Origin of the sequence: Brevibacillus brevis, from assembly GCF_001039275.2 — a bacterium.
GTDB lineage: Bacteria > Bacillota > Bacilli > Brevibacillales > Brevibacillaceae > Brevibacillus > Brevibacillus brevis_C.
The window spans coordinates 607,672-665,342 of sequence record NZ_CP030117.1; the positions used below are offsets into that span (position 1 = coordinate 607,672).

The 57,671-nt window shown below is 48.4% G+C and carries 57 protein-coding genes and 1 riboswitch (2 of these 58 only partly in view); of the genes, 42 read left to right on the forward strand and 15 right to left on the reverse strand.

Annotated elements, in window-relative coordinates; translation table 11 throughout:
• The 3 genes from AB432_RS03400 to AB432_RS03410 form a co-directional block, all read right to left on the reverse strand.
• A protein-coding gene (locus AB432_RS03400; RefSeq protein WP_048031025.1) for a DUF4832 domain-containing protein crosses the window boundary here: on the reverse strand, positions 1–174 show its beginning. Its footprint begins 1,221 nt before the window's first position; the window shows 174 of its 1,395 coding nt (coding positions 1–174); it begins with the start codon at positions 172–174; the stop codon falls past the left edge of the window.
• 33 nt (positions 175–207) lie between these two features.
• Positions 208–1,359 (reverse strand): response regulator, encoded by a 1,152-nt coding sequence (locus AB432_RS03405; RefSeq protein ID WP_048031026.1) that lies wholly within the window; start codon positions 1,357–1,359, stop codon positions 208–210.
• A gap of 130 nt (positions 1,360–1,489) precedes the next feature.
• Complete coding sequence (locus AB432_RS03410; RefSeq protein WP_235617601.1) at positions 1,490–1,873, reverse strand: thioredoxin family protein; 384 nt, start codon at positions 1,871–1,873, stop codon at positions 1,490–1,492.
• A 144-nt stretch (positions 1,874–2,017) separates the two neighbouring features.
• On the opposite strand from AB432_RS03410, the gene AB432_RS03415 reads away from it, so the two are divergent.
• The 16 genes from AB432_RS03415 to AB432_RS03490 all read left to right on the forward strand — a co-directional run bounded on the left by AB432_RS03415 (position 2,018) and on the right by AB432_RS03490 (position 15,401).
• A complete protein-coding gene (locus tag AB432_RS03415) occupies positions 2,018–2,473 on the forward strand; it encodes a prepilin peptidase (RefSeq protein WP_048031027.1) in 456 nt (151 codons plus the stop codon).
• 96 nt (positions 2,474–2,569) lie between these two features.
• Positions 2,570–3,400, forward strand: a complete 831-nt coding sequence (locus AB432_RS03420; RefSeq protein ID WP_048031028.1) for a CpaB family protein — start codon at positions 2,570–2,572, stop codon at positions 3,398–3,400.
• 3 nt (positions 3,401–3,403) lie between these two features.
• Positions 3,404–4,561, forward strand: a complete 1,158-nt coding sequence (locus tag AB432_RS03425) for a CpaE/TadZ family protein (protein ID WP_048031029.1) — start codon at positions 3,404–3,406, stop codon at positions 4,559–4,561.
• Positions 4,562–4,589: 28 nt separating this feature from the next.
• A complete protein-coding gene (locus AB432_RS03430) occupies positions 4,590–5,978 on the forward strand; it encodes a TadA family conjugal transfer-associated ATPase (RefSeq protein ID WP_048031031.1) in 1,389 nt (462 codons plus the stop codon).
• Positions 5,956–6,882, forward strand: coding sequence for a type II secretion system F family protein (locus AB432_RS03435; RefSeq protein ID WP_048031032.1), 927 nt, complete (start codon positions 5,956–5,958; stop codon positions 6,880–6,882). Before AB432_RS03430 ends, AB432_RS03435 begins: the two co-directional genes overlap by 23 nt.
• A gap of 4 nt (positions 6,883–6,886) precedes the next feature.
• A complete protein-coding gene (locus AB432_RS03440) occupies positions 6,887–7,822 on the forward strand; it encodes a type II secretion system F family protein (RefSeq protein WP_048031034.1) in 936 nt (311 codons plus the stop codon).
• Positions 7,823–7,922: 100 nt separating this feature from the next.
• Entirely contained in the window at positions 7,923–8,135 is a 213-nt protein-coding gene (locus AB432_RS03445) for a hypothetical protein (protein ID WP_048035675.1), read from the forward strand.
• A 129-nt stretch (positions 8,136–8,264) separates the two neighbouring features.
• The gene (locus AB432_RS03450; protein WP_048031036.1) at positions 8,265–9,698 is read left to right on the forward strand and encodes a vWA domain-containing protein; all 1,434 of its coding nucleotides are present in this window, start codon (positions 8,265–8,267) and stop codon (positions 9,696–9,698) included.
• A gap of 30 nt (positions 9,699–9,728) precedes the next feature.
• A complete protein-coding gene (locus AB432_RS03455) occupies positions 9,729–10,871 on the forward strand; it encodes a hypothetical protein (protein WP_048031038.1) in 1,143 nt (380 codons plus the stop codon).
• Positions 10,872–10,886: 15 nt separating this feature from the next.
• Positions 10,887–11,741: a hypothetical protein gene (locus AB432_RS03460; protein ID WP_048031040.1), complete on the forward strand. Its 855-nt coding sequence runs from the start codon at positions 10,887–10,889 to the stop codon at positions 11,739–11,741.
• A gap of 23 nt (positions 11,742–11,764) precedes the next feature.
• On the forward strand, positions 11,765–12,487 hold the full coding sequence (locus AB432_RS03465) for a hypothetical protein (protein ID WP_048031042.1): 723 nt from the start codon (positions 11,765–11,767) through the stop codon (positions 12,485–12,487).
• A 34-nt stretch (positions 12,488–12,521) separates the two neighbouring features.
• Entirely contained in the window at positions 12,522–12,923 is a 402-nt protein-coding gene (locus AB432_RS03470) for a TadE/TadG family type IV pilus assembly protein (protein ID WP_048035676.1), read from the forward strand.
• Entirely contained in the window at positions 12,924–13,592 is a 669-nt protein-coding gene (locus tag AB432_RS03475; protein WP_048031044.1) for a Tad domain-containing protein, read from the forward strand.
• A gap of 26 nt (positions 13,593–13,618) precedes the next feature.
• A complete protein-coding gene (locus AB432_RS03480) occupies positions 13,619–13,819 on the forward strand; it encodes a hypothetical protein (RefSeq protein ID WP_235617602.1) in 201 nt (66 codons plus the stop codon).
• Between the two features lie 32 nt (positions 13,820–13,851).
• The gene (locus AB432_RS03485) at positions 13,852–14,052 is read left to right on the forward strand and encodes a hypothetical protein (RefSeq protein ID WP_017249694.1); all 201 of its coding nucleotides are present in this window, start codon (positions 13,852–13,854) and stop codon (positions 14,050–14,052) included.
• 35 nt (positions 14,053–14,087) lie between these two features.
• Entirely contained in the window at positions 14,088–15,401 is a 1,314-nt protein-coding gene (locus AB432_RS03490; RefSeq protein ID WP_048031047.1) for a VWA domain-containing protein, read from the forward strand.
• Positions 15,402–15,478: 77 nt separating this feature from the next.
• Here the strand turns inward: AB432_RS03490 and AB432_RS03495 are convergent, their stop codons facing one another.
• Positions 15,479–16,039, reverse strand: coding sequence for a putative periplasmic lipoprotein (locus tag AB432_RS03495; protein ID WP_048031048.1), 561 nt, complete (start codon positions 16,037–16,039; stop codon positions 15,479–15,481).
• Between the two features lie 208 nt (positions 16,040–16,247).
• Between AB432_RS03495 and AB432_RS03500 the strand changes: the two genes are divergently transcribed.
• A complete protein-coding gene (locus AB432_RS03500) occupies positions 16,248–17,024 on the forward strand; it encodes a DUF169 domain-containing protein (protein WP_048031050.1) in 777 nt (258 codons plus the stop codon).
• Here the strand turns inward: AB432_RS03500 and AB432_RS03505 are convergent.
• Both AB432_RS03505 and AB432_RS03510 read right to left on the reverse strand, forming a co-directional pair.
• The gene (locus tag AB432_RS03505; protein WP_048031052.1) at positions 17,021–17,542 is read right to left on the reverse strand and encodes a DinB family protein; all 522 of its coding nucleotides are present in this window, start codon (positions 17,540–17,542) and stop codon (positions 17,021–17,023) included. The two genes, AB432_RS03500 and AB432_RS03505, sit on opposite strands and share 4 nt — an antisense overlap.
• Before the next feature lie 65 nt (positions 17,543–17,607).
• Positions 17,608–18,555 carry a helix-turn-helix transcriptional regulator gene (locus tag AB432_RS03510; RefSeq protein ID WP_048031054.1) on the reverse strand — a complete coding sequence of 316 codons (948 nt, stop codon included), beginning with the start codon at positions 18,553–18,555 and terminating at the stop codon, positions 17,608–17,610.
• Positions 18,556–18,698: 143 nt separating this feature from the next.
• Between AB432_RS03510 and AB432_RS03515 the strand changes: the two genes are divergently transcribed.
• From AB432_RS03515 to AB432_RS03540, 6 genes are all read left to right on the forward strand, one after another.
• A complete protein-coding gene (locus tag AB432_RS03515) occupies positions 18,699–19,574 on the forward strand; it encodes a M15 family metallopeptidase (protein ID WP_048031056.1) in 876 nt (291 codons plus the stop codon).
• Positions 19,575–19,579: 5 nt separating this feature from the next.
• Positions 19,580–20,632: a D-alanine--D-serine ligase VanG gene (gene vanG, locus AB432_RS03520; protein ID WP_048031057.1), complete on the forward strand. Its 1,053-nt coding sequence runs from the start codon at positions 19,580–19,582 to the stop codon at positions 20,630–20,632.
• A gap of 3 nt (positions 20,633–20,635) precedes the next feature.
• Positions 20,636–21,436: a M15 family metallopeptidase gene (locus AB432_RS03525; protein ID WP_048031058.1), complete on the forward strand. Its 801-nt coding sequence runs from the start codon at positions 20,636–20,638 to the stop codon at positions 21,434–21,436.
• Positions 21,420–23,573 (forward strand): serine racemase VanT catalytic subunit, encoded by a 2,154-nt coding sequence (gene vanT, locus AB432_RS03530; RefSeq protein ID WP_048031059.1) that lies wholly within the window; start codon positions 21,420–21,422, stop codon positions 23,571–23,573. The genes AB432_RS03525 and vanT overlap by 17 nt, the downstream gene beginning before the upstream one ends.
• 41 nt (positions 23,574–23,614) lie before the next feature.
• The gene (locus AB432_RS03535) at positions 23,615–24,715 is read left to right on the forward strand and encodes a sensor histidine kinase (protein ID WP_048031060.1); all 1,101 of its coding nucleotides are present in this window, start codon (positions 23,615–23,617) and stop codon (positions 24,713–24,715) included.
• Between the two features lie 365 nt (positions 24,716–25,080).
• On the forward strand, positions 25,081–25,665 hold the full coding sequence (locus tag AB432_RS03540; RefSeq protein ID WP_048031061.1) for a hypothetical protein: 585 nt from the start codon (positions 25,081–25,083) through the stop codon (positions 25,663–25,665).
• Between the two features lie 784 nt (positions 25,666–26,449).
• On the opposite strand, the gene AB432_RS03550 is transcribed toward AB432_RS03540, so the two are convergent.
• The 3 genes from AB432_RS03550 to AB432_RS03560 all read right to left on the reverse strand — a co-directional run bounded on the left by AB432_RS03550 (position 26,450) and on the right by AB432_RS03560 (position 30,661).
• Complete coding sequence (locus AB432_RS03550; RefSeq protein WP_048031063.1) at positions 26,450–27,565, reverse strand: aminopeptidase; 1,116 nt, start codon at positions 27,563–27,565, stop codon at positions 26,450–26,452.
• Positions 27,566–27,661: 96 nt separating this feature from the next.
• Positions 27,662–28,861 carry an iron-containing alcohol dehydrogenase gene (locus AB432_RS03555; RefSeq protein ID WP_048031064.1) on the reverse strand — a complete coding sequence of 400 codons (1,200 nt, stop codon included), beginning with the start codon at positions 28,859–28,861 and terminating at the stop codon, positions 27,662–27,664.
• A gap of 93 nt (positions 28,862–28,954) precedes the next feature.
• Positions 28,955–30,661: a methyl-accepting chemotaxis protein gene (locus tag AB432_RS03560; RefSeq protein ID WP_048031065.1), complete on the reverse strand. Its 1,707-nt coding sequence runs from the start codon at positions 30,659–30,661 to the stop codon at positions 28,955–28,957.
• A 266-nt stretch (positions 30,662–30,927) separates the two neighbouring features.
• On the opposite strand from AB432_RS03560, the gene purC reads away from it, so the two are divergent.
• Genes purC through purN form a run of 7 tightly spaced genes read left to right on the forward strand, consistent with a single transcriptional unit; the run spans position 30,928 to position 37,911 of the window.
• Positions 30,928–31,647 (forward strand): phosphoribosylaminoimidazolesuccinocarboxamide synthase, encoded by a 720-nt coding sequence (gene purC / locus AB432_RS03565; RefSeq protein ID WP_012684340.1) that lies wholly within the window; start codon positions 30,928–30,930, stop codon positions 31,645–31,647.
• Entirely contained in the window at positions 31,640–31,888 is a 249-nt protein-coding gene (purS, locus tag AB432_RS03570; RefSeq protein WP_007717324.1) for a phosphoribosylformylglycinamidine synthase subunit PurS, read from the forward strand. The genes purC and purS overlap by 8 nt, the downstream gene beginning before the upstream one ends.
• A gap of 4 nt (positions 31,889–31,892) precedes the next feature.
• The gene (gene purQ / locus AB432_RS03575; protein ID WP_048031066.1) at positions 31,893–32,585 is read left to right on the forward strand and encodes a phosphoribosylformylglycinamidine synthase subunit PurQ; all 693 of its coding nucleotides are present in this window, start codon (positions 31,893–31,895) and stop codon (positions 32,583–32,585) included.
• Positions 32,566–34,809 (forward strand): phosphoribosylformylglycinamidine synthase subunit PurL, encoded by a 2,244-nt coding sequence (gene purL, locus AB432_RS03580; RefSeq protein ID WP_048031067.1) that lies wholly within the window; start codon positions 32,566–32,568, stop codon positions 34,807–34,809. The genes purQ and purL overlap by 20 nt, the downstream gene beginning before the upstream one ends.
• The gene (gene purF, locus AB432_RS03585) at positions 34,794–36,212 is read left to right on the forward strand and encodes an amidophosphoribosyltransferase (RefSeq protein ID WP_048031068.1); all 1,419 of its coding nucleotides are present in this window, start codon (positions 34,794–34,796) and stop codon (positions 36,210–36,212) included. The genes purL and purF overlap by 16 nt, the downstream gene beginning before the upstream one ends.
• Before the next feature lie 56 nt (positions 36,213–36,268).
• Positions 36,269–37,309 (forward strand): phosphoribosylformylglycinamidine cyclo-ligase, encoded by a 1,041-nt coding sequence (gene purM, locus AB432_RS03590; RefSeq protein ID WP_048031069.1) that lies wholly within the window; start codon positions 36,269–36,271, stop codon positions 37,307–37,309.
• The gene (purN, locus tag AB432_RS03595) at positions 37,303–37,911 is read left to right on the forward strand and encodes a phosphoribosylglycinamide formyltransferase (RefSeq protein WP_048031070.1); all 609 of its coding nucleotides are present in this window, start codon (positions 37,303–37,305) and stop codon (positions 37,909–37,911) included. Before purM ends, purN begins: the two co-directional genes overlap by 7 nt.
• A gap of 59 nt (positions 37,912–37,970) precedes the next feature.
• Here the strand turns inward: purN and AB432_RS03600 are convergent, their stop codons facing one another.
• On the reverse strand, positions 37,971–38,906 hold the full coding sequence (locus AB432_RS03600) for a magnesium transporter CorA family protein (RefSeq protein WP_048031071.1): 936 nt from the start codon (positions 38,904–38,906) through the stop codon (positions 37,971–37,973).
• A 260-nt stretch (positions 38,907–39,166) separates the two neighbouring features.
• Positions 39,167–39,334, reverse strand: a riboswitch (M-box (ykoK) riboswitch).
• A gap of 194 nt (positions 39,335–39,528) precedes the next feature.
• Here AB432_RS03600 and AB432_RS03605 point away from each other — a divergent pair.
• From AB432_RS03605 to purD, 3 genes are all read left to right on the forward strand, one after another.
• A complete protein-coding gene (locus AB432_RS03605) occupies positions 39,529–39,906 on the forward strand; it encodes a hypothetical protein (protein ID WP_048031072.1) in 378 nt (125 codons plus the stop codon).
• Between the two features lie 180 nt (positions 39,907–40,086).
• Positions 40,087–41,637 (forward strand): bifunctional phosphoribosylaminoimidazolecarboxamide formyltransferase/IMP cyclohydrolase, encoded by a 1,551-nt coding sequence (purH, locus tag AB432_RS03610; RefSeq protein WP_048031073.1) that lies wholly within the window; start codon positions 40,087–40,089, stop codon positions 41,635–41,637.
• Between the two features lie 80 nt (positions 41,638–41,717).
• Positions 41,718–42,995: a phosphoribosylamine--glycine ligase gene (purD, locus tag AB432_RS03615; protein WP_048031074.1), complete on the forward strand. Its 1,278-nt coding sequence runs from the start codon at positions 41,718–41,720 to the stop codon at positions 42,993–42,995.
• A gap of 433 nt (positions 42,996–43,428) precedes the next feature.
• Here the strand turns inward: purD and AB432_RS03620 are convergent, their stop codons facing one another.
• The 3 genes from AB432_RS03620 to AB432_RS03630 all read right to left on the reverse strand — a co-directional run bounded on the left by AB432_RS03620 (position 43,429) and on the right by AB432_RS03630 (position 46,048).
• Positions 43,429–44,637: an MFS transporter gene (locus tag AB432_RS03620; RefSeq protein ID WP_048031075.1), complete on the reverse strand. Its 1,209-nt coding sequence runs from the start codon at positions 44,635–44,637 to the stop codon at positions 43,429–43,431.
• Between the two features lie 11 nt (positions 44,638–44,648).
• Positions 44,649–45,032, reverse strand: a complete 384-nt coding sequence (locus tag AB432_RS03625) for a MarR family winged helix-turn-helix transcriptional regulator (protein ID WP_017249722.1) — start codon at positions 45,030–45,032, stop codon at positions 44,649–44,651.
• 119 nt (positions 45,033–45,151) lie between these two features.
• Entirely contained in the window at positions 45,152–46,048 is an 897-nt protein-coding gene (locus tag AB432_RS03630) for a LysR family transcriptional regulator (protein WP_048031076.1), read from the reverse strand.
• A gap of 127 nt (positions 46,049–46,175) precedes the next feature.
• Here AB432_RS03630 and AB432_RS03635 point away from each other — a divergent pair, with 127 nt between their 5' ends.
• Complete coding sequence (locus AB432_RS03635) at positions 46,176–47,219, forward strand: zinc-binding dehydrogenase (RefSeq protein ID WP_048031077.1); 1,044 nt, start codon at positions 46,176–46,178, stop codon at positions 47,217–47,219.
• A 15-nt stretch (positions 47,220–47,234) separates the two neighbouring features.
• Positions 47,235–48,689, forward strand: coding sequence for an aldehyde dehydrogenase family protein (locus AB432_RS03640; RefSeq protein WP_048031078.1), 1,455 nt, complete (start codon positions 47,235–47,237; stop codon positions 48,687–48,689).
• A gap of 71 nt (positions 48,690–48,760) precedes the next feature.
• Here AB432_RS03640 and AB432_RS31255 read toward each other — a convergent pair whose 3' ends face one another.
• Together AB432_RS31255 and AB432_RS03645 are read right to left on the reverse strand one after the other, a co-directional pair.
• Entirely contained in the window at positions 48,761–48,895 is a 135-nt protein-coding gene (locus tag AB432_RS31255) for an EYxxD motif small membrane protein (protein ID WP_255412999.1), read from the reverse strand.
• Positions 48,896–48,913: 18 nt separating this feature from the next.
• Positions 48,914–49,456, reverse strand: coding sequence for a YgaP family membrane protein (locus AB432_RS03645; protein WP_048031079.1), 543 nt, complete (start codon positions 49,454–49,456; stop codon positions 48,914–48,916).
• A gap of 162 nt (positions 49,457–49,618) precedes the next feature.
• Here AB432_RS03645 and AB432_RS03650 point away from each other — a divergent pair, with 162 nt between their 5' ends.
• From AB432_RS03650 to AB432_RS03680, 7 genes are all read left to right on the forward strand, one after another.
• Positions 49,619–51,376, forward strand: a complete 1,758-nt coding sequence (locus AB432_RS03650) for an adenine deaminase C-terminal domain-containing protein (protein WP_048035677.1) — start codon at positions 49,619–49,621, stop codon at positions 51,374–51,376.
• 232 nt (positions 51,377–51,608) lie between these two features.
• Positions 51,609–52,844 carry a branched-chain amino acid ABC transporter substrate-binding protein gene (locus tag AB432_RS03655; RefSeq protein WP_048031080.1) on the forward strand — a complete coding sequence of 412 codons (1,236 nt, stop codon included), beginning with the start codon at positions 51,609–51,611 and terminating at the stop codon, positions 52,842–52,844.
• Between the two features lie 61 nt (positions 52,845–52,905).
• Positions 52,906–53,952, forward strand: a complete 1,047-nt coding sequence (locus AB432_RS03660; protein ID WP_082195864.1) for a branched-chain amino acid ABC transporter permease — start codon at positions 52,906–52,908, stop codon at positions 53,950–53,952.
• Positions 53,953–53,961: 9 nt separating this feature from the next.
• Positions 53,962–55,245 carry a branched-chain amino acid ABC transporter permease gene (locus AB432_RS03665; protein WP_048031081.1) on the forward strand — a complete coding sequence of 428 codons (1,284 nt, stop codon included), beginning with the start codon at positions 53,962–53,964 and terminating at the stop codon, positions 55,243–55,245.
• A 21-nt stretch (positions 55,246–55,266) separates the two neighbouring features.
• The gene (locus AB432_RS03670) at positions 55,267–56,043 is read left to right on the forward strand and encodes an ABC transporter ATP-binding protein (protein ID WP_007717354.1); all 777 of its coding nucleotides are present in this window, start codon (positions 55,267–55,269) and stop codon (positions 56,041–56,043) included.
• Between the two features lie 14 nt (positions 56,044–56,057).
• Positions 56,058–56,765: an ABC transporter ATP-binding protein gene (locus AB432_RS03675; protein ID WP_048031082.1), complete on the forward strand. Its 708-nt coding sequence runs from the start codon at positions 56,058–56,060 to the stop codon at positions 56,763–56,765.
• A gap of 84 nt (positions 56,766–56,849) precedes the next feature.
• Positions 56,850–57,671: the 5' portion of a MocR-like pyridoxine biosynthesis transcription factor PdxR gene (locus AB432_RS03680; protein ID WP_048031083.1), read on the forward strand. The gene runs 681 nt beyond the window's last position; 822 of the gene's 1,503 nt are visible here — the first part of the coding sequence; the start codon lies at positions 56,850–56,852; the stop codon falls past the right edge of the window.

The window sequence follows — 57,671 nt, forward strand, 5'->3', positions numbered from 1 at the left end:
CTCATTATTACTTGTCCGTGAGTCGGGAGCCAGTCCCATATACGGGTTTTGGAGCACGTCTTGAGTTTGTTTTGGTGAATAGGTTGCCGTTCCATAACTGGAGGCGGCGGCAGAGGAAGGTAGAATGCAAAAAGCAGCGAGAAGTACGCTGTATAGACCACTTCTGATCTTCATGAGTGCCCCCCTAAATCTAGTGAGAGAGTATTATTACTTTTGTTCAGTCTCCTGTTTCCATATGTGATACCACTTGGTAATATGTTCGTTTGCAGCAGAGCCGAGTTCAGTCTCCCACCGAGAGGTCAAGAGTTGATACTGTTCTTCTACTGCCGCATGATCGTCCAAAGAAGCGTACAACTGCATCAAGATCATGTAGCTGTCCTCTTCAAGCGGGTGCAAATGCTGAATGCGTTGGTTGACGTTGATCGCCTCTCGTACTCTGCCGTGTCCCAAATAGAAGCTGCTCATTGTTTTGGCGAGCTGTAGCCACATTCTGCGGAGTCTTTCCCGCTCGTACTCTGCCCACAAATAGTCGTAGTCTCCGAAATAATCGCCTGTATACGTCGCTAGCATTTGCTCATACTCCTGCATATTGGCAAGAGAGAGGGGGAGTAATTGTTTGAGACGATTCTCCCATTCCTCCACATCGATCGTAGCTGAATCAATCGTCAGCTTATAGCCGCCTTCTAAATTGCCTTTGTTGATCGATATCGTTTGGAGACCATAGCGTTTCAAGGTTTGCCGGATGAGGTAAATCGTCGTATATAGCTGGGTCACGCCTTTGCTTCCATCATAGTCCGGCCACAAAAGCTCGATAATCGAATCCTTGTCAATCATCTTGTTGCGATGATGCAACAAATACGCAAACAGCTCGCGGGCTTTATTCGTGCGCCACTTGATCTCCTGCGGCTCCTGATTTGACTGGTGAAACAAAATACTGTTGAAGCATTGGATGGAAACGACTGATTCTTCTTTAACAGGCTCGGCTTCCTGCGCGGACTTGATTCTCTCACGCAGACGGTCCATTGTCTTTTGCAAGCGTTGAAGCTGTACGGGCTTCATGATGTAATCCAGTGCGCACAGCTCAAAAGCATCAACGGCGTACTTATCGTACCCTGTGACAAATACGATCTCCGGGGAGTTATCGATTCCTTGCAGACGTTCTCCGATCTCCAGTCCACTGATGCGTGGCATATTAATATCCAAAAATACGACATCTGGTTGAAGGGATATTGCTTGGTCGATCGCTTCGAGAGGATTGGTGTAGGCTCCGACTACCTTAACGCCGCCAACATCTTTTTCTAGCAATCGTTGCAGATGCATCAAGGGTAGTTGCTCGTCGTCTACCAATAAGGCTCTCATCCACTGTCTCTCCTTCAAAAAACGATAAAATGCAACAGAGTGTCTTACCACTCTGATTTGTCCATACTCTCTACTCTATCATCAAAAGAGAGGTTATCCAAACCTTTACAGTGAAAGGAAATGTGAATTTTTAGCAAGCGATGGAGGTCAGAACACGCTCAAGCTCGTCAAATGATACAAACCGGGCTTGCCGAAATACTTCTTTTCCGTCCATAAACAGCAGGATAGCTGGAGCAGTAAATACGAGATACTCTCCGGAAAGATTGGGTATTTTCTCCATAGATACCACCATACTTTTCACTTGTGGATATTGTTTCAGAAGTTCTACCGTTCTAGCGTAGGTGACATCGCAAACACCACAGTTTGCCGTTTTTATAAACAACAGACTCGTCGGATGACGTTCAATCTCTGCAAGTAGTTCAGTCAGTTCGAGATACTCCTGCATGGTTCGGTATACCCACCTTTCGTCGCCGTACATTTCTACTAGAATAGCATAAAAAAAAGTTTGCCTCATGAAACGACAACGGAGGTAATCTCCAAGGGAATGAAAGCGCTTTTCCAAAAAAACATTAAAAAAGTTGGATATTTTTGCAACAATTTTCCCTGATGCACAGTCTGTAATGGTGAAATTTTCCTCAAAAAGCAGGAAGGAGGACATATGGTGTTATCTTGGTATGTCATCATTCCCATTCTTTTCGTAATGGCAGTCGCTATGTATACCGACCTACGCCGCCGTCTCATTTACGACTGGCTGACGCTTCCGGGAATTGTATATTTTCTCGTTCTGCATGCATACCTTCATCCAGAGAAATGGCTGACTTATGCGATGGGAGTTATTGTGCTGGGGGGAATTTCATTACTTATGGCGGTGATCAGCAACGGTCAGATGGGCGGAGGAGATATTAAGCTGCTCGCTTTGGTCGGCGCGGCGGTTGGATGGCAAGCGGGGTTGGTCGTGCTCGTGCTTACGTATCTGCTTGCGGGAGTCAGTGTGCTTCCCATGTGGGCCATCGCCAAAATGACAGGCAGGATGAAGCTCGGACGAGAGATCCCGTTGGCTCCATTTGTCGCCGGTGGGACCAGTATCATGTTGGTCATGATCATGTATTCCTAGTGCCTTTCTCATGGGTTGGTGGGTTCAGAATCTTGGCAATAAAACGACAAAGTATGAACATGAATGGATTTTTCGGAAAAGAGAGGGAATCTTCTGATGTTGGAATCAAAACGTAGGGCAATTATTTTTCTTGTATTATCGTTCCTACTTGCTGCACTTGCGGGCTTTCTGTTTCTGCAAAAAATCAAGGATTTGAATGCGCAACTGGGTGAAATGGTGGAAATATACGAAGCAAATGCAGATATTCCATCTCGGGCACTGATTCAACCCGACCAATTGACGGTAAGGGAAATCCCCAAAAAGTACGCGGATGATTCGTACGTTATCGATAAAGCCAGTTTGAAAAATCAAGTTACGATCGTTCCCTTGTCAAAGGGAGACGTCATCACCAAAAACATCATGAAGCCAGCCAATGTTGTGCGGGACCAGAACAACAGGCTCGTAACGGTGTTTTCATCGAGCAATGTCGTCTTTGACCAGGAGCTGGAGGCGTTAGATCGGGTGGACATCATCATCTCGCATGAGGTGAACGGGAAGCCGGTGACGGAAGTGTTCATGAAAGACGTGCCAGTCGCGATGGTGGCCAAATCGGAGAACAGCTTCAAGGGGGTAGCTCTTGAGCTGCCGTTTGAGGAAGCGCCGAAATTCATTCACCAGCAGCATTATGCCCAGATGGTTCGCATTTTAAAAGCGAATGTGGGCAAAGGAGACTTGGGTATTCCCGATCCGTTTGTGGAGCCCAAGCCGGAACAAACAAAACCGCCTGGCAAACCTGCTGAAGCGAAGCCTGCGACACCGCCTGTCACACCACCAGCAGCAGGGCAGCCGGCAGTACAGACACCACCGACGGTTCCGGCCCAGCCTCCAACGAAACCAACTTCGGTACCACCGCAGCCAACTAATCAACCACCGAAAACCGGAGGGTAAGTCATGAACAAAGATATGAAGATTCTCGTCGTTGCGGATTACGACTCTGTAAAAGACATGCTGAGGGACATTTTGACCCCGTATGAGCAAGTGCGCTACACGACTTCCATCGAAGTGAAAAAAGAAATTGACCGGATTGGACCCGATGTCGTTTTGCTTGTGCAGCCAGAAGACGGAGCGGGAGTAGAGTTGGTGCAGTACATACAAGGCGAGCTCCCGGAGGGCATCCTCATTTATCTCACGGAAAAACAGGACTTTGTCCTGCTGCGAGATGTCGTTCGCGCGGGTGCGGTGGAATACATCGTGATGCCTGATGAGCTCAACCTGTTATCCGATCGTCTCGACAAAATATCAGATTTATCCCAGATCAAACAGAGAAAAAAGGGCACAGATGCATCCGGCAAAGCTTTCGTTCGAGGGCGGGGAAAGGTGTACTCCTTTTACAGCGGAAAAGGGGGAAGCGGACGAACCCAACTAGCAACGGGCTTTGCACAAGCGTTGAAGCTGGAATCTACGGCCAGTGTGCTGCTCATCGATCTCAATCTTCAATACGGTGGAATCGAAACCTTCTTGTCCTTTGACAACAACCGTACATTGGGCGATCTCATGCCGGTTATGGACGAAATCAACGAATTTCATATTCGCAACGTAGCTCAGAGGGAGAACCATTCCAAGCTGGAGGTGCTCGTCAGCCCGCGTGATGCCGAGACGGCGGAGAATATGTCCGAGGCATTTGTCACCAGGTTGATCCGCGCTAGCCGCCGCAGCTATGACTTTGTCATTATCGACCTGCCAACACACATGAACGAGCTTACCTTTGCCGCTTTGTCAGAGTCGGACATGATTTATTACGTGATGAATCTGGACACACCGTCCGTTCAAATTTACCGACTCGTGGAAGACTTGTTCCGACGTCTGCGAATTGATACCGCAGGCAGGCTCGAAGTGGTCGTCAATCAGGTGGGAAGGGATAACGAACTGAATGTGTCTGATTTGAAAGGATTATTCACCGCACCGATTACCGCTGAAATCAGTAGAGATCATCAAGGAGTGCAAGCGGCTGTCAATCAAGGCCGACCGTTGCAAAAGGAAGCGAATGAGAAGAAGCTCTCTCCGGCTGCGAAAGACATCCGAAAATGGGTACTCAAAAAACTGTCATAAAGAGCAAGTTCAAAAAGGTGGGAGTTAGATGGCTTTATTCCGACGAAAGCAAGAGCAGACAGCGCCAGGGGATGAGGCAAAGCAGACGACACTCGCTGCCACATTAGCAGCTCCTTCCTTCAATCCGTACATCGACGAGCTGGCTGAGCACTACAAGACCCGACTCTTGCGGGAGACCAATCTGGAGAGACTGACCAGCCTTCGTTCAGATGAGATGCGTCTCGCAATCGAACGTCTCGTCTCCCAATACATGTCGGAAGAAAAAGTAGTCATTCCGCGAAATGAAAAGGATATCCTGCTTACTCGTTTGATCAATGAATCGGTGGGGCTTGGTCCACTTGAACCGCTGCTCGCCGATCCGGAAATCACGGAGATCTCGATTAACGGACACAACCTGGTATACATCGAGAAACGAGGAAGGCTGGAATTAACCGATTTAAAATTTCGCGACGAGGAACACTTGCGGCATATCGTGGACCGGATTGTGGCACCGCTTGGACGACGAATCGATGAAAGCTCGCCGATGGTCGACGCCCGGCTGAAGGATGGAAGCCGCGTGAATGCCGTCATCCCTCCGATCAGTCTCAATGGCACACTTGTTTCGATCCGTAAATTCCGCAAAGAGCCTTTCTTGATGGATGATCTGATGCAATTTGGTTCATTCAGTCAAGCGATGTCTCAGTTCATTCAAGCCGTGGTGGAAGCAAAAATGAACGTGCTGATCTCTGGCGGTACGGGTAGTGGTAAGACGACGCTGCTGAATGCGACAGCAAAAGCTATTCCGCACTATGAACGTGTCATTACCATTGAGGATTCGGCCGAGTTGAAGCTGACTCACCCCAACTGTATCGGGATGGAGGCACGCCCGCCCAATATGGAGGGAACAGGGGAAGTCACGATCCGTCAGCTCGTGCGAAACTCCCTGCGGATGAGACCAGACCGCATCATCGTCGGGGAGGTACGGGGTGCAGAGGCATTCGACATGCTGCAGGCCATGAATACCGGGCATGAAGGATCCCTGACTACTGTCCACGCCAACTCACCACAGGATGCCTTTAACCGTTTGGAAGGGATGGTCGTTATGGCCGGGATGGATTTGCCCTCCACGATTGTCCGTGAATATATCGTCAGTGCGCTGGATATCATCGTCCAGGTCACACGCCTGTCAGACGGAACACGTAAAATCGTTTCGATTTCGGAAGTAGCGAAAACGGAAGACAAACGAGTGGAGGTCAACGAGATTTTTCGTTTCCAGCGGAAGGGGATTGGCGCGAAAGGAGAAGTCCTTGGCTACTTTACGGCAACCGGGGTAATCCCGCGGTGCTTGGAGAGGCTCCAAGTTTTTGGAATCAATCTGGATGAATCCATATTCAGGGCGGAAGGAGGGAAGCAACGTGACCATGCCCATTCTGTTTAGTCTCGCGGTGTTGTTTGGCATCTGGGGCATCTACGAGTATCTCGGTTATCGGGCCAAGAAGACCGAATGGAAAAAGAAAGCGGAAGAATGGTTCGAAGTGAAGGGAAAACGAAAAAGCGTCGTCATTGTTTGGGGAGATAAATTTGACCAGACGCCCTATGCCAAAGAAATCCAAAAAAAGCTGATTAAAGCGAACTTTCCGCTTGCTCCCTCGGAGTTTTACGGAATTTTGATCGTAGGTACCATGGTGCTCGCCTTCTTGCTCAGTAACATCGTGAATATTTCTTTTCCTTTTAACATCATGATCGGGGCAGCGGTGATGTATCTCATACAGAACGTGCTGTTCTTTGTCCGACGCAACAAGTACCAGGAGCGATTGAATGAACAGTTGTCTGAAGTGTGTCGCCTTTTGGCCAACTCGCTGCGTGCAGGTCTTACGCTCTCGCAGGGGATTTCACTGGTAGCCAAGGAGATGAATTATCCCGCTGGTGATGAGTTTAGTCGTATGGCGCGTGAGCTGCAGCTAGGCGTCAGCTTTGACCGGGCGCTCTCTGATATGGAAAAACGAATTCCGACGCGAGAATTCCGTATCTTTTCTGCTACCCTGCTGATTCAACGGCGCGCAGGGGGGAATTTGAGCCAGGTGCTGCAAGAAATGGCGGAGACATTGGAGGATCGCCGCATCGTGAATCAGGAAATCAAGACGATGACGGCAGAACAGCGATACGTCTCTATCTTGGTGCCAATCATGCCAGTTGCCCTGGTGCTGATGATGAACATGATGAACAAAGGCTTCATTGATCCGTTGTTTTCCGGATTTGGTCTTTTTCTTCTGGGGTTGTTTGTAATCGGAACACTCCTGTCCTATATCCTCGTAAAGAAAGTGACCAACATAAAGGTGTGAAAACATGGATGCTCTCATAATTACATGCGTGTTCTTGTTTCTATTGCTGTTTGCCATCTGTTTGAAGGAGTGGTATCGGTACTCCATCGAGAAGCAAAAACTGCTCGCACATGTCCATGAGATGAGCGGGAACAAAAACTACGGCGTGCGCAAGCAGGAAACCTCATCCGAGCGCCTGGTCAAACGATTGCTTCGGTACGGAGACGACTATGCTGTCATGGGGCAGCGCATCAACTTTTTCAGTGAGTCGCATGAGGTTGAGGATTGGTTGCTAAAGGCTGGGCGACCGCTAGATTTGACCGTGGCCCAATTCCAAGGGGTCAAAATTTTCATGGCTCTGCTCGGGATCATTGCCGGCACACTGTTTTTCATTCTTCGCTTTCCCTTCTCGCATCTAGGGTTGATCGCTTGGCCGTTGATTGGCTATTTTTTACCCATCCTTCTGTTGAAGAAAAAAGCGCGCGATCGTCAACATCAGCTTCGCTATGACCTGCCTGAATTTCTCGACACCGTAAGCGTGACTCTTCAGGCGGGGGTGAGTCTCGATCAGGCTTTGCGCGAAGTCATCAAGTTTTTTGAAGGGCCGATTCGGGAAGAGTTTTCCCGATTCAATCAAGAGCTGGATCTCGGTGTGCAGAGGGAAAAGGCGTATGAACAATTGCTGCGAAGAAACGACAACCCGGAGTTTCAAATGCTGATCAAAGCGCTCATTCAGGGAATGCGCCTAGGGGTGCCCATTGCCGTCACGTTCAAGGCACAGGCGGAAAACATGCGGAGAATCCGCAAAGAGCTGATCAAGGAAAAGGCGGCCAAGGCGTCGCCAAAAGTAACCCTGATCACCACGTTTATCGTGACTCCTACAGCGATTATCCTGATTGGCGGTTTGATGGTATTGAATATTTTGCAGAACTTCAGCTTATTTTCCGACATCATGCCATGATCCATGGCTTCACTTCTAGGAGGTGATGCCCGTCAGCGAGATGGGAGTGCACAGTTCTTTATTTTTTATTTATCCAAATCATGAAGGGAGTAGATTTTATATGAAAAGCATGATGCTGAAATGGTATGTAAAAGGTCAGGGAGCTCTTAGAAACGAAAAAGGAGCACAGGCGATTGAGTGGATCGCGTTGGCAGGTGTGGTCATCGCTGTGTTTGGTGCGGTGATCGCCTACTTTGATAAGGACCCCGCACTCGTTGGAGAATCCATTGGGGATACATTGAGCAATATCATCAAAAAATTAGACGGAAATTAATCAACGATTGAATGCTTTTTGGGTGATGAGCATATGGAAAAGAGGTGGTGAAGGAATGCTTCTTCACCACCTGAACCATATGGCGCTTCATACATAGCAAGTCGAAATCAAGCAGGAGGTAACACTTTGATGAGACTCGTGAAGGGAATAATTGCAGTGATCCTCCTGTTGAGCCTGTTAACGGCGTGTTCGCAGGAGGCAGATACACCTCAGAACACAGAGGGGCAAAATCCTTCTGTTCCACCAAGCACGGAAACACCGCCTACGCAAAGCCAACCGCCAGACCAAACAGGGGAACCAAATGCCGAGATGACGCGAGAAGAAAAGATAAAAGCGTTAGAGGCAATGGCACAGGAAGGAATGCCACTAAAGCGGGAAACGACAGAGGACTTCGTCAATTCGCCGCCAGGACGTTTTTCCGGGGTTTCGTATGACAACAACAGGGAAGAAGTATTGCCTGAACTTAAAAAGTTCCCTACTGTTGAAAACCCGGACGAAGAAATGATTAACAAATACTACCTTGCCTTGTTGGGGCTGTTTGCACAGAGCTACCCTGATCCGCAACAAATCATGGATGAACTGAAGATGGCCTCATTTGGGAATCCGGACATCGATGATCCGCGGTTCAAGTTTAAAGAAAGCTACAATGTGGAGATTATCCTGGATGCGAGTGGCAGCATGGCCGCAAAAGCGAACGGCAAGACGAGGATGGATGCTGCCAAAGAAGCAATTCAAGCCTTTGCTGAATCTTTGCCGGAACAGGCGAATGTCGCACTGCGCGTATACGGTCACAAGGGTAGCGGGAAAGAGTCGGATCAAGCACTATCTTGCGGCAGCAGTGAACTGGTGTACGGGATGCAGCCTTACAACAAAGAAAAGCTGCAGCAATCTTTAAATCAGTTCCAGCCTACCGGATACACTCCAATTGCCTACTCTTTGCAGGAAGCGAAAAAGGATTTAAGCAAATTACCGGGAGATAAGAATACCAATATGATCTTCCTCGTCAGTGACGGAATCGAAACGTGCGATGGTGACCCTGTCGAAGCTGCCAAACAGTTGGCCCAATCCGAGATTACGCCGATTATTAACGTGATTGGATTTGGTGTAGACGGTCCCGGGCAGCAGCAGTTGAAAGAAGTCGCAAAGGCAGCAGGAGGCCGCTATGTTCTGATTCAAGATCAGAAGGAGCTGCAGGACGAATTCAATCGCGGGAAAGAAATCGCGAACAAGTGGAAAGAGTGGAAAGCCAATGCATCCTACGAAGCCGTATCCACTCGTAGTTCTCGATCGATCGACATTAGTCACTTTGCTTTGAAATGGAGCCGTATCGCCAAACGGGAAAATCATGATCTAACATCTGTGATCATGACCATGGATGCAAACAACATGATTTCAGATGAGTTCGCCGATCATCTGCGGAAGTTGAACGATGAGCAGCTAGAAATCGCGCAGAAAAAGGCAGATGAACTGGAGCAATTCCTGGATACCTTGAACGAGAAGTCCTATAAGGAAGCCGTGGATGCGATCAACCAGAAGTTTGCACAAAACACGAAAACAAACTAGAGACGAAATCTCCAAAAGGAGGTTTGTAAAGTGAGGAAATGGTTAAGAGGCCCAGTGGCAGCGGCTACTTTCGCTTTTCTGATTCTTATGATGAATCTGTTTCCGCTGGTGGGCATGGCAGCCTCCATGCAGTATCAAGGACTGCAATACGAGGCCCCGAAGTGGGATCAGCCGAATCTGGAGTCGCCACAATGGGAGCAGCTCAACCCACAAGCGCCGCAGTGGGAACTAAACCCGCAGGCTCCTGATTGGGAAAAGCTAAATCCGCAGGCGCCGAACTGGGATCGGACGAATCCGCAAGCACCAAATTGGGATCAGATAAATCCGCAAGCACCTGATTTGCAGGGGCCAAACGTCAATTACTCGAACCCGCAAGCGCCAAATGCAACTGCACCGGCACCGAATGTACAGATGCCTTCTTCTCAGCAACCCGGCGTCGATCCCGATAGCCCGAAGCCGATGACGGAGACGCTTGAATACGGTGCAGTCAAATGGACGTTCAAGGATGTCATGGGCGGTACGCTGGCATACAGCGCTGATTTGATCATGAATGGCGAAGTAGACATGGCAGCAGGACTTCGTGGCAAAGGCTTGTTCTTGGGAGATTTGGCGATAAAAGGCCTTGATCTTGCCTTCAAGAATACGCCGTATGTAAACACAGTAACAGGCTTGGGTGTCGATTCACTCGACGGGATGAACGCGTGGGCCAACTATCAATTTGTGTTGGCGCAATTGCCGAATAACAGTTTTCGAGATATTTTCCAAGGTGGTCAGCTCACAAATTCGGCAAATCCATCCGGCGTCAGAATGCCGGGGATCGTAAAGGGCTTAAATGTGGGCGTAGCAGCGATCAGCCTTCCGTTTGACATCATGGATACGTTCGGTAGTTTTGGCATGGCGTTTGATCCGAGCCAGAATGAAGCTACACAAAATGAGAAATTTGTGGATGGCGTCGGTAATTTTGGCAGTGTGCTGATGGATGCAGGGGTCATTGCTTCTGTCATCCCAGGTGGGCAGGCGGTAGGCGGTGTGCTTGTTGTCACTGGTGCGGTTTTGTGGGGATTGAGCAAACTCGTGAAGTACGCTGACAAGCTAGCCGGAGGAGCGATTACCCGTGGAATCCGGGATGGGGTCGGTAAAGCTGTTGGCTGGGTAAAATCCTTATTTGCGTAACGGAGGTCCTTGCTTATGAAAGTCGTGAATACACCACAGGTTCAGGCTCAGATCGAGCGGAATAAGCGTTTTTTAGAGAGGACAGAGCTGTATAATTACCCGGCCTACGTTGACGGAGAATATTACTACCATGTGGCGTACTGGAAATGGGGCAAAAAAGACGCTGTCGGGTACTTGGTGTTGCGACCGGATGGTGAAGTGGTTCGCCGCCATGAAGCAGAGCCCGTAGTGAAACTGTTTTTGGTGCATGCACATGCGGGGCGCAAGATTAAGAACAATCTGGCCATTGATAAGGATAAACCCATCGAGATGTACGAGCAAAAATACGAGTATCTGAGGGCGCTTTTGCCCAGCTACCAGGATAAGATGGACACGGTGCTTCGGCAAGATGCAGAGAAGCTGATCGACGTTTGCAAAACCATGATGGAAAGCCGGGACCAGCTACGTGTCATTTATGATCGAGGGATGGATCTGCTCAATCAATTTTTCGCGCGCAACTACATCATCGCGGGAGAAGAAACGGCATTGCGGGATGTGTTATTTGAATCCGACTACATTTTGTATGATCGCATTCGCAAACAGGTGCTGATCAAAGACTCGGTGGATCGGCTTTACCAGTTTTTTCAAGTGGATCGAGTAGAACTGGATCGGGTACAGGAGCAGAAACGAAAAAAGCTGAGCGACTTGCTCTCTGCTTATAAAGACAAAACGCTGCGGAATATTGCCAATGAATCCGTGAAGAGCTTTGAGACGCATACGACAGGGAAACATGAGTCTTTCCATTCGGTTGAACAGTTGCGGGAGGCCCACGAGAAGCTTAATATGACCATCTTGGAAAACGGGCTGATGGATAAGCTGCGAAACCCTTAACAGGAAAGGTGAGAGAAACCCATATGCATCCCTTCAAAGAAAGCATTCGTTTTTATGCACGGAACATCGAATCGTTGCTGCTCTTGTCCGCTGTGCTCGTGGTTCCGTTTTTTATCATCCACAACTTTACGCTGAACTACCTGAATCTGATCGCCGCGATCACGGGCGCCAAATTCGTCGCTAGCTTTTTCAATCTGTTTTTACTTCTTCTGTTTTTGCTGATCCTCCAGATCCCTTTTGCCCAGTATGTCCAAAGTGATCTGGATGGCGATGAGCGTCCGATTCGAAAGGCATTTCGGGCATTTTTTGAACACAGCTTTTCCGTGTTCGTATTTGGGATCGTGTTTAGCTTTCTTGTCTCTACAGGAATGATGCTGTTCATGATACCCGGGCTGATTCTGATGGTCTTGTTCTATTTGACGCCGTTTTTTGTAGTGCTGAAAAAACAATCGGCTTGGCGCTCTTGGCGAGCTGCCATGGAAATGGGCAAAAAGCATTTCTTCCAAATCTTTGGCCTGTTGCTACTGGTGAGTGTCGTGGAATGGCTAATCAGTATGGCGGGCTTGTTCCTCGTCACGTCGATTACAGCGACCTTCGGGGCGGTTATGTTTATTGAGTTGTTGCTCAATGTGATTGTTCTTCCGTTTTTTGCGGTCATGTTCATGATGTACGTCAATAAATGGAAGGACGAGGCGGCAAGAGCGGAAGCAGCTATAGCAGGGGGATTGCTGCTCGATGAAAGGTAGCTTGCAAATAAGTTCGAGAGGAGATGAGCGAAGAATGCGCCTGAAGAAGATCGTTTCCAATGAAAAGGGCTCGGTCACCGTAGAGTTTATCGCCATACTGCCGTTCGTCTTTCTGATCATGCTGATTTGCTGGCAGTTTCTTGTGGGCGTCTACGGCGTCATCATCTCTCAGTCGGCAGCAAATGAGGCGGCGAAGGTGTATGCCATAACGGGGAATTCGGGTGAAGCCATACAAGCTGCCAGAAACGTGGTGAACGCGGCAGGAGGCTATATTTCCTTCAGTGACGGCGATATCAGGTGGGATGGTGACGGATATTTTACAGCCAAGGTCGGCGTGCAGATGGAATTGGGGTTCCTTCCTGATTGGCTTTATATCAAAAAGGAGGACCGATATATCTCTTTTGATCGGGAAATAAAGAGCAGGGTGATGAACTAGATGGCACGTATACTGCGTCACTTGCAAAATGAACGTGGAAATATGACGATCTTCACCCTGACGATTTACTGGTTTATGTTCATGTTGGTGTTTGTTGCGCTTTTCAACTTTTCGACCATTTTTGTAGACAAGGAGCAGGCGTCGAACAGTGCGCAGCAGGCGAGTATTGCGGCGGTGAAGGATATTTATGATGAGATGGAGTGGGCTATTAAAATACATGATGCGTCACCCCAGCGGTATTATGACCAAAATTATCTCACGCTCAAACTAGGAGCTGCCAAGAGCCAGATGAGAGCATCGCACGCCGATTGGTCTCAAAGTGAAATTGAATATGGCGCGATTGACTTGGTATTGAGCAACGAATTGCCAAGCAATGTTGAGTTGCAAACTTATGTCTACGCTGGCTTGCAAACGGCAACAGCAAAAATTACTGGGGTGGTTGCCAAAGTGCTATCAGACAACAATGCAACGCTCAGCGGCTCGTCCGTCCAATTGTTCAACAGTGACAATCGGATTGAAGTAACAACTTCTGTAAAGTACGAATCGGAATCGATGGGCTTTGACTTCATTCCTGCCTATTCCGAGCAAATCTACCAGACAGGGGAAAGCAGAAGGATCGGTTTTATTGATGAAGTAAGCGGATGGGCGAATCTGCATATCCCTATGTAGGAACGGGGAGCATTGGAGGAAATGGCATGACAAGAAAGCTACAAAAAATGCAGCGGTTCTGGAATGGAATGACGGTGATCATCTATGGCGTTTTCCTGCCGCTGTCCTGTCTGTTCATGGCGTTGGGTGAAAAGCTCCCATATGCACTGCTCTTTTTTATGTTTGCTCTTCCTTATATTGAACAGGCTGGCATGGACCATTTGCGTCGAAAAGAAATGAGTCGGTGATGATCAAGTGGATGAGAAGGAAGGTGTAGGCCATGTCCAGACAAGAACGAAACTGGCAGCGCTTTTGGCGATACATGATGATTTACTTTTACGCCCTGATCGTACCGGCTACGGTCATCGGTGCATTTTATCGAGAAGAGTTTCCGTTGCAACTGCTCATACTCGCCATCGGTATGCCTTTTATCAAAAGAAACCATCTGGCGTTCATCCGAAAGAAAAACGCGGCGATCTGATCAACAGGGCAACAAGGCAAGGAGGATATGACCGAATGCGTAACACTAAAATACGGATGTCGCTCTTGATCAACAGCATCATGATCATGCTGCTGCTTTCTGGCTGTTCAATGGGCGCAATAGGAGCGGGTACAGGGATCGGGCAAAATCAATGGCCGCAGACGACACAGGAATTGATTGCTTCACAGCCTGGGCCGCTTGCTGGCACACAATTTTTCCACGCAGCTTATCCGCATCGAGCGGAGATCATACAGGTTTTGGATAAAATGCCTACCCTGGTCGACGGGATGAATGATGCTTATTTGGATTTGTACTGGAATCAGTTGCTCACTCTGTTTTCTGAGGATTACCTCAGTCCCCAAATGGTTGTAGACCGCTGGAGAATGGCTTCGTATGGCAGTCCTGACATCGAGGACGCCCGCTTTCAGTTTCGGGAGAATTTCAACGTAGAAATCATTCTGGATGCAAGCGGCAGCATGGCTGGGAAAATTGGGGACAAAACGAAAATGCAGCTCGCCAAGGAAGCGATTCAGGAATTCGCGGAAGCACTGCCTGAAGAGACGAGAATCTCGCTGCGCGTGTATGGACATAAGGGTAGCAATGCGAATGAGCATAAACAGCTCTCCTGCGGCAGTAGCGAGATGGTCTATCCATTGCAAGCCTACGATGCGAAAGGTCTTGAGCAAGCACTTGGCATGTTTGAGCCGACGGGCTGGACATCCATTGCCCACTCCTTGCGTCTCGCTCAGGAGGATTTGGCGGGATTCGAAGCGGATAAAAATACGAATGTTATCTATCTGGTCAGTGACGGTATCGAGACGTGCGATGGCAACCCGGTGGCAGTAGCCAAGGAATTGTCCCAGTCCAAAATTATGCCGTTGTTGAACGTCATCGGCTTTGACGTGAATGCAGATGGGCAGAAGCAATTGAAGGAGATTGCCCACGCGTCAGAAGGTCTGTATGCAAATGTGACGAACCGCGAGCAGTTCAAGCAAGAGCTGGAACGCGCGAAAGAAATTGCTCAGAAGTGGGAGCAGTGGAAACGGGATGCTTTGACAGAAGCAGACACTGTGCTGATCGACCGCAAAAAATGGGTGGATGCTTACGACCGGGACTGGTACGAGAAAAACTGGCGGGAGAGCCTGAACATCGGAATGGCGATCGAGCATTTGTCTGCGAGTGGCAAGATTGGCAATGAAGCGAGGGAGTACCTTACTGGGAAAAGGCAAGAAAGAGAAGCGTTGGCTACACAGTCCAAGGAGGAGCTTACCAATTACTTGGTGAGTCTCACAACCGAGACCTATCAGGAAATGAGAGAGGAAATTGAGGATAAATACAGCGGAAACTAACAGCAATGGGTTCCCCGTTACAAAAGCGATTGCAGTCGCAACGGAGAACCCACTGTAAATGTAAAGGGGAGGGAGCATCAATCATATGTGAACGTAACGACCTGTTGCAGGCCTGGGTCCACTCCGATTGCCACATCATTTAGGCCATCTGTGTAATAAAAGTAACGTTTGGCGTCATTGGAATGAGCGTCAGAAGCTTTCACCAATTGGAAGTCGTTCGTCGCAAGCAGGTTTTTCGAGCGGATGAAATCCGATGCCGTTTTTTCCAAATCTGCTTCTGTCATCGTTTTTGTCGCCATTTCTCCGTTTATTCCAATAACGTCAATCGACAGGGAAAGAATTTGCTTGGACTTCGGTTCGATGATGGCGTGAAAGCCATGGACATCGCCACTCACAGGTTCGCGTTTCAGTACGGCGTGAACAGGGACTCCTCTATATACCGAATTGGTTGGGTCCTCCAGCGTGATTTCCCGATCAGTCGTATCAACATCCATCTGATAATATTGTCTAACAGCGGCTGCAGCGATTTGCGCCGCTTCTTCTTTTCCGAGCCCATGTACTGTATCTGGTGAGCTGGAGGAGCATCCCATTAACAAAAAGACGAGAAGCGCCGTACCCAGCCATGCGAACTTTTTCATTGTGAACCCTCCAGCCATCCCAAGTCATACGTGTAGTCTTTTTTTATCCTAACAGGGATTGTTTCGACTCCCTATCGATTAACCTTTCCATTACCTTACGATGTTGTAAGCTTCGAGAAAAATAGAGGGAGTGACAGGACTTTAGGCAAAAAAAGACGAAAAATTCAGATCATAGGCAGTGTATGTGAAAAACGAGGGGGTAAATGGAATGAACGCTATCGAGCTGAATCAAGCGCTTCAAATGTATGTCAGGACCGAGACCTTTCCTGTAGGAGTTAGCATCCGAAAAGAAGAAGCCGCTCTGCCATCAAAGGCAAAGCGACCTGTCCGTGATCTGGGGTATCCGATTACCATTTGCCAAGCTGTCGGTTTTTCACGGCGTTATGGCTGGAGCATTGCGATGAATGGAGCCGATTTGTCCTGTCCGATCGCACAGGTGGCTTTTGGGTATGAAGAGCAGCCGGCGTTTTATTCAGAGGGGCATCTCGCCTGTGGGATGTATACAGATTCATTGGAAAATGGGGCGAAAAGTGAGGAGGATGTCCCGAAATTTTCAGCAGAAGAAAGCGGCTACTACGTATCGTTTCCGCTGGAGCGGGCAGAGATCGAGCCAGATGTCGTGGTGATTTACGGCAATGCGGCACAGGTCATGCGATTGGTGGCGGGGATGCTGTACAAGCGCGGTGGATCGATTCCTTCCACCTTTTCCAGTCGGGCCGACTGTGCGGACATTGCGATCAAGCCGATCCAGACGGGACAGCCACAAGTGATCGTACCGTGTTATGGCGATAGATTGTTTGCCCAGACACAGGATCATGAGATGGCCTTCAGCTTTCATTTTCGCGATGCCGCCGAGCTGGTGGAGGGATTAGTGGGAACGCAAAAAGGCGGAATCCGTTACCCGATCCCGTCCTTCTTGCGTTATCAGGCAGAGTTTCCGCCGACCTATCAAAAGCTTGCGGGGATGTTTGGAGAAAAAAACTAACCCTTCAGTCGGTTGAGCTGGAGCAGGTGATGGCGATAGTGCATTTCTACGACAGCAAACCATTCCTTGGCCGTCAGCGGTCCGAAGGCTGGGTGAGCCACCGTGTGATGCGCAGGAATTTCGTCCAGAGTCGGTTCCAGCTCTTTCATTTGTGAGAGCACGCTGATGAGTCCATCACGCAATTGCTCCTTGCTTTCTGGTTGTGCAGGTGTGTACTGTGGGGAGGCAGGGACTTTCACGCGAATGGGAGGCAAGGAGCCTTGAGCAAATATCGTCTGTCCGATCTCGGATTTTTCGGTACCTGCTTCTGTGACAGCAGGACCTCCTTGTCTACACTTCTCAAGACTTCCCAGTTGAAAATAGCGGGCAGTTTGGATCAAGTGAAGGTACATTTGACCGATCGACCATTCCTCTTCACTTGGTTTTTGCAGGAGTTGTTCCATGGTGAAGCCTTCTAATTCATGCAGGTAGTGGTTTGTCACATCTTCAAATTTGTTCACGATTTCCTTTGTATTCATGGGCGAATCAGCTCCTCTTGGTTTTCTTGCTTTTATCATATTCGAACGCTCCTGACAGCAGTATGTCAGTAGCGTTCGAATAATTTTTGGGCTTCTTCGCGAATTCGGTTACGCAAGGACTCAGGCGTAAGAACAACCGCATCTGCCCCCAACCCCAGTACCCAAGACAATATTTCTTCGATTTGTCTGACGCGCAATCTGACGAGAAAGCCGTCCGGATGTTCCGTAATCTCTTCGATAAAAAAATAGCCCGATTCTTTTACCCGATCAGCGATAGTTGGTCTGATGACGATTTGCACCTCCAGGGACCGATCGTCGAGAGGCTTGTAATCAGCAAAATGGAAATGGTCAGGGACGATAAAGCGGTCTTCCAATACAATCAGGCCGCTCATGCGGGACAGGCGGAATCGACGAATATCCTGTCGCAGATCACAATGTGCGAGCAGTATCCAAGAACCCCGAACTAGTACCAGACCATATGGAGCAACGTCACGCACTGTTTCACGATCATCCCCCTCGCCGGGCGTCCCCCTCCGATAGCGGAACCGCACCTTCCGCTCATTGATGATCGCATCGTGGAGGAGTTGTGCATGCGCTTTTTCCTGCTCGCGCAGATTGTTTGCTCTGGGGCTTACGAGGCGAAAGGTTGAGCGGATACGGCTGGCTTGTTTGCCTACATCCGCAGACAGGATCGCTTCTACTTTGCGCTGTACAGCTCTTGCGCTGTTGCCAAAGTTTTGGTCAAATGCTTGCTCGACCAAGTCCGCTCCGATCAGGAGTGCAACGGCTTCTTCTACAGAAAAGCTGACGGGCGGCAAAAAATACCCTTCCATTAACGAATATCCCTGACCCGGTGCCCCAACGATGGGAACGCCTGCTTCGCTCAATGCCTGCATATCACGATAAATCGTCCGGACACTCGTCTCGAAGGTCGCGGCCAAATCCTCTGCGCGCAACGTACCTTTTCGCTGTAGCTCCAGAACGATTGCCAACAAACGGTCTGTTTTATTCATGCTAGGCTGCTGACCTCCTCTCTATCAGCTAAGCAACTTTATAAAAATGATTGGACATCTTTAAAATTATTTTAGATTTACCCTACTTTTTATTTTAACAGTTTTCCCTATCCTACATGTGTAAGTGAAGGAGGAAGCTGTGAATGAAAAAGAGGGTTTTTTGGCTTGTCATTTTATCGCTGTTTGGATATATCGTTTTTCAAAAAATTACAGAAGGACCACCTAATGCTGGAGGACATATGGAAACAGTGGGAGAGGCTACCGGTGTGGAGTACCAATCGATACAAATAACAAAAGATCAAATTTATCAGGGAGACCTTCTCTTGGTCAATAAAGACTATCCGGTTCATGAGGCAGGGGTAAAAAACGATGTGGTTCGGTTGTCTGAGCATGAAGAACTGTTACAAGGCTATACTTTGCTCGATCATAGACTCGAAGTGTCGGAGCGTGTAGCCAAAGTATTCTTGGAGATGGTCAAAGCTGCGCAACAAGATAACGTGAGCCACTTTATCCTGAACAGCGGTTATCGAGGTAAGGAAGAACAAGAGAAGCTGTATGAAGAAATGGGGCCAGCGATCGCGATGCCAAGCGGTTATAGCGAACATAATGTAGGTTCTGCGCTGGATATTGGATCGACGCAAATGAAAATGGAGCACGCCCCTGAAGGCAAGTGGCTGGAAGATCATTCGTGGAAATACGGTTTTATTTTGCGCTACCCGAAAGACAAGGTAGCCATTACAGGAACGGTATTCGAGCCCTGGCACTTCCGCTATGTCGGTTTGCCGCATAGCGCGATCATGAAGCAGAATAACTTTTCGCTGGAAGAATACCTGGATTACGTAAAAGACAAAAGAAGTATCTCCGTGACAAGCGATGGGAAGATCTATGAAATTAACTACTACCCTGTCGATCAAGAGATGACGATCAAAGTACCGATTTCGAGCAACTATGAGATTTCGGGTGACAACATGGGCGGCGTGATTGTGACAAGCTACGTCAACGAGGAACAGAAGGAGTGAATCTAATGAAGAAATTGACTGTCGCGATTTTGTTTGGGGGATGTTCTTCGGAGTATGAAGTATCCCTTAAATCGACGAGTTCGGTGCTAGAGAGTTTGTGTCTGGAAAAATACGAGGTGATTTTGCTAGGAATTACAAGGGAAGGGCAATGGCTGCAATATACCGGCAACATCGAAAGCATTCGGAATGACAGTTGGCATCAAAGTGAGTCGTGTGTACCTGCCTTTCTCTCTCCTTGCAGACAGGTGCGGGGAATCGTAACACAGGAGAACGGTGCCATGATGATCAGGAAGGTTGATGTGGTGTTCCCGATTTTACATGGCAAAAACGGAGAGGATGGAACGGTGCAAGGGCTATTGGAGCTCGCCGGAATTCCTTTTGTCGGTTGTCACACGCTATCCTCTGCTATTTGTATGGACAAGGATATTGCCCACACGCTGGCGGAGTGCTCCGGTATCAAAACGCCAAGATCCATTACCGTTTATCCAAATACGGATCTGGCAACTGTTCAATCTGCCACCGAAGCACTGGGATTCCCTTTGTATGTCAAACCGGCAAAGGCAGGGTCTTCGATTGGGATTACGAAAGCATACAGCCCATCAGAATTGGTTTTCGGGATAGAAAACGCCCTGCTGCATGATGACAAAGTAGTCATCGAGGAAAACATCGTGGGATTTGAGGTAGGCTGCGCGGTTCTAGGAAATCGTGAGGTCATTGTGGGGGAAGTGGATGAGATCGAATTGCTCCAAGGCTTCTTCAATTATACAGAAAAGTATTCATTGGAGACTGCCCATATCCATGTCCCGGCAAGAATTGACGACGAACTCGCTCATAAAATCAAGCAAACAGCCACCCATCTCTATCAGGTTTTTGACTGTCGTGGCTTCGCTCGCGTGGATATGTTTGTCACACCGGACGGAGACATTGTGTTTAACGAAGTGAATACGATCCCTGGCTTTACCTCGAAGAGCAGGTATCCAAGCATGCTGCGTGCTGCGGGGATTTCCTATAAAGAGCTTCTGGATACGTTGATTATGCTAGCGTTGGAGGAGGACTAATCGATGACACAACCTCACGTCTCGACGATTTCTTTGAACAGCGACAATCTGCATCACGGCCATCTGATTTTGGTGAATCGTCAGTACCCGATCCGCTGGCAAACAGACGACGGTATCCTGCTGAACCGCATGCGGCTGATTGACGGAGCACACAACCATATGATGCTGGAAAACACGGCTGCGAAAATGTTTGCCAAACTGCTGAAAGCCTGCAACGCAGAGCATACAATCGTGCCAGTCAGTGGCTTTCGCAGCGAGGCGGAACAAAAGGATATTTATGATCAATCCTTGCTCGAAAATGGACAGCTGTTTACCAGTCAATTTGTCGCGCGTCCGAATGAAAGTGAGCATCAGACAGGGCTTGCGATAGATGTAGGGGAAAAGAAGGAGGAGATCGATTTTATTTGCCCTTCTTTTCCCGATCATGGCGTATGTCGAATGTTTCGCCAACGCGCCAGTCAATATGGGTTTATCAAACGCTACGACAAAGACAAGGAGCAGTTGACAGGGATTTCGGATGAGCCTTGGCATTTTCGATATGTGGGCTATCCGCATGCTGTTTTGATGGAAAAGCTTCAGTTTTGTTTGGAAGAGTATATCGAGTATGTGAAAAACTACGAATTCCATCAGGAGCATTTGCTAGTGGATGATGAGAGCATGGAAATCTACTATGTAAAGGCTACCGATACAGTTACGCACATCCCGATTGTGGCTGGTGAGAGCTACGAAATATCGGGTAACAACGTGGATGGATTTATCATTACGGTGTTTCGTCAGGAGGCACGTAATGAACGCGGGGAGTGAAAAGCAGTATGGCGAGCTAGATCGATTTCGAATCATGGCAGCGATCCTTGTCATCGCAATCCATACTTCTCCCCTGCTGTCCATAAGCGAATGGGCTGACTTTGCACTGACACGAACAATAGCCAGGGTTGCGGTTCCGTTTTTCTTTATGTGCACGGGATTTTTCTTCTTGCAAAAGCTTGGCACAGATCGCCACCGAAATGCGTCTATGCTGAAGCAGTTTTTATGGAAGGTAGGGAAGCTTTATTTGCTTTCGATTCTTCTCTATCTTCCCGTGAATGTGTACGCAGGATATTTCACGGATCAATTTACCGTATTTTCAGCAGTGAAGGACCTCTTGTTTAACGGGACCTTGTATCATCTGTGGTATTTCCCCGGCATCATGCTGGGGGTGTGTATCAGTACTTTTTTGTATACAAGACTATCCGCATGGAATACGTTTTGGGTGACTTTGCTGTTGTATGGTATCGGGCTATTGGGAGACAGCTACTTTGGATTTGCACAGATGAATCCGTATGTGGACAGTATCTACCAATCGATGTTTACCCTGTTTGATTACACGCGGAACGGTATATTTTTTGCCCCTGTGTTTATTGTCATGGGAGGGATGATTGCCAATACCCGCAGACGGAAAAAGAAAAAGGTCGTACCGTATGCTATCGGACTTGGATTGTTCGGAAGCATGCTGGTAATGGAAGGTTTGCTTTTGCACGCTTATCAACTGCAACGCCATGACAGTATGTACATTTTTTTGATACCGTGCATGTATTTTCTCTTTCAACTTCTGTTGTTCGGGAAAGGCAGTAATCGCCCAACCTTACGAAAGCTGAGCCTGTATGTGTATGTCATTCATCCGCTGTGTATTGTGCTCATTCGCGCAGCGGCCAAGGTAACGGGACTGACACCGTTGCTTGTTGAAAACAGCTTGGTGCATTTTACGCTGGTCATGGTACTGTCGTTTGTTCTTTCTGTGATGGCGATAAAGGTGATCCAGCGCATTCGAGGTAAGAAACCGGATCAAACCGGGCGAGCATGGGCTGATATCCATCTTCCTCATCTCCAACATAATGTAAGGGAAATTCAGCGGGTTCTCCCGAAGGATTGTGCAGTGATGGCAGTCGTAAAGGCGCAGGCATATGGCCACGGCGGATGGCAAATCGCGAGGTTCTTAAACAAGCTCGGGATTGATCACTTCGCAGTTGCCACAATCGACGAAGGAATCGAGCTAAGGAAGAAGGGCGTAAAAGGGGAGATTCTGGTGCTTGGCTATACCGATGAACGACGGATACGCCAAATCGCCCGTTTCAGATTGATGCAAACCGTAGTAGATGACGAATATGCCCAAAAACTCAATGGCTACAACGTGAAAATCTCTGTTCATATCAAGATCGATACGGGGATGGGGAGACTCGGGGAATCTTGGGACCACACGGAAAAAATTGCGGCCATGTATCGATATAAAAATTTGCAGGTATGCGGTACCTTTACGCATCTGAGTGTAGCTGACAGTTTGGAAGCTTCAGATATCGAATACACGAAAAATCAAATCGCCCGTTTCCAGAAAGGGATCGAACAGCTGAAAGAAAAGGGGATCGATCCACAAAAGCTGCACGTTCAGAGCAGTTACGGCGTGCTAAATTACGGGGAGCTGCAATACGATTATGCTCGGATTGGGATCGCTCTCTACGGAATGCTGAGCAAGCAGGGAGACAAGGTAAAAACAAGTGTCGACCTACGACCTGTGTTATCACTGAAAGCAAGAGTTGTGCAGGTGAAACAAGTGGAAAAAGGAGCATCCGTGGGCTATGGACGTGCCCACACAGCACAGAAAGACAGTAAGATCGCCATCGTATCCATTGGATATGCAGATGGGGTTCCGCGCATGCTGTCAGATGCGGGCGCTACCTGCTTGATCAAAGGAAAAAGGAGACCGATTATTGGCTTTGTCTGCATGGATCAGCTTATCGTAGATATTACAGATATAGAAGAGGTGCAAAGAGGGGATGTTGTGACCTTTATCGGCAGAGATCAAGAAGAGGGGATTACTGCCGAGGAAATGGCCCAACCGTGTAAAACCATTACGAACGAGCTGGTAAGCCGTTTGGGAGAACGTGTCACAAGAGTCTATCATAATTGAACTTTGGACGAAAACGAGCATAGGGAGTGGTTTATTTTTTCATGGCGAAGGGGAGACATAGCTTTCGTTCCAAAATGCTTGGGCTTCTTGGGTTTGGCATGCTTCTGTCCGGTATCGTAACCTATCTGCTCTATAAAGTACTCCAATTTTACTATCGGGCGGGGGTTAAGTACGAAGATCCGCTCGCCCAGGTTCGCTATTTCATCAGGGAGATGGGGGATATCAATTTCTTTTTGATTGTTTTTGCTCCCATTGCGATCTTGTTTTTCTATCTCCTGACCAAACGGTATGCTGGCTACTTTCGGGAGATTTCTACGGGCATTCATTATCTCGCGAGTGGAGACTTTACACGGCATGTCCATATTCCATCCAATGATGAGTTTGCAGAAATTGCCAAGGATATCAATCTAGCAAGCGAAATGCTGCAAAAGGCGGTAGAAAGAGGAGATTTCGCCGAAAGCAGCAAGGATCAGCTTGTTTTGAATCTGGCGCATGATTTACGCACACCACTGACATCTGTTCTGGGTTATCTGGATCTCATTTTGCGAGATGAGCAGATAACACAAGAACAAATGCGGCATTATGCGACGATTGCTCTTACCAAGTCGCAACGATTGGAAAAGCTGATTGATGAGCTCTTCGAAATTACGAGAATGAATTACGGCATGGTCAACCTCGAGCAAAAGATCATTGATTTGAGTGAATTGCTTGTTCAGTTAAATGAAGAGATGTATCCTTCCTTTGAGAAAAATGAGCTGGTCGCGCGGTGTACGATTGCTGCTCATTTAGTGATCGTGGGAGATGGGGAGCTGTTGGCGCGCGTATTTGAGAACATCCTGACCAATGCGATACGCTACGGGGGAGATGGTCAGTTTATCGATTTGAACGCTTATCGTGAGGGAGATGAAGTGGTTGTACAAATCATGAATTACGGTGACCAGATACCCGAAGAGGCGCTTCCGCATATTTTTGAAATGTTTTTTACGGGCGACAAAGCGCGAACGCACCAAGGGGGAGGCACAGGACTCGGCCTGTTTATTGCGAAAAATATCGTCGAGAAGCATCGGGGAACGATTTCTGTTCAAAGTGATTTGATTCGTACATGTTTTGAGGTCAGGTTGCCGTATGGGACAATCATTTAATAATGCTGTTGACTCGCGAGCAAAAGGGTGCACGTACAAGAAAAACGATTTGTCACAAATGCCGAAATCGCTGTGATTATTCTGATATGCCACGTAAGTCTCTTCATCATGGGAGGCTTATTTGTGCTTGATACCAAGTTGTTTGCGGGTTAAGAGTTTGGTACATCTTGCTGAGAGAAAGACTGTTGCCAATTGCTCCGACTGAAATTGGATTTCGAAAGTCGATTCATGTTGTGGTTATCGGCAACATCACGGGTAAATTATACGAAATTTTAAAGTGTTCAAAGTTTCAACAAAAGTAATTTGACGAACTATATTTGGTGAAATAAACTAAAATATGTAAAAATGAAAAAGGTGATCTTATTATGAATAAATACATTAAGTGTTACCTAGTTGTATTATTAAGTTTTTCTCTACTAATGTTAGCAGCTTGTGAACCAAGCAATACGAATGCACAAGTTACCAATAAGATTGATGTGCAAACGTTCAACTCAAAATTCTCACTTTTAAAAGAGAATTTTAAACCGGAGGGTTATGTTGAGGTAACTGAGGATTGGAATATTAGAAATATTGTACCAGCTATTAATGATGAGCCTAAAGAGTCACTGGATCAATTTCATGATAATAATAAAACTTTAGTTTATAAAAATGAAAAAAATGGTGTAGTAATAATGCTTGGTGTGGCACCAGGTCCTGAGGGAGATTTTCAATGGACTAATTCAGTTAGTTATTCCCCGAATTTTTACAACTCCAAGGACGAAAATAATGGTATTACTAAGGCGTATAGTGATAAATTTCCTAATACTTTTGTAAATGTATATAATTTTTCGGGAAATGGGCTGTCCGTAAGCATGGTTGCTATGACGTTAACATCACAGGATGTAGATGTTCAAAAATTATACTCAGAATTCTTAATGATGTTGCTGAATTATTTAAATAAGAAATCTTAATTTGGTTTTATAGCCTAGTAGGTTATGAAATATATGGACTTTGGCGGACTGATTATGGCATTTAAGAGAAAAGCGTTATCTACCTTTATTTTAGGATTTTCTCTCCTATCATCTAGTATTTTACCAACTACTCAAAGAGTATATTACAGTTACGGATGGTACTGAATTAAGTGCAAAATATACATCGAGTACAAAAGAAACTGTTCAGAGTACTCATGATTGGGCAGTTGGTGTAGAGTTTCCCATAAAATTAGTAAAGGTCGATTTGGGGTACAAGTTTGTTTCATCACAAACACATGAAGTCGTAAAAGGACAAGAAATTCATGCTACCTTTAAAAAGCCAGGTTCGTATGTTATCAGACAGTGGGCTGTTGCTGAGGTATACAATATATATACGGATTGGCGTGCTAAAGTTTATCCAGGAGAAGATACAGTGGTAAAACAAAGGCGTATTGGAAGGATTAAAGTGCCGACACCATTTACACACACAGAAGTGAAAGAATCAAAATAGGAGTTATTTAATGTGCGGAATTTACAAAATAAAAAGTGATCTCCCTATTTACTAAGGAGATCATCTTTGGGAAAACTGAGTATTTCTCATTCTGAGAATGACTCAGTTAGATCGTTGACTACCACCTCAACAATAAACGTTATATTACTGATTTATTGTTAGTTAGTAAAGTCACCCCGTTAGATCGTATGTAAGAAATGGGGTTCGTAGTGAATCTTATTCAAAAAAGGGCAGGGAGCCTCGTCCCTGCCCTTTTCGCTATTATGGCACTTTTTAAATCAAATTCTCCGGGTTCAAGCCTTCCAGCTCTGGCAACACAAAGCGCCCGTCTTTTCTGATCAGCACATCGTCAAACCAGATTTCGCCGCCGCCGTATTCAGGGCGTTGGATTTGGACCAAGTCCCAGTGAATGGAGGAGCGGTTGCCGTTGTCTGCTACTGTGTAAGCATTCCCTGGCGTGAAGTGGAAGCTGCCCGCGATTTTTTCGTCAAACAGGATATCCAGCATTGGGTGGAGGATGTGCGGGTTGAAGCCGATCGCGAATTCTCCGATATAGCGTGCGCCCTCGTCCGTGTCGAGGATATCGTTCAATGCTTTGGTATTGGAGCTGGTCGCTTCCACGATCTTGCCTTCTTTGAAAGTGAACTGAACATCATTGAAGGTAATGCCATTGTAGATCGATGCCGCGTTGTAGAAAATCGTTCCTTCAACGGAATCGCGTACAGGAGCGGTGTATACTTCGCCATCCGGGATATTGCGTTTGCCGTCGCACTTGATGGCATTGATTCCTTTAATGGAGAAGCGCAGGTCCGTTTTTGGACCGACGATGCGTACACGATCAGTGCGCTCCATCAGCTCTTTCAACGGAGTCATGGCAGCGGACATTTTGGCGTAGTCCAGATTGCAGACGGAGAAGTAGAAATCCTCAAAGCCCTCGAGACTCATTTTGGACAGTTGCGCCATCGACTTGTTCGGGTAGCGCAGTACAACCCAGCGTTTGTTCGGAACGCGCTCGTTCGTATGTACAGGTTGATACAGGACGCGAGCGTAAATGCCCATTTTGTCTTCCGGTACGTCGGCATACTCGTTGATGTTGTCGTAGGCGCGGATAGCGATGTAAGCGTCCATGTCCTTCATCCGGTCATATTCGTATTTTGCCATCAGGGACATGTGTTCTTCGCTCGTGCCTTGATAGAGTGCACGCATGATTTCCTGGTCTTTCAAGGTGACCAAAGGCAGAGCCCCAACTGCAAATGATTCACGCACAAGTGCACGAACGAGTTCAGGTTGCAGGCCTGTATTTTCGATCAGAACTTTTTCGCCTTTTTGCAAATGGAGTGAGTAACGGACGAGACGGCTTGCCAGTTCATTAATGCGTGGATCTGCCATAGGTGGTAACCTCCGTAGTAAAATAATTTTGATTAATGATTAATTTGTATTATTACACAACTGAACGAGGGCTCGCCAGTGTGTTTGATGCTTGGATTACAGGCAAGCCTCGTAAATCGCGATCACATCAGATTCATTCAATTTTCGTGAGCTAGGCAGATACCCGATTCCGCGTCCGCCGATGCGAACCGCTTCTTCCGCCATTTGCGCCAGCGATTGTTTGGTCACGCCGAAGTCAGACAGACATTCTGTGATTCCCATGCGCTCATACCAACGGCGAACGGCTTCAATCGTTGCTCGTGCTGCTTCGCCCTCGTCCTCCACGGTAACGCCAAAGCAATGACGTCCCATACGGGCTAGTCTCTCGGGCCGGTCTTGCAAAATCACCTGTTCGAAATAAGGAAGGGACAGGATCGCCAGTCCACGACCATGAGCCATATCGTAGATCCCGCTCAGCGGATGTTCAATTCCGTGCAACGGCATACCAGCACCGCGACCGCCAGCAGCGAAGGGACTGATGCCCAGCGTGCTCGCCCACAAAAGGGTGGATCGTGCTTCTGCATGGTCTGGTTGCTGGATCGCTGTGATGGAGTGCTCGACGACGAGACGAATGAGTGTTTCGGAAATCCCGTCCTGAACGTGGGTACCTTCCGCGCTGATCAAATGGTTTTCAAACAGATGGGAAAAGATATCGGCGCAAGATTCCGCAGTGACGCGAGCCGGAACGGTAAAGGTGATAGACGGGTCAAGAATGGCAATCTTCGGGTAAAGAGCGGGACCGTTGATCGAAGATTTTTCATGCGTGTCCCAATGAGTCAGGACGCTGATATGGTTGGCTTCCGAACCTGTAGCGGCTACTGTCGGGACGGTCATGATCGGCAGTGCTTCCTGAACGGGTACCAGCAGTTGACCAGAGCCACTCGGATTTCCCCGCATGTAATCATAGATCGGGCGTCCAGAAACGGCTGCTGCTGCAATCGCTTTGGAGGCATCCATTACGGAGCCGCCACCGATAGCCAGAATGAAGTCACACTGATGCTCACGAGCAAGAGCAGCTCCGGCATCAACCGTTGCCGTACGCGGATTCGGTTCGATTTTGTCAAAAACAAGATACGCCACTTGAGCTTCCTGCAACAGAGCCTTGGCGCGGTCTAAAAGTCCTGTACGTTTGGCCGCATTGCCGCCTGTGACGAGCAATGCTTTTTGGCCCATCGATTTTGCTTCTTGGCCCAAACGCTCCAGTTCGCCTATGCCAAAGTAAATCTTAGTAGGAAAAGACACTTCAAATGGAAACATCTGAAATTCCTTCTTTCACGTATTGGTTGTACCACTGACAATTTTATCATAAACAAAAGAAAAGAGCCTGCCCGAGGGGAAGGCTCTGCTCGTTCATGCAACGCGAAAGCGATCACTGATTTCTTGCAACCGCTCAGATAAGGATAGAAGCTCTGTAGCCAGTTGACGTGATTTTTCAATGGAAGTGAGCTGTTCGCGCGAGGCGACCAGCATTTCTTCTGTGCTGCTTTTGGTCTCTTGGGAAATGGCAACAAACGCATCCAATGCCATGTCTACCGTGTGCAAGCCTTCGGTTATGTCGGATAACCCCTCGTTGGCTATATGCAGCTCTCCCGTTGTCTGATCGACAGCTTGTCGAAGCTCAAGAAAAGCAGAGGCGGCATCTGAGAGCTTTTGCAGGCTTTGCTGAAGCTGTTCGGATGCTTGAGAGGTTTCGGAGGAAATCGCATAGGTTTGTTCCTGAACAGCGTCCATCAGCCGCGTGATTTCTAAAGTGGCGTTTTCCGACTCATTGGCAAGCTTGGCTACCTCGCTGGCCACGACTGCAAATCCACGCCCGTATTCTCCAGCGCGGGCCGCTTCAATACTCGCGTTTAAAGCGAGAAGCTTGGTTTGCTTCGCCACGTTTTGGATCAGATGAACAACATCTCCAATGGATTCTGATTGTCGACGCAGTTCAGTCATGCGGGTGTCGACCTGTGCGTACGTGTGGGAGAAGCGGTTGATCATCGTGTTCAAATCATCGATACGATCTTGTCCATTATGGGTGACTGTCTGCATCTTTTTACCGGCTTCAATCACAGAGAAAATACGCGCGAACAGTCCGTCCATCGATTGCTTGATGTGCTGAAAGGAGGCGCTGGCACCATCTGTTGCGGCAGCCGTTTGCTCGACGCCTTGGTTGACTGTATCGAGACGCAACGACAGCATCGACGAACGATCGCCTGCTTCATCGGCTGTTTGCCTGATGGCGATGCCGCCTTTGTTCAGTTCTTCAATCATGAGTTGGATCTCGGCAATAATCTCACACATTTGTTCGATCATGTGATTGAAGCTGTTAGAAATCCCGCGAATCTCTGGACCCTCGTTTTGCAGAAGGGAACGATGGGTGAGGTCGCCTGAGCTGACCTGTTGCATGGCCATAATCAACGTCTGAAAAGGCGCGGTTATCCCCTTTACAACCAGCAAGCAAAGCAACAAAGAAAAGACCAGACTAGCGAGAATGGTCACCACGATAATTTTGGTTATCTCGTGGAGAGGACCTAGATAGGACTCCTGTAAAACGTCTATGACGTATATGTAGTTCTCCTCAGGAGAATGCGTAAAGGCCAGTGTATGTATGTGACCATCGACAGGGACATGAATCACGCCGAATCGCTCCGCTTCCATCCGTATCGCGATATCTTGCGGGATCTCAATAGCGCCCTTTGTCACTTTTTCAATGGGATGAAAGGCTCCATGTTTGACCAGATATTGCTGAAGTATCAAGCCTTCCTGAGAAAGATTGCTTTCTTGCTGTTGCAATTCGTATTGAAGGCGCTTTTGGTAGGCTTGATCGTCGCTAGCGAAAGTAAACTTCAAAAGCGATATTTTTTCGGTAGTCTTGTCCGTTTCTGAGTCAAGGCGGGACTCCATTTGCGAAATCATCGCCTTTTTTGCCTGGGTGTAAAAGGTCCAGCCAATCATGCCAGAAGAAATGAGCAGGATGCATAGCAGTGGGATCGTCAGCTTGGTACGGAGCCGCACTTGCCTGTGTAAGCGAGATAAGGGAGTGAGTAAATGGCGAAAGATAGCGTGCATCTCCAGTTGCCTCCTGATAAGTGGATGGTCGAAAAGTCCCGAGACTAAGGACTATTGTAATCAGGAGATGTAAAGCCAGTATGGAGAACATGTAAACGAATGTTAACATATATAGTTCGGAAAACATGCAGTAAATCCCGAACGTTTGTCGAAGTCTATTCCAGCATTTTTCGTTGATAAATGCGTATGATTGTGTTTTAATGTAGTTGAAACGTTCGTGAATTAACCGAAACTCAACCTTTTTGACTGGGAAGGTGACTCCTACGGTGGAAAAACAGGAACAACTCTACGAAGGTAAGGCGAAACGTATTTATCGGACATCTTTGCCTGATCAGTACTGGGTAGAGTACAAAGACGACGCAACAGCATTCAATGGAGAGAAACGGGCGCAAATCACCGGAAAAGGTGAGCTGAACAACCGCATTACGGCAATCTTTTTCACCATGCTGAAGGAGCGGGGCATCGACAACCATTTTGTCCGTCTGCTGTCCGCCACAGAGCAAGTTGTTCGCAAAGTGGAGATTATCCCTTTGGAGGTAGTCGTTCGCAATATCGCAGCAGGCTCATTGGCCAAGCGTCTTGGCATGGAAGAAGGGACAGTGCTCCCGCAGCCCGTTGTCGAGTTTTACTACAAGGATGACGCACTGGGAGATCCATTGGTGAATGCCTCCCATATCAAAGTGTTGGGGATTGCGAGCGAGAGTGACCAAGCGACATTGGAGCGCATGGGTCTTGCTGTAAACGAGGTCCTCGTGCCTTACCTGCGCGAGCGCAACATTACCTTGGTCGATTTCAAACTGGAATTCGGAAAAACAGCGGATGGGGAGATTCTCCTCGCCGATGAAATATCCCCGGATACATGCCGTTTCTGGGACTCGGTAACAAATGAAAAGCTCGACAAAGACCGCTTCCGCCGCGATTTGGGCAATGTGGAGGAAGCTTACAAAGAAATGCTTACGAGACTAGGAGGAGACGTACATGTTTAAAGCTGTTGTTTATGTAACATTGCGCGAGAGTGTTTTGGACCCGCAAGGACACGCTGTAAAAGGTGCTCTGCACACTTTGGGTTTTGATGAAGTAAACAATGCGCGCATCGGGAAGTACATGGAACTGGAATTGAACACTTCTGACCGTGCGCAAGCAGAAGAACGTGTACGTGAAATGTGCGAAAAGCTGCTGGCCAATACGGTGGTAGAAGACTATCGCTTTGATATCGTGGAGGGCTAAGGATATGCGAGTAGCCGTTATCGTCTTTCCAGGCTCGAATGCCGACATTGATTTGTTTAACGCAGTTGAAGACGTAATGGGAGTGCCTGTGGATTACGTATGGCATTCCGATACCGATCTTTCCAAATATGATGCGATTCTTTTGCCAGGCGGATTCTCTTATGGAGATTATCTTCGCTGTGGTGCGGTCGCTCGTTTTTCACCCGTCATGGAGCAAGTGGTGAAGGCAGCAGAAGAAGGCAAGCTGATCATGGGAATCTGCAACGGCTTCCAGATCCTAACAGAAGTCGGGCTGTTGCCAGGAGCACTCTTGCGCAACCGTTCACTGAAATTCCGTTGCAAGCTGTCCGAATTGCGTGTAGAAAACAACAACACCTCCTTTACCCGTGATTTCGCGGCAGGGGAAATCATCCAAATTCCGATCGCGCATGGCGAAGGAAACTACTACTGTGATGAAGAAACGCTGGCGAAGCTTAAAGCGAACAATCAGATTGTTTTCCGCTATCATGGCGAGAATCCGAATGGTTCACTGGAAGACATCGCGGGCATTTGCAACGAACGTGGAAACGTACTTGGCATGATGCCTCACCCGGAGCGTGCCGTCCACTCTTGGATGACTTCCGATGACGGACGCCGCATGTTTACCTCGATCCTGAAGACTTGGAGGGAGCAGAACAGTGTCACAACTCACGCATAAAGAACCGACAGCCGAACAAATTGCCGATCAAAAACTATATAAAGAAATCGGTCTGACTGACGAAGAATATCAGCGTGTCGTAGAAATTCTCGGCCGCAAGCCGAACTGGACGGAGACAGGTCTGTACAGCGTCATGTGGTCGGAGCACTGCTCCTACAAAAACTCCAAGCCTGTCCTGCGTCGTTTCCCGACAAAAGGACCTCGCGTTTTGCAAGGACCTGGGGAAGGTGCGGGTATTGTCGACATCGGTGACAATCAGGCGGTTGTTTTCAAAATCGAAAGCCATAACCACCCATCTGCGATCGAGCCGTATCAAGGGGCTGCAACTGGTGTGGGCGGTATCATCCGTGACGTATTCTCGATGGGCGCGCGTCCGATTGCGCTGCTCAACTCGCTTCGATTCGGGGAGCTCAAGTCTCCTCGCGTCAAATATTTGTTTGAAAATGTAGTAGCTGGTATCGCAGGCTACGGGAACTGCATCGGGATTCCGACTGTAGGTGGTGAAGTGAATTTCGACCCTACGTATGAAGGGAATCCGCTTGTCAACGCGATGTGTGTCGGCTTGATCGACCACGAGAAGATTCAAAAAGGGGTAGCGTCCGGTATCGGCAACCCTGTTATCTACGTTGGTGCAAGCACGGGGCGTGACGGTATTCACGGGGCGACCTTCGCATCCGAAGAGCTCACGGAAGAGTCGGAGAAAAAACGCCCGGCAGTACAAGTCGGTGATCCATTCATGGAAAAGCTCTTGCTGGAAGCGTGCCTGGAGCTGATCGACACGGGTATCGTCGTCGGGATTCAGGACATGGGAGCGGCTGGCTTGACGAGCTCCAGCTCCGAGATGGCATCCAAGGCAGGGAACGGAATCGAGATGAATCTGGACCTGGTGCCACAGCGCGAAGCTGGCATGTCTGCATACGAAATGATGCTGTCTGAGTCTCAGGAGCGCATGCTCGTCGTCGTGGAAAAAGGTAAAGAGGCAGAAGCGATTGCGATTTTTGACAAATGGGGTCTGGCGTCCGCTGTCGTGGGCAAAGTAACCGAAGACAGCAAGCTGCGTTTGTTGCACCAAGGTGAGGTAGTAGCAGAAGTACCAGTAGACAGCTTGGCAGACGACGCACCTGTGTACCATCGTCCATCTGCGGTGCCTGCTTACTACGAAGCAAACGCGAATGTAGATGTGTTAGCAGCCATTGAAGAGCCGAAAGATCTGAATGTTACGCTGAAAAGCTTGCTGGCTCAGCCAACGGTGGCGAATAAAGCGTGGGTATATGAGCAATACGATCACATCGTGCGTGCAAACACAGCAGTAAAGCCTGGTTCTGACGCTGCTGTTGTCATGGTGCGCGGTACTCGCAAGGCCCTTGCCATGAGTACGGATTGCAATGGTCGCTATGTATACCTCGATCCGAAAGTGGGCGGTGCCATTGCGGTTGCAGAATCTGCGCGCAACGTCGTCTGCTCCGGTGCAGAGCCGCTGGCGATTACGGACTGCTTGAACTTCGGAAGCCCGGAAAAGCCTGAGGTGTTCTGGCAATTTGAAAAATCGTGCGAGGGCATGAGCGAAGCGTGCGTAGCACTCGATGCTCCGGTCATCGGCGGAAACGTATCTTTTTACAATGAACGCAGCGGTGACGCGATCTATCCAACCCCAACAGTGGGAATGGTCGGTTTGATCACTGATGTTGACCATATTACGACCCAAGAATTCAAAAATGAAGGCGACGCGATCATCCTGTTGGGCGAAACCTTCGCTGAACTGGGTGGCAGTGAGTATCAAAAGATGGCTACGGGCAGCATTTCCGGACGTCCTCCACAAATCGATCTGACTAAAGAAGCGGCTGTGCAAAAGCTGGTTCTCACAGCGATTCGCCAAGGTCTGGTGAACTCCGCACACGATCTGTCCGAAGGTGGTCTGGGTGTCGCATTGGCTGAATCTTGCTTTGGCAAAGGCTTCGGTGCGCAGGTGGCTCTTGCGTCTGAGCTGCGTGCTGACGTGCTCTTGTTCAGTGAATCTCAATCTCGCATCTTGCTCAGTGCTTCTGGGGAGCAAGCGGCGGCGATTCTCGCATTGGCAGGTGAACATGGCGTACCTGCTGAAAACATCGGTACGGTCGGCGGCGATCGTCTGGTAGTGAACGTGAATGGTACAGAAGCGATTAACGCTTCGACTCAAGAGGTGAAAGCAGCCTGGAAGGATGCGATTCCATGTTTGATCGGCTAATCTGGGACAAATTGAACGAAGAATGCGGCGTCTTTGGCATCTACAACCACAAAGAAGCATCCCAATTGACCTATCTGGGTCTGCATGCCCTTCAGCATCGCGGTCAGGAGAGCGCAGGTATCTGCGCCTCCGACGGTGAGAAATGGTATAAGCACCGCGGAATGGGTCTCGTGTCAGAGGCTTTTGGCAAGGGCGATCTGGAGAAGTTCAGCGGTCATATCGCGATTGGTCATACCCGTTATACGACTGCTGGTTCGAGCAAGATTGAAAATGCCCAACCGTTGTTCTTCCGTTACGCACAAGGCAGCATGGCTGTTGCCCACAACGGGAATCTCGTGAATGCCGCCGTGCTTAGAAAAGAGCTGGAAGCAAAAGGCTCCATTTTCCAGACGACGAGTGACACAGAAGTGATCGCACATCTAATCGCCCGCTCTGAGTGCAAGGATTTGCCTGGAGCGGTAAAGGATGCCCTGCAATATATCAAGGGAGCATATGCACTTCTCGTCATGAACGAAAACCAACTCGTGATCGCCCTTGATCCGAATGGTTTACGTCCGCTGTCATTGGGACGACTCGGAGATGCGATCACTGTCGCGTCTGAAACCTGTGCATTCGATATTATCGGCGCGCAATATTGGCGTGACGTGCAACCAGGTGAGCTGATTGTCATCGACAAGGATGGCATTACGGAAAGCAAGTTTACTGAAACAACACAGCGTTCGATTTGTACGTTTGAATACATTTATTTTGCTCGACCAGACAGTGACATCGACGGAATCAACGTCCACATGGCGCGCAAACGTCTGGGCAAGCAACTGGCATTGGAATCCGCGATTGATGCTGATGTCGTCACAGGTGTACCGGATTCGAGTATCTCTGCTGCTATCGGATTTGCGGAAGCGACGGGAATTCCGTACGAAATCGGCTTGATCAAAAACCGCTATGTCGGACGTACCTTCATTCAGCCGAGTCAGGAGCTGCGTGAGCGTGCTGTCTATCTCAAGCTGTCTGCGGTTCGCAAGGTAGTGGAAGGCAAGCGCGTTGTCATGATTGACGACTCCATTGTTCGCGGTACGACGAGTAATCGGATCGTCCGCATGCTGCGTGAGGCTGGCGCAAAAGAAGTGCATGTGCGCATCAGCTCTCCGCCTGTTATGAATTCTTGTTTTTACGGCATCGACACCTCGTCGCGTGAGGAACTGATTGCGGCGACCAAATCCGTAGAGGAAATTCGTCAAATCATTGAGGCTGATTCGCTCTCATTCTTGTCTGTTGAAGGAATGATCGATGCGATTGGCCGCACGGATTCGGCTCCCAATAGAGGACACTGCCTCGCATGCTTTAACGGAGAATATCCGACAGAGATTGAGTTCGAAGAAGCGCTACCTGCGCTCAAATGCTAACCGTGCTACTTATGAACAACCGCTAATACAAGCACCTCTTGCTAGGGGGAGAAACGATGAGTGAAGCATATAAACAAGCCGGCGTAGACATCGATGCGGGCAACGAAGCCGTCGAACGCATGAAAAAGCACGTCAAACGAACATTCCGCCCGGAAGTTATGACGGATTTGGGCGGGTTCGGAGCGCTGTTTCGCCTGGATACCAAAAAATACGAGAAACCGATTCTCGTTTCCGGTACAGATGGGGTAGGAACCAAGCTGAAGCTCGCTTTTGCCATGGACAAACACGATACAATCGGCATCGATGCTGTCGCGATGTGCGTCAATGACGTAGTGGTTCAAGGGGCAGAGCCGCTCTTTTTCCTCGATTATCTGGCAGTAGACAAGGTCATTCCGGAAAAAATCGAAGCGATTGTCAAAGGGATCGCAGAAGGCTGCTCCCAGTCCGGCTGCTCGCTGATTGGCGGGGAGACTGCCGAGATGCCTGGCATGTACGCGGAAGGCGAATACGACATCGCAGGCTTTACCGTAGGTGTCGTGGACGAGAGCAAAATGATTACGGGGGCTTCTGTGGCGGCTGGTGATGTACTGATCGGGCTGGCTTCCAGCGGCGTGCACAGCAACGGCTTCTCGCTCGTTCGCAAGGTTCTTTTGGCAGACAAAGGTATGTCCCTGCATGATCATGTTGATGGATTGGGCAAAAAGCTCGGCGAAGAGCTACTGACACCGACCCGTATTTACGTGAAGCAAGTGCTATCCGTTCTTGAGTCACATGAGGTGAAAGCTCTGGCGCACATCACAGGCGGCGGCTTTACTGAAAACATTCCGCGCGTGCTTCCAGAAGGAATGCAGGCTGTAATCAACGTTGGTTCCTGGCCTGTACTGCCGATCTTCGAGCTGGTACAAGAGGCGGGTAACATCTCTTACCCGGATATGTACAAAACGTTCAACATGGGTATTGGCATGATGCTCGTCGTGAAGCCGGAAGACGCAGTGAGTGTGATGGAAAAGCTGCAAGAGCTGGGAGAACAGGCGTATTTGATCGGACATATTCAAGCGGGAGAGCGCAAAGTCGTATACAACGGGGTGGAATGGTGAGAAAGCTGGCCATTTTCGCCTCAGGCAGCGGTTCCAACTTTGAAGCGATCGTGCAGGCTGTACAGGACGGTAGGCTCACAGGCGTAGAAGTTGCCTTGCTCGTTTGCGACAAGCCTGGCGCCAAGGTATTGGAACGGGCAGAGCGTTTAGGGATCGACGCCTTTGTTTTTCAACCGAAGGAGTATGCAGACAAGGCTGCTTTTGAGCAGGAAATAGTGGCGCAGCTCCAAAAACGCGATATATCGCTGGTTGTGCTGGCAGGCTACATGCGTTTGGTGGGCGACACTCTTTTGTCTGACTACGAAGGAAAAATCATCAATCTGCATCCGTCGCTTTTGCCTGCTTTCCCAGGAAAAGACGCGATTGGTCAGGCACTCGCTTACGGGGTAAAGATAACGGGGGTAACGGTACATCTGGTTGATGCCGGTTTGGATACAGGGCCGATCATTGCCCAGATTCCCGTAGCGGTGCAAGATGCAGATACGGCTGAGACTTTGGCAGTTCGCATTCATGCCGTGGAGCATGAGCTTTTGGTGAAGGTCATTGGCTATTTAGCAGAAGAGAGAGTGAAGCTGGAAGGAAGGCTTGTCCAGCTGACGTAAATCGAGAGATCCAAAAGAAACCGACATCCTTTTCTGATGTCGGTTTTTTGGTCATTCATTTAGAAATACTTCTTTCTCCAAAACAGGAGGGCTGTTACGGACGTAATGGCGGTGGACATGATCATAATGATCGTGAATGCGTGCGGATGATCCTGAAAAGGAAGCGGGACGTTCATCCCGTAAAAGGTGCCGATCACCATAGGTAAGGTGATGACAATCGTGATGGCGGTCAACAGCTTCAATACGCGATTCAGATTGTTGGAGATGACGGAGCCAAAGCCATTCATGATGTTCCCTAAAATGGCAGTATAGATTTCCGTCATTTTGATGGCCTGCTTGGTTTCGATTTTTACTTCTTCCAGCAGTTCCTTATCTTCTTCGTACATTTTCAAATAACTGCCGCTCCGAAGCAGGGAGATCAACAGACTGTTCGTTTCCAGGGAAGTCGAAAAATAAACGAGGCCCTTCTGCAATTCAAGCAAGGTAAGCAGTTCATTGTTTTTCGTCGATTGTCGCAACGATTTTTCCAGCGTTTCTGTCTGCTTGTTGATTTTTTTCAAGTAATGCAAATAATCATGCGACGTATTCGATAAAATTTGCAGGACGAACCGGTTTCGCATATGCGTGTGAAAGCTTTTCACTTTCCCTTGGACGAACTCATTCATGACAGCCGTTTCTACCAGGCAAACGGTTAAGATATAATCTTCCATCACCATGATTCCCAGCGGAACCGTCGTATAGTTGTCCTTCGTCCCTTCCTTCGTGGAGATCGGGATGTCCACGTAGAGCATCACGCGGTTACCTTCTTTGTCGATCCGACCTATTTCTTCGTCATCAAGGGCATCCTGCAAGAAATGAAGGTCAATCGACAACTCCCTGACAACTTGTTGCTTTTCTTGCTCAGAAGGATCGGTCAAATGAATCCAGCAGCCTTTTTCAATTTGATGCAGTTCTTCTATTTTTCCCATGGCATTCGTTTTGTAAATGTTCAACATGGTTTTCTCATCCTTTCACAAATCAGGATCGGAGGGATACGACCATGTTGCGCAAGCATGTCTACATATAGATACTTACTACACTCGTCCCATAAAAAGGGACAATGTCAAATAAGGTATGGGGAACATGCCGCAGCGCCACAAGGCCGGAAAATTCTCCGTACACAATCTTGATTGCAGTTATTTATTCCGCAACTTGGACTACTGTCCATAAAAACGTTCCCCCCTTTCGAAAATAAAAACCCTCTAGCGGGAATCTAGAGGGCCCCCTACCAGAGCTTTGGCACTATACAACGTAAAGGAAACATTCCTTAGCCACCTTAAGAAAAGCCTTAGTTCGGCAGTTCCTGTTCTACCCATTGGCATCTTTCGATATTTCCGGGCAGTGGCTTATGTTTGTATAGGAGCCTCACCTAACGAGGATGAATGATTGACTTTGCCAATCACGTTTTCTCGTCCTACCACTATGTTATTCATGTCCTTTCAGACGGTGTCGGCTTCTAACTATGACCGGCTCCCCCTATTTTACTGCTATTCTTCCTCCGCGAATCATGACAAACCAAATCAACTCTGGTGACATACAGTAACAGAGAAGGATATTCCCACAAAGGGAGGGGCCGACTTGAGCGGAGATTTTGTTTCGAACTTGCTTGATAAGCTAAGCCAAAAAACAGGGCGGCAATGGACGCTTAACGATATTATGAAGCTAGCGGAAAAAATGCCGAAGGGTGGAGCCAACGTAGATGCGCTGCTCGATGAGCTGGGCAACATGGGATTCGAAGTTCCAGAGGAGACGAAGGAGCGCGTCAGGGATCGTGTAAAGGACGGCCAATCCATCTCCATGGAAGAGCTAGGGAACTTAATGCCCAAAGAAGTAAAGGCGAAAAGCCGCAAGTCGAAGAAGCCGATCAAGCCAATCAGGGCGACTGCCAAAAGCAAATCAGTCTCACTGTCAGACCGCATCAAAAAGCTGTCAGGCAAAGGCAAGAAAAAACGATAACTTCATAAAACAAATGCAGGTGTGTGCAGTCGCAAGTGCCGAACAGGCATGGGCGGCTGCGTTTGTTTTCCTGACGAAGTTATTGATAATAGCGTACAATTATTTTATAATATATAAGTATTGTTCGTGTTTTGGTCAATAGTTACTCATGTTTTCACTAAAATTCAGGAGGTTCTATCCGTGAGTGTGAAAAAAGCGTTGATCAGCGTTTCTGACAAGACAGGATTGATTCCGTTTGCCCGTCGATTGGTAGCCGCCGGGGTACAGATCATTTCTACCGGGGGTACGGCTTCTCTCTTAAAAGCAGAGGGAGTTCCCGTCATTGGCATTTCTGAAGTGACTGGATTTCCAGAAATTTTGGACGGTCGCGTCAAAACGTTGCATCCCAATATCCACAGCGGCCTCTTGGCTGTAAGGGACAGTGAAGCACATGTGCAGCAACTAAAAGACCTTGGGATTGAAACCATTGATCTGGTTGTCGTGAACCTTTATCCTTTCAAGGAAACGATAGCAAAGCCAGACGTGACATATGAAGATGCCATTGAGAATATTGATATTGGTGGACCAACGATGCTGCGTTCTGCTGCGAAAAATCACGCGTTCGTCAGTGTAGTGGTCGATGCAGCCGATTATGAAAAAGTAGCAGAAGAAATGGAAGCAAATGGCGATACTACGCTTGAAACCCGTCGCAAGCTGGCTGCAAAAGTTTTCCGTCATACAGCTGCCTATGATGCCTTGATCTCTCGCTATTTGAGTGAGCAGGTAGGCGAACTGTTGCCTGAGAGCTACACGGTGACTTACGAGAAAGCACAGGATTTACGCTATGGGGAAAATCCGCATCAACGTGCGGCATTTTACCGTGAGCCGTTGTCCGATCAGTTGAGCATCGGGAATGCAAGCCAACTACAAGGAAAAGAGCTTTCCTATAACAACATCAATGACGCAGATGCAGCGTTGGCGATTGTACGCGAATTCGCTGAACCTGCTGTCGTTGCGATCAAGCACTCCAACCCGTGTGGAGTAGGGATCGGCACTGATATTCGCGCCGCTTACCAAAAAGCGTACGAAGCAGACCCTGTCTCTATTTTCGGTGGGATCGTGGCAGCAAATCGCCCGATTGACCATGACACCGCACTCGCGATGAAAGAGATTTTCTTGGAAATTATCATTGCACCGGACTTTACCGAAGAGGCATTGGCTGTTCTGGCGGAGAAAAAGAACCTGCGTCTTTTGCGTATTCCTGCGCTGAATGAACCAGCCAAAAAAGTGGACAATCTGTTCCGCGTGGCTCCTGTAGCAGGAGGGGCACTCATTCAAGACTTCGACTACAAGCAACTCGAAGAAAGCGAGATTCAGGTGGTCACAGACCGCAAGCCTTCGGAAGAGGAACTGGCACAGTTGAAATTCGCCTGGAAGGTCGTTAAGCACGTCAAATCAAATGCGATTCTCTTGGCAAAAGACAATATGACCATCGGTGTGGGCGCAGGCCAGATGAACCGCGTTGGGGCAGCGAAAATTGCCATCGAGCAAGCAGGTACGTTGGCAAGTGGCGCGGTTATGGCCTCAGATGCGTTTTTCCCGATGGGAGATACCGTGGAAGCGGCAGCCAAAGCAGGGATTACCGCTATCATCCAGCCAGGCGGCTCCATTCGCGACCAAGAATCGATTGATGCTTGCAACCGAGCGGGCATTGCGATGATCTTTACCGGCACTCGTCATTTCAAGCACTAAAAGAGGCTATTCGGGAGTAACGTTCGCTTTTTTAAACACGTACTAAAGGGTGGATCACCTCTCACACAGGAGGAAATACGATGAAAATATTAGTGATCGGCGGCGGCGGTCGAGAACACACGATTGCCTGGAAGCTGTTGCAGAGCTCTAAAGTGACAAAGGTATACTGTGCGCCAGGAAATGGGGGCACCGCCCAAATCGCACAAAATGTGCCGATTGGCGTCCATGATTTTGCCGCACTGGTTCAATTTGTCAAGGATGAAGGAATTGATCTGACTGTCGTTGGCCCGGAAGATCCTTTGCTGGCGGGGATTGTGGACTTTTTCCAGGAGCGCAATCTGCCGATCTACGGCCCGAACGAAAAAGCGGCAATGATCGAGGGCAGCAAGTCTTTTGCGAAAAGTTTAATGAAACGCTACGAGATTCCGACGTCTGCCTATGAATCGTTCCTGGATTACGAATCGGCGAGTGCGTACGTGAGAGAACAGGGAGCTCCTATCGTTGTCAAAGCGGACGGATTGGCAGCGGGGAAAGGTGTCGTTGTCGCAGAGACGGTGGAGGAAGCAGAAGAGGCACTCCGTCAGATCATGCAGGAAAGCGTCTTTGGTGAAGCGGGAGCGCGTGTGGTCATTGAGGAGTGCATGTTCGGCGAAGAGCTGTCGCTGCTGTCTTTCGTCGATGGAGAAACGGTTAAGCCGATGATTACTTCCCAGGATCATAAGCGAATTTTCAATGATGACCGCGGTCCCAATACAGGCGGCATGGGAACATACGCCCCGGTACCGCAAATGTCTGCTGAGCTGGTGGACGAGATCGTCAAAACGATTGTCCAGCCGATGGCGTCAGGAATGGCCAAGGATGGCATTCCGTTCAAAGGCATTCTCTACACAGGACTGATGATTACGGAGCAAGGCCCGAAAGTCGTGGAGTTCAATGCGCGTTTTGGCGATCCAGAGACACAGGTGCTCTTGCCGTTGCTCGAAACAGATTTGCTCGATATTTTTGTCGGAACGGTCAATGGGGAGCTCGATGCAGTCGATGTGACATGGCAAAAAGGAAGTGCTGTCTGTGTCGTCATGGCAGCACCGGGTTATCCGGGCGAATATCCAAAGGGTGCGTTGATTCAAGGGCTGGGTCAGGCAAACGAGGGAGCTACGGTGTTTCACGCAGGTACGAAGGAAACCGAGGAAGGCATCGTGACGAGCGGTGGCCGTGTGCTTGGCGTCGTGGCAACAGGATCGGATTTGGCGCAAGCGCGTGAGACAGCCTATGCGAAGGTCCAAGGAATCTCGTTTGACGGGGCGCAGTATCGCACGGATATTGCGGCACGTGCGATGAAGCATCAGCAAAAGGGATAAAAAAGAACAAGCTGTTCCTTCGGTAGAAATTTCTACGTGGGGAACAGCTTTTTTACATGTGCGGGAAGGTGTGTCTACACCAAAAATAGCATTATACAAATAAAACTATTTCTTACAAACGGAGTAGTTTTATTTGTATAATGCCAATAATAGTAAAAAATTAGGGGGGTAAGGGTATTTATGGGGAGTGTAGGTTACCCTGGTCTTATCTTTATGGTGGTTTTGGTAATTGTTGCTGCAGTAATCGTATATAGCTTAACAGCACCGCAGAAAAGAAAGAGGCGCTAAAAGGCGCCTAATTCTACGGGGACCAATCTTTATCGTGACGGTGATGAATGAACGTATAGCAGGAGAACAAGAGCAGACCAAAATGCTCGTTGTCCAACATGCAATGTGCTCCGTCATAACGCAAGAACAAAGTCTTAAGCTTCTATTACACACCAACGTTTTCACTTGCGATGGCCGCTTTTTTCGCTTTGGCCGCAGCCAGCTGCGAAAGGAAATAAACGATAAGGAACAGTAGCAAGCAAGCTGCCGACCAGCGGTACATGACAGAGTAGCTCGAATGTGTCGCAATGACGCCGAGGAGCATAGAGCCGACCGCGATACCCAGATCGATGGAATTAAAGAACAGTCCATTCGCCATGCCTCGTTGCTCAGGTGTGACGACCTTCACCATCCACGCCTGGATAGATGGCTGAATCATGCCATATCCAAGCCCGTAGAAGGCAGCAGAGACGAGAAGCAAGGACTCTGTCGTTGTCAGGGAGAGGAGCAAAAGGCTGACCCCGACGAAAATCGCACCGGGAGGCAGGACGGCAATGTGCCCTTTGCGATCATACAGCTTGCCGGAAAACGGACGAATCAACACCATCGCCAGTGCATTCGTAAGGAAAAACCAGCCGACATTCTCAATGTGGGCTTCTTTTCCGTACAAGGCCAAAAAGCTGAGAATCCCTCCATACGTAATAGACAAACAAAAATTTAGTCCAGCTGGAAGCAGCAGCTTTTTATCATAAAAACGGCGAATGCCTGTGACTGTTTGTGCGTTCCCGGACGACACAGGAAGCTGATTGTAGGCGCGAATAAAATGCATCAACGGAAAAATAATGGCAACTAGCAACACGAGAACCATGAGCATCGATCCGAATCCAAACCCATTTAATACTCCAAGTCCAATCAACGGGCCGAGTGCCATTGCCAAGCTGGTCGATAAGCCGAAATACCCCATGCCTTCGCCGATCCGTTTGGCAGGAATCACATTGGAGACAATCGTCGGAAAGGTCGTGCTACCCATCCCAAAGCCGATGCCGACCAGGATTCGCAACAGAAGAAAGAAAACAATGCTTCCCGCCCAGTAATAGCCTGCGCTAAAAATCGCGACGAATCCAAGTGCGACGATCGCCAAGAGCTTACTGCTTTTTGTTTTCAACGCTTCCCCGGTAAACACCCTTGCGATCACTGCTGCAAGTGAAAACAAGCTAATGACCAGGCTGACTACAAAATCATTGGCCTGATACGCTTCCTTCACATAGGCAGGAAAGGTAGGGGTCTGCATTTGAACAGTGAGAAACAACAACAAATTGCATACAGTTAACAGGACAAAATCTCTCGTCCACAGTCTCTCTCTACTCTCTCCCAATGCTGTCACTCCTAGTCTGTCGTTTTTCTATTGATGTTCTCGTTAATCTCCAGCAAGATTTCTCGTAAGAAGGCCAGCTTTTCAGGAGAGATCCCTTCCAAAATGTCTGCAACGGCATGAGCTTCTACAGGGATTGCCTGCTCAATCCATTCCCGTCCTTTCGGAGAAAGGGTAATGATGTAGGCGCGGCGGTCTTGTTCGCTCAATGTCTTTTCGATAAAGCCTTTTTTGGCAAGTGTGTCTAGAATGCGTGTCATGGAAGGCTGATCCTTGGCCGAGCGCTGGGCCAGCTCTTTTTGATTGATACCCTCTTCTTCTCGTAGCCGATAAAGGACGGCAAACTGCTCCGTGGTCAAATCAAACTCCTTTAAAAAAAGGGAAACATAATGAATCATTCTCCGGTATGTATTTCCAATGAGAAATCCAACCGGTTCTTTTTGCCAATGATCGATCAGGGGAATAACCCTCTTTCGTCCAAAATACTTGCAATGACAATTATATGTATAACAAGTAATTATGTAAATGGAAAACGCTGTAACTCTTTGAAATAATCAATGGTAAATTCCCGAAAGCGCTGTGCTGCTTGGGATAAATAATGCTTTCGTGACCACGCAATGCCTCTGGTAATCTGACATTCTGGATCTGTAATCCTGATTTTATTTGGTATGAGATGCGATCTCATTTTCCAACTCATAGCAGGGACGAAGCACACCCCGATTCCTTGTCTGATCAAGGATACGATGGCATCAGGCTCGTCTACCTCAAAAATTACTTTCGGGGAAAAGCCTGCCTGCAAACAATGTTCATCCATGAAGTTACGAAGCCAAAATCCTTGGCGTACACTCAAAAAGTGTTCATTCTTCAGTATTTTCAACGGAACGGATTCTTGGCCCACCAAATGGTGATTTTCTGGGACCACGACATAAATTTCCTCGGTAATGAGTTGTTGCCATTCTAAATCAGGACTGTCGATTACTCCTGAGGTGATACCAATATCAATCTCGCCATTTTCAAGCATCTTCTTGACAACAGGTGTTGGCTCGAACACTTGGCGAAACTGGACGTCCGGATATAGACGCAAAAACTTTCCCAATAAATCAGGGATGACACCAGTAATAGAAACAGCCAGAGTAATGCTTCCTTTACTTAGCCCGGCCATATCCCGCACGATGCTTTCACCTTGTTCCAGCACATGAAAGATTTGCTCTACATGCTCCGCATATACCTTTCCGAATTGATTTAAACGAATTTTGCGACCGTGGCGGTCAAACAACGGTACACCCACGCGTTCTTCCAAGCGTGCAATCATTATGCTCAAAGAAGGCTGACTGATATTCAGTACCTCAGCGGCCTTTGTCATGTGTTCCAACCGGGCTACAGTCAAGAAATATTTCATCTGAAGCAGGTCCATTGTCTATTTCCCTTTCTATATAGACGTTTATCTATCATTTAGATAATTATAATATATTATTCATTATGAAAATAACTTCCTATAATGAAGGCGAACGAATACTCAGTCGATGGGAGTTGTATAAAGAATGAGAGCTGCTGTCCTTGAAGCTTTTAATCAACCTTTAGTTGTAAAACATGTCGCAGACCCTGAATTGACCCCAGACGGTGTTATCTTGAAATTGGTGGCGTCCGGTGTATGCCGTAGCGACTTGCACGCGATTCACGGAAAGATGTCTATGGTTCAAAACTTCCCGCATATTCTCGGACATGAAATGAGCGGTGTTGTGGAACAAGTCGGAAGCAACATCCGTAATTTCAAAAAAGGCGACCGCGTTATCGTACCTTTCACCCAAGGCGATGGTGTATGCCCGCATTGCTTGTCCGGTCACAATAACGTTTGCGATAACAGCCAATTGGTCGGCATGCATTTTAACGGAGGATATGCAGAATATATCCACATTCCAAACGCGGACCTGAACCTTCTTCACCTGCCTGAGAACGTTGATTTCCTGAGTGCGGCTGCCATGGGTTGCCGATTCATGACGGCTTTCCATGGTACAGTTGCCCAAGGAAACGTTCGTCCAGGGGAATGGGTTGCTGTTTATGGCACCGGAGGCGTGGGGCTATCTGCTATCCAAATTGCAGCAGCAGCAGGCGCGAACGTCATCGCGGTCGACATTGCCGACGATAAGCTCGCATTCGCCAAAGAAATGGGAGCGGTTGCAACCGTTAATAGCAAAGAAGAAAATGCGCCTCAAGCTATTAAGGAAATAACGAAGGGCGGCGCTCATCTTTCCATCGATGCCCTGGGTATTCAGGAAACATGCCTCAATTCGATCATGAGCCTGCGCAAACGTGGACGTCATGTACAAATCGGTTTGAGCTCCAATCCAAACGGCGGTATGACACCGATTCCGGTTAATCTCGTGCTCGGACACGAATTGCAACTGATTGGTTCTGCTGGCATGCCGATCCCGGAGTTTCCGGCAATGCTTAATATGGTCAGCCAAGGCAAGGTCGCACCAGGGAAATTGATCACAAAACAAATCGCTTTGGATGACATCAATGCTGCATTCGATGAAATGGTTTCTTATGGCGGCGTAGGGGTAACTGTCATTACAAAATTTTAAGGGGGTCACCGAGAGATGGCAGATAAATTCTCCATGCAATATATCAACGGGGTTTGGCGCGAAGGCTCAAGTGATTATGTGTATGAAAATGTAAACCCTTACAATGGTGACGTGGTAGCCCGCATGAAGCTGGCGAATCGAAACGACATTGATGAAGCATACCAAGCAGCGAAGCAAGCGCAGAAAAAATGGGCACAGGCTTCGGCTGACGAGAAGAAGCAAGTGCTGCGACGTGCAGCTCAGCTCATGCAGGAAAGAAAAGACGAATACATTGGAATCATGATAAAGGAGACAGGAAGCTCGTTCGTCAAAGCGATGGCCGAATTCATGGTTTCAGTTGGGATGATCGTGGCTTCTATTGAGTATGTGGATCGCATGTATGAGCCACAAATTTTCCCAGGTACTGTCCCTGGCAAAGAGAATCATGTCTACCGTCACCCAATCGGTGTGATCGGTGTCATTACACCTTTCAATTTCCCGCTTATGTCTGCGATGCGCGTAATCGCTCCGGCGATTGCTGTGGGTGACGCTCTCGTTCTCAAGCCGGATTCTGGCACATACATGTCGGGTGGCCCGTTTATTGCTGATATTTTTGAGCAAGCAGGCCTTCCAAAAGGTGTTCTGAATGTCGTCGGCTATGATATCGCAGAGGTAGGAGATTACTTGATCGAACACCCGGTTCCACGGATCATTTCCTTTACGGGATCTACAAATGTCGGTCGTCATATCGGCGCATTGTGCGGCCAGCATCTGAAGCGTGTTTCTCTTGAACTCGGCGGTAACAATCCGTTCGTTGTACTGGAAGATGCTGATCTGGATGCTGCGATTGATGCAGCCGTATTCGGAAAATTTTTCAATGTTGGACAAGTATGTGTGTGCACAAATCGCATGTTCGTTCATCGCAAGCATTACGACGAGTTTGTCCGCCGTTTCGCGGAACGAGCAGAGCAACTGCCATACGGCGACCCAATCGATCCAAAAGTAATTATCGGTCCACTGATCAACGAACGCCAAATGCAGAAGGTAATCGGTATTGCGGAGGATGCAAAGCAGGATGGCGCACGAGTTGTGCTGGAAGGTAAGCGTATCGGCAATATTTTGACTCCGTATGTTTTTGCAGATGTGAAGCAGGAGTCGCGACTGGCGCAAACCGAAATTTTCGGACCCATTGCAACCATTATTCCATTCGAGTCAGATGAAGAAGTGCTGGAGTGGGCCAATAACACAGAGTATGGCTTGTCTGGCGCAGTGTTTACGCAGGATTTGGAGAAAGGCATTGCATTTGCACGTGCTGTCGAAAGTGGCATGACACATGTCAATGACGCTACTGCTAACTTGGATATGAACGCTCCGTTTGGTGGAGAGAAAAGCTCCGGCATTGGCCGCTACGGCGGTGAAATCGGCTTGGAAGAATTCACGACAGTAAAATGGGTGTCCGTCCAGACAGAACCGCGCAAATTCCCTTTCTAATATGATTTGTGAAAAGCCCGTTACATTTTCATCGAATGTAACGGGCTTTTCGTCTTCCTGTCTATGATTGGCTATTGTCGATATCTTCCTCTTCTTTTCGACGTCCGAAAGAAGTAATATCCCATCACGCCGATGACGCCAATGATCGTGGCAATAACAAAGAAGTTATGGGACATCCATTCATACATCTGGGAGCCGACAAGCATATGCAGTGCCTCCTCTCCTTATCTGTACGTGGGGTAGCGAGTAGTGCTGCTGTTATTATTATCTTGGGAGCGAAATGAAATGAACTCTCTTGCCGCCTTTTCGAGAAGTTGATCCTCGGAGGTAAGCTTCGTGTTTTGCAGATTGTTGATTGGTTGTTTTTCCTGATTCGTTGATGATTGAGGGCTTGCAGAATACTGTATGTTTGTCTTATTGGTGGTAGATGGCGTATTGCTCGCATCATCCTGGCTGTTGTTCGAGTCTTTGATGGGCGCAATATTCATGGAGCGTGTGAACTGATTGACTGCCATCTGTACGCCTTTTTTCTTGAGTTGATCCATCATGCCCTGCATGCCATTCCCTTTTTTCGTATTGATGCCCATCGCTGCGTACATCGGACAAAAGCGAGTAGCTCCTTCTGCTACTTTCATGGCTGAAAAAGCCATGAGCAGCCATGGAGTGTTGTATGGGCGACGGTTCATTCTACCGATGCCGTATGCCAAGCCTAACAGACCGCCAGTTATGCGAATCAGCGCGTCAGTTCTACCTACGTTTTTGTGCATGAGAGTTGTCCTCCTGTCGCAATTACTTCTATTCGATAGTCTGCGATGAAGGGCGACAAGACACCCGTGGGAATTGTTACTACCACCACCAAGCTTGCAGGGGAATGATTTATGGGCGGCGAAGCTGTAGACATCGGCAGACCAACAAGGAGAGAAGAAATGATGCGCGTACGAGCCATATCAGATCGTGATTACTTGAACATGATTCGCGTGAGTAGACGTCAGGCACCGGCAAGCCTCTGGATAAAAGGCGCAAGCGTTCTGAATGTGTATACAAAAGAATGGCAAGAGCATCACGTCGCAGTGGCGGGAGAACGAATTGCTTATGTAGGAGAAAAAGAGCCGTTGGTCGATGATCAGACTGTCATCATCGAGGCGGCTGGGCAGTATCTCGTTCCGGGTTACATCGAGCCACACGCACATCCGTTTCAATGGTACAACCCTTACACGTTGGCTGACTTTGCTCTGCAAACGGGAACGACTGGAATGATGTCGGACTCATTGATGCTGATGCATCTGCCTTTTTCGCAAACGGCAGCGATCATGGAGTCTCTGGTTGCTCATCCGGTGAAGCAATTTTTCTGGGGCAGACTCGATCCGCAGACAGGGAAAGCTCATCCGGCGTTCACCAAGGAAAGCTTGGCGCGAATGCTGGAGCATCCACGCGTGATTCAGGGTGGGGAGTTGACGAATTGGGGCGGCGTTTTACAAGAGGATGAAACGCTGCTTTTTGGTTTGAAGCATACGCGTGACTTGGGCAAAAGGATGGAGGGACATCATCCGGGAGCTTCTTACGAGACCTTGAACATTGCCGCAGCAGCCGGCGTAACAGCTTGTCATGAGGCCATCGATGCAGCAGATTTGCTGGCGCGTATCCGTTTAGGTATGTATGCGACACTGCGCCATTCCTCCATTCGCCCTGATCTGCCGGAGCTGGTGAAAGGGTGGCTTGCGCTGGGTGTGCCGTGGTCATCACGGATGATGCTCACATCAGATGGAAGTACGCCGCCGATGCATCGTGACGGGTTCATGAATAGTACGATCCGTGTGGCCATCGAAGCGGGGATGCCACCAGAGGAAGCGTATGTCATGGCGACGCTGAACCCGGCTGTCTATTACGGGTTGGACGCGGAGATCGGAGGAATTGCGCCGGGCCGAATCGCGGATATGCTGTTGTTGACGGCAAAGGATAAACCGACACCATCCATCGTGATTGCAAATGGACAACGGGTGGCAGAAAAGGGAACCCTGCTCGTCCCAACCGTTCAGCCTCAATGGGACGAAGCTTCGTTACGTTTGACAGATCCATTGAAAAAGCAGGCACATCCTGATTGGTTCCGCTTGCGGCCAGATGAAGACTGCAAGGCCCCTGTGTTACAGATGCTGAATGCCGTTATCACCCGGTTGTCGCTAGAGGACATGCCCGTTGATCAGGATGGTTATGTATCTTTGCAGCATGATCCGCAGTTGGCGCTGATCGCGACCATCGATGCAACTGGCGGCAACCGAACATTGGCAGTGCTTCGCGGCTTCGGTGAGCATCTCGAAGGGCTGGCCAGCACCTATTCAGCGTCTGGCGATTGGATCGTAATCGGACGCAATCCCCACGCGATGGCACAAGCATTGGAACGTACTCGGGAAATAAAAGGCGGGGTCGTCCTGATCGATGAAGGAAAAGTAATTTGTGAATGCCCATTGCCTCTTACTGGAAAATTCGCATCTGCACCGATGGAGGAAGTGATCAGCATGGGTGAAAATTTGGTAAATCAGCTCCGTTCCAAAGGCCATGTCCATCTTGACCCGATTTATTCGATTTTGTTTTTTACCGCTACCCACTTGCCGTATGCCCGTCTTACAGCAACAGGCATTGTCGATGTTAAGAGTGGGCAAATCATCGTTCCGGCACTCCCTCTACCTTAAGGGACGCTTGCGGTCATAATCGATTTGTAATTGTTTGTACATCAATGATATATGTATATAAAATATATTTTACTTCTTGTAAATTATCAGATTTATTTTAAAATAAAAACAACCAAGCCTCATCTATCTTTATCCCCGAAGAGTCATTGTTTTTGAAAGTCGCAACCTGGCTAGCGAGGTAGATGGACTGGGTAACAAGAACAAAGAATGATAAAAGGGGGATTCATTCTGAATGAAAAAGCGCTCTTATGTCGGAGTTTTATCTGCGGTATTGGCTGCGAGTATGGCATTAACAGGTTGCGCAGGAAACAGTAATTCAAGCGGCGGTAGTAACGCAAGCGGGGGGCAAAGTCAGCCAGCTCCAAGCAACAGCGGTAACGGAAAGACCGAGGGCGGTCTCATCAAGATCGCCACACAATCCCCACTATCCGGGAGCAATTCTGCTGTGGGAGATGCGATTAAGACAGGCGCAGGTTACGCACTCGAAAAGCGCAAGGAAGAGTTTAAAGCACTTGGCTTTGATCTCCAGCTTTTCCCTCAGGATGATCAAGGCGACCCGAAAATCGGGGTATCCAATGCGGAGATGCTCATCTCTGATCCCGATGTGTACGGTGTAGTTGGGCACTATAACACAGGTGTTGCCATTCCATCGTCTGTGAAGTACGAGGAAGGCAAGCTGGTAATGGTATCTCCAGCAAATACAGGGGTAAAGCTCACGGAGGAAGGTAAGAAAACCGTCCATCGAATCTGTGCTCGCGATGACGCGCAAGGACCAAAGGCTGCTCTTTATGCAAAAAATACACTTGGTGTAAAAACGGCCTATATTATCCATGATAAGACTGCATACGGCCAAGGTCTGAGTGATCAAGTAAAGATGCAATTCGAAAAGGATGGAGTTCAAATCCTTGGCTTCGAAGGCATTACCCAGGGCGAAAAGGACTACAGCGCGGTACTTAACCAGGTAACGGTGAAAAACCCGGACATCATCTTTTTCGGCGGTCTTTATCCAGAAGGTGGAATCTTGATCAAACAAGCTCGTGAAAAAGGATTTAAGGGTTATTTTATGGGTGGCGACGGCTTGGATTCTTCTGATATGATAAAAATAGCCGGAGCTGCTGTCGAAGGTGTAGTCTTTACGTCAGTAGCAGGGGACGTAACGCAGACCGAAGAGGGCAAGAAATGGGCTGAAGAGTACAAAAAAGTCACAAACAAGCCTCTGGAAACCTATTCCGTCTACGGTTTCGACTCTATGAACGTCATCCTCAATGGTGTTTTGGAAGCTACCAAAGCAAACGGAGGCAAAAAACCAACCCGCGAGCAAGTCCTCGATGCAGTCCACAAAACCAAGGATTTTCAGGGTCAATTCACCAAAGTTACCTTTGATGAAAAAGGTGACAACACAAATGCAGATGTATTTATTTACAAGTTTGACAAGGACAAATCCATTTTCGTAGGCAAGGCCGAGTAATCACACCACACAATGCGCACACACTCCCATGCCTCATATCAGGATAGGGGGCTGCACGCCGGTGTTGGCCCCTTTTCCACGAGAAAACAAGTCCAGTCAACCGAATGAATGCAGAAAATTTGTACAAGTTTACATGAGAAATGAGGGATGGGAAAGCATGATCAACATTTTGCCTCAGGTGTTGGTTGACGGATTGACACTTGGATTTATGTACGCAGTCGTGGCTTTAGGCTACACAATGGTTTACGGGATTTTGGAAATTATCAACTTTGCTCATGGAGACATTTTCATGGTCGGAGCCTTTATCGGTACAGAGGTATTATTGATCTCTGATGCGCTAGGGGCACTCGAAGGTATGAATCCATTTGTCGCACTTTTCATAACACTCATAATTGCCATGGTATTAACTGGTGCTTTGGGGGTAGGAATTGAGAGGATTGCCTATCGACCATTGCGTGGAGCACCTCGTCTTGTGCCGTTGATTTCGGCGATTGGCGTATCGTTTTTGCTACAGGACCTCGTACGTTTTACAGAAGCACTAGCTCGTAATGAGTTTTATCTGAATAGTCCCGCTCTTTTTACAGGTTCGATTCCAATAGGTAGTATTGCTACGATCCCAACAAAAGGATTAATCGTAATTGTAATTGCGATCGTCATGATGATTGCGTTGACGTTGTTTGTGAATAAAACAAAGTGGGGAATCGCCATGCGCGCCGTTGCACAAGACCAGAGTACGGCTTCGCTGATGACCATAAATGTAAACAAAGTAATCATGCTTACGTTTTTGATTGGCTCCAGTTTGGGTGGCGCGACAGGTGTTCTGTTTGCGCAAAACTACGGGACGATCGATCCGTATATCGGTTTTATTCTTGGTCTAAAAGCATTTACCGCTGCCGTCCTCGGCGGGATTGGGAACCTGCGTGGTGCGATGATCGGTGGCGTACTCCTCGGTCTTCTAGAATCTCTGTCCGGTGCCTTTATGGGGCCGCTGACCAACGGAGCCTTTGGTGCAGAGTACAAAGATGTGTTTGCGTTCAGTATTTTAATTCTCGTGCTTCTCTTCAAGCCGGAAGGACTGTTTGGCGAAGCTGTAAAAGAGAAAGTGTAGGTGAAATAAATGGCAAATCTCGCTTGGAAATCGTTCAAAGGCATTCCGCTCGTATTTACGTTAATCTGGATTGTAGCTTTTTCTGCCGCGTTGTACCTCATGGATAAATCGGTTATCGCGTTTCTCGGCATTCTTTCTTCCATTGTGCTTGTCTATTACACTAATACCTCCAAGTCGATCAAAATGGCGATTGGCGCTATCGTTCTCCTCCTGATCATTCCGTTGGTAGCCGGTGAAAACCGTTACTACATGGAGGTAGCTTCACAGGTTGGCATCTACGTAGCGATGGCTTTGGGCTTGAATATCGTAGTAGGCTTTGCTGGTCTGCTTGACTTGGGTTACGTTGCGTTTTTTGCTGCTGGGGCTTATGCGTACGCGATTTTCTCGACCTCGCAAGCGAATGAGTTTATTGCAGGGAATCTGTTCCCGCTCTCCGGTGAGTGGTTTTGGCCATTTCTCATAGTCGGCTTGATTGTGGCTGCTGTTTTCGGAATATTGCTAGGATTGCCAGTTCTCAGAGTAAAAGGGGATTACCTCGCGATCGTGACCTTGGGCTTCGGTGAAATCATTCGCATTGTCTTCAACAACCTGGACAAGCCCATCAACATCACCAACGGTCCACAGGGAATCACGCCGATTCCGTCTCCTGAGCTGTTTGGGATCAAAATGGGGACGCCGTTTTACTTTTACTTCATTGTGTTGTTTGTGATTGCCTTTATCGTTTTGGCGAATATACGCTTTGAGCATTCCCGTTTGGGGCGTGCATGGATTGCGGTACGTGAGGATGAGCTGGCTGCCCAGTCCATGGGGATTTCCCTGTTGAATACCAAGCTGGCAGCATTTGCACTGGGTGCTTCCTTCGCTGGTGTCGTCGGTGTTATCTTTGCTGCCAAACAGACGTTTATCGATCCGACTTCCTTTACGCTGATGGAATCGATCGGGATATTGGTCATGGTCATTCTGGGTGGGAGTGGCAGTATTCCAGGCGTTGTGCTTGGCGCCGCTTTTGTCACAATCTTGCAGGTACAGCTGTTAAAAGAATTCTCCAACTTCCTGCACGGTCTGCAAAATGCGGGGATCATCAGTTTGCCTAACCAGTTGGACCCATCCAAGTTTCAGCGACTCATTTTCGGAATTATGCTCATTCTCGTTGCCTTGTATCGCCCTAACGGATTGATTCCGGCCAAACGGAAGAAAAACAATCTCGATGCGATCAAAAAGAGCGAGTTTGGCAAAGAAAAGCTGGGGATTCTCGGCAGACTGTCCCAATTGACTTCTGGAAAACAGTCATAGCGGACGAGGAGGGAAATGAGCATGGCATTGTTAGAGGCAAAAAATTTAACGAAGCGCTTTGGTGGCTTGGTAGCCAATCAAGACGTCTCGATTGACATCGAAAAAGGAAGTATTACTGCGGTCATCGGTCCGAATGGGGCCGGAAAAACGACTTTTTTCAATATGATTACCGGATTTTACGAGCCAGACGAGGGAGAAATCCTGCTGAATGGCAAAAGCATCAAGAAGCTTCGTCCTGATCAGATCGCGAGTCGCGGTATCACGCGCACCTTTCAAAACATTCGTCTGTTCAAAGAAATGACGGCATTGGAAAATGTTATGGTGGGTGTGCATAGCCGCTTATCGGCTGGAATTCTTGGAATCCTGTTCAACTCCAAGCGTGTACGCCAGGAGGAAGAACGGACGCGCGTCGAGGCTTATCAGCTCATGGAGTATGTCGGGATCGCACATATTGCCAATGAAGCAGCAGGGAGTCTGCCTTACGGGTTGCAACGAAGACTGGAAATTGCCCGGGCGATGGCGACCAATCCGCAAATTATTTTGCTCGATGAACCGGCGGCAGGGATGAATCCTCGCGAGACGGTTGAGATGACGGATTTTATTCGTCGGCTGAAAAAAGAGCTCGATTTGACGATCATTTTGATCGAGCATGATATGAAGCTGGTCATGGGACTTAGCGAGTACATTCACGTGCTGGATTACGGGAGAAAAATTGCAGAAGGTACACCCGAACAAATCCGCAACAATCCTAACGTCATTGAGGCCTATCTCGGAAAAAGTGCGTCGGACGTGTCGTAGAAGGAGGAAAATCGATGGCATTGCTAGAGCTGACTAACGTTCATACGTATTACGGCGGCATCCACGCATTAAAAGGATTGAGCATAACGGTAAACGAAGGCGAAGTGGTGACGCTGATCGGCTCCAACGGGGCAGGTAAATCCACTACGTTGAAAACGATTTGTGCGCAAACCCGTGCCAAAGAAGGAAAAGTCATCTTTAATGGCAAAGACATTACACAGATGCGTACACATGATATTGCCTTAGCAGGAATCGCCCACGTTCCGGAAGGTCGCCGTATTTTTCCAAAGCTGACCGTACGCGAGAATTTGGAGATGGGTGCCTTCAGTGTATCTGATAAAAAGGTGATTGAAGAAGGAATCGAGCGTGCCTTTGCTTACTTTCCGCGATTGAAGGAACGGGTTAGTCAAAAAGGCGGCACGATGTCCGGGGGCGAGCAGCAAATGCTGGCGATTGCTCGTGGACTGATGATGAAGCCAAAAATTCTCATGCTCGATGAACCTTCGATGGGATTGGCGCCGATTCTGGTGGAGCAGATTTTTGACATCGTTAAGGAGCTGAACAAGGAAGGCATGACGATTCTCTTGGTCGAGCAAAATGCGAATCAGGCGCTGTCTGTCGCGCATCGCGGTTATGTGATTCAGACAGGCGAAATTATTTTGCAAGACGACGCTCAGACATTATTGATGAATCCGCAGGTAAGAGAGGCGTATTTGGCGTAATATTGGTGTAATGGAAACGTGAGTACCGATGGGGATTTTTGTCTCCGTCGGTTTTTCATTTGGTCAGCGAGGAGAGGATACAGCTTGCTAGATATTAGTCCCCGCTTTGTAGAAGGGAGCGAGCCTCTCTATCTACAGCTATATCGCTATTTTTGTACAGAAATACAGGGGAGGCGCTTGATCTCCGGGACGCGTCTGCCTTCTGTTCGGGCATTGAGCGGATTTTTGCAAGTGAGTAAAACAACTGTCGAGAGCGCCTATCACCAGCTCATGGCAGAAGGCTACATTGAGAGTCGGGAGCGCAGCGGATTTTATGTGGTCGATGTGGACTGGGATGGGCCAGTGCCTGTACCTGTACCTGTACCTGTACCTGTATCTACAGGGAAAGGGCAGCAACCAAGTAAAACGGCTCACGTCCAAACGCCTGCACCTACGTCTTTACCAGTCCCGGTCCAATATGATTTTCACCAAGCCCGCGTAGATGCCGAGCATTTTCCTTTTGAGCGTTGGCGCAAGTACACCAACCAATGCATGCAGGAAGAAAACAAGCATGTGCTCTACTACGGCGATGGACAAGGAGAGCCGCAGCTGCGGGAGGAGCTCGCACGTTATCTCGGACGTGCTCGAGGTGTACAAGCTACGCCGGAACAAATAGTGATCGGTGCGGGAACGCAAGTGATGATCAGCTTATTGATGATCTTATTCGGGATACGAGGACAGGCTGTTGCGATGGAAGAGCCGGGCTATCACGGTGTTCGTGCCGTGTTTTCCCATTTGGGCTATGATGTGCGCCCGATCAAGCTGGAGGAGGATGGGATTGATGTGGAAGCGCTTAGTGAGAGTGGAGCGCAGCTCGTTTATATCACTCCGTCTCATCAGGACCCTTCTGGTATTGTCATGCCGTAT

Bases quoted from the DNA above. Each gene is read 5' to 3' on its own strand.
- AB432_RS03500 (WP_048031050.1), top strand. From the start codon at position 16,248: ATGAACGCTATCGAGCTGAATCAAGCGCTTCAAATGTATGTCAGGACC.
- purD (WP_048031074.1), top strand. From the start codon at position 41,718: ATGAAAATATTAGTGATCGGCGGCGGCGGTCGAGAACACACGATTGCC.
- AB432_RS03465 (WP_048031042.1), top strand. From the start codon at position 11,765: ATGCATCCCTTCAAAGAAAGCATTCGTTTTTATGCACGGAACATCGAA.
- AB432_RS03540 (WP_048031061.1), top strand. From the start codon at position 25,081: ATGAATAAATACATTAAGTGTTACCTAGTTGTATTATTAAGTTTTTCT.
- AB432_RS03430 (WP_048031031.1), top strand. From the start codon at position 4,590: ATGGCTTTATTCCGACGAAAGCAAGAGCAGACAGCGCCAGGGGATGAG.
- vanG (WP_048031057.1), top strand. From the start codon at position 19,580: ATGAAGAAATTGACTGTCGCGATTTTGTTTGGGGGATGTTCTTCGGAG.
- AB432_RS03415 (WP_048031027.1), top strand. From the start codon at position 2,018: ATGGTGTTATCTTGGTATGTCATCATTCCCATTCTTTTCGTAATGGCA.
- AB432_RS03460 (WP_048031040.1), top strand. From the start codon at position 10,887: ATGAAAGTCGTGAATACACCACAGGTTCAGGCTCAGATCGAGCGGAAT.
- AB432_RS03450 (WP_048031036.1), top strand. From the start codon at position 8,265: ATGAGACTCGTGAAGGGAATAATTGCAGTGATCCTCCTGTTGAGCCTG.
- purF (WP_048031068.1), top strand. From the start codon at position 34,794: ATGTTTGATCGGCTAATCTGGGACAAATTGAACGAAGAATGCGGCGTC.
- AB432_RS03445 (WP_048035675.1), top strand. From the start codon at position 7,923: ATGAAAAGCATGATGCTGAAATGGTATGTAAAAGGTCAGGGAGCTCTT.
- AB432_RS03650 (WP_048035677.1), top strand. From the start codon at position 49,619: ATGCGCGTACGAGCCATATCAGATCGTGATTACTTGAACATGATTCGC.
- AB432_RS03630 (WP_048031076.1), bottom strand. From the start codon at position 46,048: ATGGACCTGCTTCAGATGAAATATTTCTTGACTGTAGCCCGGTTGGAA.
- AB432_RS03425 (WP_048031029.1), top strand. From the start codon at position 3,404: ATGAACAAAGATATGAAGATTCTCGTCGTTGCGGATTACGACTCTGTA.
- AB432_RS03655 (WP_048031080.1), top strand. From the start codon at position 51,609: ATGAAAAAGCGCTCTTATGTCGGAGTTTTATCTGCGGTATTGGCTGCG.
- AB432_RS03600 (WP_048031071.1), bottom strand. From the start codon at position 38,906: ATGTTGAACATTTACAAAACGAATGCCATGGGAAAAATAGAAGAACTG.
- AB432_RS03510 (WP_048031054.1), bottom strand. From the start codon at position 18,555: ATGAATAAAACAGACCGTTTGTTGGCAATCGTTCTGGAGCTACAGCGA.
- AB432_RS31255 (WP_255412999.1), bottom strand. From the start codon at position 48,895: ATGCTTGTCGGCTCCCAGATGTATGAATGGATGTCCCATAACTTCTTT.
- AB432_RS03490 (WP_048031047.1), top strand. From the start codon at position 14,088: ATGCGTAACACTAAAATACGGATGTCGCTCTTGATCAACAGCATCATG.
- AB432_RS03550 (WP_048031063.1), bottom strand. From the start codon at position 27,565: ATGGCAGATCCACGCATTAATGAACTGGCAAGCCGTCTCGTCCGTTAC.
- AB432_RS03640 (WP_048031078.1), top strand. From the start codon at position 47,235: ATGGCAGATAAATTCTCCATGCAATATATCAACGGGGTTTGGCGCGAA.
- AB432_RS03475 (WP_048031044.1), top strand. From the start codon at position 12,924: ATGGCACGTATACTGCGTCACTTGCAAAATGAACGTGGAAATATGACG.
- AB432_RS03670 (WP_007717354.1), top strand. From the start codon at position 55,267: ATGGCATTGTTAGAGGCAAAAAATTTAACGAAGCGCTTTGGTGGCTTG.
- AB432_RS03625 (WP_017249722.1), bottom strand. From the start codon at position 45,032: ATGATTCATTATGTTTCCCTTTTTTTAAAGGAGTTTGATTTGACCACG.
- AB432_RS03440 (WP_048031034.1), top strand. From the start codon at position 6,887: ATGGATGCTCTCATAATTACATGCGTGTTCTTGTTTCTATTGCTGTTT.
- AB432_RS03470 (WP_048035676.1), top strand. From the start codon at position 12,522: ATGCGCCTGAAGAAGATCGTTTCCAATGAAAAGGGCTCGGTCACCGTA.
- AB432_RS03515 (WP_048031056.1), top strand. From the start codon at position 18,699: ATGAAAAAGAGGGTTTTTTGGCTTGTCATTTTATCGCTGTTTGGATAT.
- purN (WP_048031070.1), top strand. From the start codon at position 37,303: ATGGTGAGAAAGCTGGCCATTTTCGCCTCAGGCAGCGGTTCCAACTTT.
- AB432_RS03555 (WP_048031064.1), bottom strand. From the start codon at position 28,861: ATGTTTCCATTTGAAGTGTCTTTTCCTACTAAGATTTACTTTGGCATA.
- AB432_RS03420 (WP_048031028.1), top strand. From the start codon at position 2,570: ATGTTGGAATCAAAACGTAGGGCAATTATTTTTCTTGTATTATCGTTC.
- AB432_RS03560 (WP_048031065.1), bottom strand. From the start codon at position 30,661: ATGCACGCTATCTTTCGCCATTTACTCACTCCCTTATCTCGCTTACAC.
- AB432_RS03525 (WP_048031058.1), top strand. From the start codon at position 20,636: ATGACACAACCTCACGTCTCGACGATTTCTTTGAACAGCGACAATCTG.
- purS (WP_007717324.1), top strand. From the start codon at position 31,640: ATGTTTAAAGCTGTTGTTTATGTAACATTGCGCGAGAGTGTTTTGGAC.
- AB432_RS03635 (WP_048031077.1), top strand. From the start codon at position 46,176: ATGAGAGCTGCTGTCCTTGAAGCTTTTAATCAACCTTTAGTTGTAAAA.
- AB432_RS03535 (WP_048031060.1), top strand. From the start codon at position 23,615: ATGGCGAAGGGGAGACATAGCTTTCGTTCCAAAATGCTTGGGCTTCTT.
- AB432_RS03485 (WP_017249694.1), top strand. From the start codon at position 13,852: ATGTCCAGACAAGAACGAAACTGGCAGCGCTTTTGGCGATACATGATG.
- AB432_RS03480 (WP_235617602.1), top strand. From the start codon at position 13,619: ATGACAAGAAAGCTACAAAAAATGCAGCGGTTCTGGAATGGAATGACG.
- vanT (WP_048031059.1), top strand. From the start codon at position 21,420: ATGAACGCGGGGAGTGAAAAGCAGTATGGCGAGCTAGATCGATTTCGA.
- AB432_RS03410 (WP_235617601.1), bottom strand. From the start codon at position 1,873: ATGAGGCAAACTTTTTTTTATGCTATTCTAGTAGAAATGTACGGCGAC.
- AB432_RS03645 (WP_048031079.1), bottom strand. From the start codon at position 49,456: ATGCACAAAAACGTAGGTAGAACTGACGCGCTGATTCGCATAACTGGC.
- purQ (WP_048031066.1), top strand. From the start codon at position 31,893: ATGCGAGTAGCCGTTATCGTCTTTCCAGGCTCGAATGCCGACATTGAT.
- AB432_RS03495 (WP_048031048.1), bottom strand. From the start codon at position 16,039: ATGAAAAAGTTCGCATGGCTGGGTACGGCGCTTCTCGTCTTTTTGTTA.
- AB432_RS03665 (WP_048031081.1), top strand. From the start codon at position 53,962: ATGGCAAATCTCGCTTGGAAATCGTTCAAAGGCATTCCGCTCGTATTT.
- AB432_RS03505 (WP_048031052.1), bottom strand. From the start codon at position 17,542: ATGAATACAAAGGAAATCGTGAACAAATTTGAAGATGTGACAAACCAC.
- AB432_RS03405 (WP_048031026.1), bottom strand. From the start codon at position 1,359: ATGAGAGCCTTATTGGTAGACGACGAGCAACTACCCTTGATGCATCTG.
- purM (WP_048031069.1), top strand. From the start codon at position 36,269: ATGAGTGAAGCATATAAACAAGCCGGCGTAGACATCGATGCGGGCAAC.
- AB432_RS03675 (WP_048031082.1), top strand. From the start codon at position 56,058: ATGGCATTGCTAGAGCTGACTAACGTTCATACGTATTACGGCGGCATC.